The sequence below is a fragment of the Aeromonas sp. LsrichE-8G genome (assembly GCF_022869435.1).
In the GTDB taxonomy this organism is placed as follows: Bacteria; Pseudomonadota; Gammaproteobacteria; order Enterobacterales; family Aeromonadaceae; genus Aeromonas; species Aeromonas caviae.
On sequence record NZ_JALIHH010000007.1, the window covers coordinates 1 to 54842 of the forward strand.

Consider the following 54842-nt stretch of genomic DNA (forward strand, 5'->3'; position numbering starts at 1 on the left):
GGACTCAAACTTTCCGGGAGGACAGGCGTGAATGAAGTCGAGAGCTTGGTCGATACGCATAAAAAAATCCGAAACCCAACAAGGAGTTTCGGATTCTTACACAGCCTGAGGATCGGTCAATGGATCCTTAACTGATCGGCATTACTGCCGATGGCAGCCTTTTTGTTTCACTCGCTCTCGTCATCCGGCTCCAGCACCAGAGTGGGGATGAGCTCACCGAACACCTGCTGCAACTCGTCACGGTTTGCCAGCAAATCCTGCAGCGTATAGCCATCCATCACCGCGAGGAAGGCGTTCATCGCCTCCTTCAAGGCACTCTTGAGCAGACAGACGGAGACGATATGGCAGACCGGGGAGCTGCAGTCGATCCCGTCCAGATTGCCTTCCAACGCCCGGATCACTTGCCCGATATTGATCTCGTCGGGGGAGCGCGCCATGCGGATACCACCATTCTTGCCGCGTTGTGACTGCAGATAGCCCAGTTTTACCAACTGGTTCACCACCTTCACCATGTGGTTGCGGGATACGTCGTACAAGGCGGATACCTTGGCCACGCTCGACAGTTCCCCCTCCGGCAGGGTGGCCAGATAGAGCAGGGCTCTCAATCCAAAATCGGTATAGCTCGTTAGTCTCATAGTGCCTGTAGCGCCTAGCGCGAAGAATTGATGATTGATCCAGATCAATTAAACATTTAGGATGCAACTTAATAAGTGACATTCCAGATGTTCAATTAGAAAGGACCTCCTATGTTAGACCAAGCCACCATCGCCGTCATCAAGAGCACCATTCCTTTGCTCGAATCGGCGGGCCCTGACCTCACACGGCACTTTTATCAGCGCATGTTCAGCCACAATCCCGAGTTGAAGGATGTCTTCAACCTGGCTCACCAGCGTAGCGGGGGACAACCCTTGGCACTGTTCAGTGCGGTGGCGGCCTATGCCAGGAACATCGACAATCTGGGGGCCCTGGCCGGAGCCGTTGAACGCATCGCCCACAAACATACGGGTTTCCTGATCCAGCCGGAACAATATCACATTGTGGGTAGTCATCTCTTGGCCACGCTCAAAGAAATGGGTGGCAACGCTGTTACGGAGGAGGTCCTTACCGCCTGGGGCAAGGCTTACGGTGTGCTGGCCGACATCTTTATCGGCCGGGAGAGCGAGCTCTATCGGGAGAAGGCAAGCCAGGACGGTGGTTGGCAGGGAACCCGCCCTTTCATCATCAAGGAGAAGCGTCAAGAGAGTGAACTCATCACCTCTTTCGTCCTGGCACCCCTCGATGGCAACCCCGTGTTGCGTTTCAAACCGGGGCAATATCTCAGTATCAAGCTGGTTCATCCCGCCCTCGAGCATCAGGAGATCCGCCAGTACTCCCTCTCGGACACCCCCAATGGCCGCGACTACCGCATCAGCGTCAAGCGCGAACCCAGGGGTCAGGCCTCCAACCTGTTGCATGATCATCTTCACATCGGTGACACGGTCGACATCATGCCGCCGGCCGGCGACTTCTTCCTGCAAGAGGAGACAGACACGCCTGTGGTGCTGATCTCCGCCGGGGTCGGCCTCACCCCCATGCTGAGCATGCTCAACCACTTGCTGGCCGATGGCCCGGATGTGGATATTCGCTGGCTTCACGCCTGCGAACATGGCGCCCACCACGCGTTCAGGGACGAGATCCGGGCAAAGAGCAGGCAATACGGGAAACTGGAGAGCCGGATCTGGTATCGGGAGCCGGGGGAGCAGGATGTCAAAGGAGAGGATTACGACTTCAGCGGCACTCTGGCACTGGAGCAGGTCACCGACCTCATTCCGGCCGACGCCCACTACTATTTCTGCGGCCCTGTCCCGTTCATGAAGGCAGTCAAAGCTCAGCTGGAGCATGTGGGCGTGCCTGCCGGGCGGATGCACTACGAGGTCTTCGGCCCCCATCAGGCTCTCTGATCCCTCCCCTGACCGGGAAAATGCACAAGGCCCACAAGCACAGCTTCGTGGGCCTTGTCATATCAAAGCGGACTATCAGGACTCAGTGCATCGCCTTGGCACGGGCGATGGCATTGGCGGGCATCCGGTTGCCGAGCCGGCTGAGCAGGCTCGCCGCCTTCTGGTGCATGGCCTTGTCGCCGATGACGGCGCCGTGCAGCCAGTGATACGCCTCCTCGTAATCCAGGGGACTCCCCATGCCCTGCAGCAACATCTCCACCCACTCCATCTGTGCCCGCAAGAAGCCCAGGCTCGCGGCTTCCCGCATCAGGGTCTCGGCCCTCACCAGATCCTTCTGAACCAGGATCCCCTTCCAGTAATAGCGGCCAAGCTGTTCCAGCGCCGGCGCCAGCCCCTGGTTGGCGGCCTCCCACATGTACTGCACTCCGATCTGGGCGTCCGGCTTGGTGCAAACCCCCCAGGCCAGCATGTCTCCCCAGAGGAACTGATAGGCAGGGATCTTCATCACCGAGGCCCGCGCCTCGATATCCTGGGTGAGCTGGCACCTGTCCTGCTTCACCCGGGCCAGATGGCGCCCCTGCTCTATCCAGTTGAGCAGTTCGTCCTGGCGATAGAGCGGCACGGCCTGCAACTCTCCCGCAGCAGCGGATGCCTGTGTCGTCGCCCTGGGCAGCGGCGCAGCTGCCGGTGCGGACGGTACAGGTGCGGATGCGGATGGCGCCTGGGCTGGCGCAGCTGACACAGGGAGGGATGACGTGGCGACAGAAGAGGCTGGCGTCAGGGCTGGCTGGGCCGATGACGAGGCCGGTGACAAGGGTGCAAACGCCGCGGATGGCGGCGCGGCAGCAACCGCCACCGCCTGGGTGGGCGCGGCGGCCAAGGTGGGCTCCGCCCCCTGCAAGGGGAAGCTGCACACACCGATAATGGCGATGAGGGTTCTTGGTTTTATCATAGGGATCTCCTGCTGCCTTCTGTTATCGGCAGCCAGGGCCATCTCCTTAGCCCGCCACACCCAGCCCCGAAAATGACAAAGGGGAGCCTGGGCTCCCCTTGCGGTCGACGTAGCGACTTACTTGACGAAGTCGACGCCCAGCTGGATGTCGGCCTTCAGGGTGGCCAGCATGCTGTCCATCGCTTCCTGCTCGAAGGCGCTCAGCTTGCCGTAGTCCAGCACGGTTTCGACACCGTTCTTGCCGAGCAGCACCGGCTGCGCGAAGAAGGTGGCGTGCTCACCGTTGCCTTCCACATAGGCACACTCGATGACGTTGGCTTCCCCTTGCAGACCCTTGATGAGCGACAGACCGAAACGGCAGGCTGCCTGACCCATGGAGAGAGTGGCGGAACCGCCACCGGCCTTGGCTTCCACCACTTCGGTACCGGCATTCTGAATGCGCTTGGTCATGGCAGCCACTTCCTCAGCGGTGAAGCTGGCGCCTTCAACCTGGGAGAGCAGCGGCAGAATGGTCACGCCACTGTGGCCGCCGATGACGTTGACACGTACCTTGTCAACGTTCAGGCCCTTGGCTTCGGCCACGAAGGTCTCGCCACGGATCACATCCAGGGTGGTCACGCCGAACAGGCGACGCTTGTCATAGACACCGGCTTTCTTCAGCACTTCGGCGGCGATGGCGACCGTGGTGTTGACCGGGTTGGTGATGATGCCGATCAGTGCTTTCGGGCAGGAAGCAGCACACTTTTCCACCAGATTCTTGACGATACCTGCGTTGATGTTGAACAGGTCGGAACGGTCCATGCCGGGCTTGCGCGCCACGCCGGCAGAGATCAGCACGACATCGGCGCCGACCAGAGCCGGGCTCGGATCTTCACCGCAGAAACCTTTTACTTTCACGTCAGTCGGGATATGGCTCAGGTCCGCCGCCACGCCCGGAGTGACCGGGGCAATGTCATACAGGCTCAGTTCGGAACCGGCAGGCAGGCGGTTTTTCAACAGCAGAGCGAGGGCTTGGCCGATGCCACCGGCGGCACCCAGAACGGCAACTTTCATGATCAACTCCATGTCTAAGCGTAGGTTTAAGGTTGTTTCTAGTTGGGTTAATGCTGATTCTTATTGTGCGCCTCACCTTAAAGGATCCCCTCCTAAAAAACAATCTGATAACAGTTGTAATCACGGGTTCTGTGAGCCAGGGAACAAGCGGCGATGAAAGCGGAGAGGAATATGCGATAAATGGGAGGAAAGACACAGATTTCCTGTGCTCCCCTCACCATTAAGAGGTAAATGTGACTGCTTCAGGACTGGAAAGCCAGTGCCCGACGCTCACACCAGCGGAAACCAATTGTTAACAATCCATTCATGGTCAGATAGAGCGCTCCGGCCACGGTGAACACCGCCAGGGTGTCATAGGTCTGGGCGTTGAGACGCTGGGCCAGCCCCATGATGTCCATGATGGTGATGGTGCTCGCGAGCGAACTCCCCTTGAGCACCAGGATCACCTCGTTGGAATAGGCGGGGACCAGCCGACGGGCGGCATGGCGGGTCTTCATCCACAGGGTCTGTCCGGCCGAGAAGCCGAGCGCACGGCAGGCCTCCACTTCACCGGCGGGGATGGCGTCGAGCGCCCCCTTGAACAGCCGGGTGGAGTAGGCTGCGGTATTGAAACCGAGCGCCAGCACGGCGCAGAACCAGGGTTGCTTGAGCAGCGGCCAGAGCGGCCCCGCCTTGAGCCATTCAAACTGGCCAGGCCCGTAGTAGATGAGGAAGATCTGGATGAGCAGCGGCGTACCGGTAAAGACCAGTACCCAGAGCTGCACCAACTGGGTCGCCACCGGAATGCGACGCTCCAGCACCCAGGTCATGCCGGCCGCCATCAGCACGCCCAGCAACAAGCTGAACACGGTGAGCTGCAAGGTGATCGCCAGCCCTCCCAGCAGGGTCATCAGGTAATCCTGCATGGTCAGCCTCCGTAACGGCGGGTATAGCGGGACGCCTGCTTCAAGCCGAATTCACTCACCAGACTGATGGCCAGATAGATGAGGGCGGCAGCGGCGTACCAGGTGAAGGGTTGATAGGTGCTGGCCGAAGCCATCTGTGCCTGACGCATCATCTCGTTCACCCCGATGAGAGAGACCAGGGCGGTGTCTTTCAGCAGCACCAGCCACTGGTTGCCGAGCCCGGGCAGGGCGTGACGCCAGGCCTGGGGCAGCACGATGCGAAAGAAGGTGTGCCCCTTGCCCAGGCCGAGCGCCTGCGCCGCCAGCCGCTGCCCAGGGGGCACCGCATTGAGGGCGGCACGCAGGGTCTGGGTGGCGTAGCTCGCAAACAGCAGGGAGAGCGCCAGCACACCGCAGGCGAACGGGCTGAACTCCACATACTCCCCGGTGATGAGGAACAGCACCTGGGTCGAGCCGAAGTAGATGAAGAGCACCACCAACAACTCGGGCAGACCACGGATCAAGGTGGTCAGGGTGGCCACGGGCCACACCAACGCACGCTGCTTGCTCAACTCAGCCGCACTGAATGCCAGTGCCAGCACCATGCCACCGACCAGGGATGCCAGGGCCAGCCCGAGGGTCATCCAGGCTGCATCCAACAACAGGCTCAACATGGCTTACTGCGCGAAGTACTTGTCATAGATCTTCTGATAGGTGCCGTTGGCCCTGATCTCGGCCAGCCCCTTGTTCAGCTGGGTCAGCAGTTCCTGGTTGCCCTTGGCCACGGCGATGCCAAAACCGGTACCGAAGTACTTGGCGTCGGTCACCGGGGTACCCACCACGGCGTATTCCTTGTGCTGCTTGAGCCAGTCGGCGGCCACCGCCGTATCGGCAAACACGCCGTCAGTGCGGCCATTCATCATGTCGAGGAAGGCGCTCTGGTAGCTGGCGTAGGGCACGGTCAGCAGACCCTTGCTCACCCAGTTGTCCACCAGATAGGACTGGTGGGAGGTGCCGTTCTGCACGCCGACTGTCTTGTCCACCAGATCGTCCGGCCCCTTGAAGGTCTCTTTCTTGGCGACGAACACCGCGGAGTTCTCGTAATAGATGTCGGAGAAGTCGACCTGGGCGGCCCGCTCCGGCGTCACGTCCATGGCGGCGATGACGGCATCATAGCGACGGAACTTGAGGCTGGGGATCAGGCTGTCGAAGGCCTGGTTGTGGAAGCTGCACTCCAGCTTGGCCTGCTCGCAGACCGCGCGGGCCAGATCGATGTCAAACCCCTGGAACTCGTTCTTGTCATCCAGGTATTCGAACGGCGCATAGGTTGCCTCGGTGGCGAACTTGATCTCTTTGGCCAGCACAGAAGTGCTCAGCAGACCCATGGCGGCGATCAGCAACAGACTCTTTTTCATGACAGCTTCCTTATCGACTCAATATCAATGCATCAAGAATTCGGCAAACCGGCTGGTTTGCGGGGACTGGAAGATGGCGGCGGTGCCGGATTCGATGATCCGCCCCTTCTCCAGATAGATCACCTGACTGGCCACCTTGCGGGCGAACTCCACCTCGTGGGTCACCACCACCTGGGTGATGCCGGTCTGGCTCAGGGTGCGGATGATCTCCGCCACCTCTTTGGTAATTTCGGGATCCAGGGCAGCCGTCGGTTCGTCAAACAGCAGCACCTGGGGATCCATCATCAGGGTCCGGGCAATGGCGACCCGCTGCTGCTGGCCACCGGAAAGCCGTGCGGGCCAGGCGTCCCGTTTGTCGGCCAGTTGCAGCTGGGCCAGCAGATAGGCCCCTTTCTCGATGGCCGCGTCGCGGCTCATGCCGAGCACCTTGACGGGCGCTTCAATCAGATTCTCCATCACGGTGAGGTGCGGCCACAGATTGTACTGCTGGAACACCATGCCCACCTTGCGGCGCAGCGCCTGTGCCTGACGGTTGAATTCGGCAGTAGAGAGGCTGGACGGGAAAGAAAATTCACAGTCTGCGATGCGCAACACACCGGCATCCGGCGTGTCCAGCAAGTTCATCATGCGCAGCAGAGAGCTCTTGCCTGCCCCGCTCGGGCCCAGCAATACCAAGGTCTCGCCGGGAGCAGTCCGAAAGCTCACCTGCTGCAGTACCGGCACCTTGTGCCAGGATTTTTCGATGCCGATTAATTCGATACCCATACAGCCCAATTGAATAAGTTTTCAAAATTTCGTCCTGATTCTAGCGCCAGCATAAGTTGATGCAAGCTATATTTGAATCAATATGCAGAACAAGCGCCGCTTCCTTGCCAAAACAGGCATATGAATGCAAAATAGCAGCGCTGTTCGTATCTGCCGCCTGAGCGTGACAGGCGGTCACTCCCCTCATTCGTGAGTCCAAGATGAAACATAACGACAAGCAAGAAAAACTGGCCAAGGCCTTTAAAGCCTTGCTGAAAGAGGAGCGTTTCGGCTCCCAGGCAGAGATAGTGACTGCCCTGCAAGAGATGGGCTTCGAGAACATCAACCAATCCAAGGTCTCGCGCATGCTGAGCCGCTTCGGCGCCGTTCGCACCCGCAATGCCAAGATGGAGATGGTCTACTGTCTGCCGGTGGAGCTGGGCGTGCCCACCACCTCCAGCCCCCTCAAGAACCTAGTGCTGGATGTCGACCACAACGGCGCTCTGGTGGTGATCCACACCAGCCCCGGCGCAGCTCAGCTGATCGCCCGCCTGCTTGACTCCCTCGGCAAGGCCGAAGGGATCCTCGGCACCATCGCCGGTGATGACACCATCTTCATCACCCCGACCAGCGATACCGACATCGAGGAGCTCTACCTCTCCGCCCTCGAGCTGTTCGAGCAGACGCCCTGATCCGGTCGCCTTGGGCGATCCGCACAAAAATCCCGGCCTTGGCCGGGATTTTTTGTTTTGAGCGATCGGCAGGCCGGGCTTATTTGCCCTCGGCCACCAGAAAATCGACGGAAGGGGCGAAGAAGGCCGCGCCGGTCACCGCCCGGGTGAAGCGCAGCAGGTGATCGAAGTGGCTGCCTTCCCCTTTGTACATGCTGGCCAGCATGGCGTTGAAGTGCAGCGGTGTGCGGCAGCAGGAGATGAAGTAGAGCCCCTGCTCGCTCATGGTGCCCCAGGGCATGCTCTGGCGCAGGATCTCCATGGACTCCCCCTTCGGGGTCTTGAGGTTGACCCGCTTGATGTGGGAAGTGAGCGGCTTGTCGGCGGACTCGTATTCGATGTTGTCGACTTTGGTGCGGCCTATGATGTCTTCCTGCTCCTTCAGGGCCAGCTTCTCCCAGTCGCTCATGGCGTGGACCCAGCGCTGCACGTGGATGTAGGAGCCACCGGCGAACTCGCCGCCGTCCAGCAACGCCACCACGGCGCGGTGCTCATCCTGCGGGTTCTCGGTGCCGTCGACGAAACCGGTCAGATCCCGGCAATCCTGGTTGCGAAAACCGCGGACTTCCTCGGCCAATTCAACAAGCCCGGCCAGCAGGGCCATGACGCGATGACCGGCATGATGCAGCACGTCCACCCGATCAGCACGCAACTGCACGAACAGATCGAACGGGGTATTGGGGGCCTCCTGACCGTTGGCGGATTGCGCCATGAAACCGCGGAACTGGGGCGGCCGGGCGGCAGGATAGAGATCATCCCAGGCGTCGGCCCCGACGGCGACCAGACCGCTGAAGGCAGCATCGGGGAAGTCGGCGCTCACCGCCTCCCAGAGTGCTGGCAGGCTGGCAAGGCGGGAGGTCAGGGCAGCGGCGTCACCGGTGCGATTGAACATCAGATAGAGGGCGTGCAGATTCGGCTCTGCGCAGATCCCGGCTTGGGCTTTCATGTCTCTCTCCAAGTGCGTTGGCTATGGGCGTGGCGCGATTATAAACCAGCGCGCTTCCAGTTCATTGATTTCATGACAATACCACGCACTCAGGGCAAGGGGTCAAACAACACCAGGGCATGAGGCGCCACGGTCAGCCGCGCGCGCTCCCCTTCCAGGGGCTCACCGATGCTGGCTTCCAGTTGCTGGCCGCCACACTCCACCAGTACCCGGCAGTGATGGCCCAGGAACTGTTGCTCACGCACCCGGAGCTCACCGTCATCCGCCGCCGTCAGCGCCAACTGCTGGGGTCTGAGCATGAGCTGCAGCCGCTCCCCCACCGCGCGGCCATGGGGCTCCTGACCGCAGATGGTTCCAAGGAGGGTCTGCACGCAGTGGCTGTCCACCACCTCGGCCGCCAGATAGTTGACCCCGCCGAGAAACTCCGCCACGAAGCGGTTCCCGGGGCGGCGATAGAGCTGCTCCGGCTCCCCCACCTGCTCGATGCGACCGGCGCGAAACAGGGCCAGCCGATCGGCGAAGGCGAAGGCCTCTTCCTTGCTGTGGCTGACGAAGATGGCGCCAATGCCCTGCTGTTTGAGCAGGGTGCGGATCTCGAGGATCAGCTTCATCCGCACCTGGGTGTCGATGTTGGAGAAGGGCTCGTCCAGCAGCATCAGGCGCGGCTTGCACACCAGGGCGCGGGCGATGGCCACCCGCTGCTGCTGGCCGCCGGAGAGCTGGTGGGGATAGCGCTCCCCCAACCCCTGCAGGTTGACCAGCGCCAGCGCCTCTTCCACCTGCTGCTGGCGGCTGCCGCGATCTTGCCCGGTCAGGCCGAAGCCGACGTTCTCGGCCACCGTCAGGTGAGGAAAGAGAGCGTAATCCTGGAAGATCATGCCGATATGGCGGGCCTCCGGCGGCACACTCACGCCGGGGGCATCGAGCAGGGTCTCTCCCAGCCGGATCTCCCCCTGGGCCAGGGGCAGCAGACCGGCCACCGCTTTGAGCAGCGTGGTCTTGCCACAGCCGCTGGCCCCCAGCAGACAGACGATCTCGTTGTCGGCCACCTGCAGGGAGAGCTGCTCCAGCACGGGGCGGCCATTGTAGTGACAGCTGACCTTCTCGATATTCAGGCAGGACAAGGTTCTTTTCCTCTCGCGTAGTGATGCCGGACGGGGCCGCTCAATGGCCTGGACCATCCAGGGTACGGTTTATCCACAGCAGGGGAATCAGCCCCACCAGCACGATGACGATGGCACCGAGCGCCCCCCGCTCCAGCATCTCGTCCGAGACGAACTGATAGACGTGGGTCGCCAGGGTTTCGAAGTTGAACGGCCGCAGCAGCAGGGCGGCGGGCAGCTCCTTCATGGATTCGATGAACACCAGCATGGCGCCGGCAAAGAGGCCGCGGCGTACCAGCGGCAGGTGAATGCGACGCAGCATGCCGCCCGCCCCCTGCCCCAGAGAGCGGGCCGCCATGTCGAGGCTGGGGGAGATCTTGCTCATGCTGCTCTCCACCGACCCGATGGCGATGGCGACGAAGCGCACCAGATAGCCGAACACGATGGCGGTGAGGGTGCCGGTCAGGAGCAGACCGGGGCCCGGCATCCCGAGCCACTCGGCCAGATCGTTGATGCCAAAATCAAGGGCCGTGAGCGGCACCAGCACGCCGATGGCCAGCACGGTCCCCGGCATGGCATAGCCCATGGCGGCAAGGCGCAGGGGCAGCAGGCTGCGAGTCCCCCCATCGAGGCGACGGAAGAAGCCGAGCAGCAGGGCAATGGCCATGGCCAGCAGGGCGGTCAGGGCCGAGATGGCGAGGCTGTTGCCCGCAAAGCGCACGAATTCGGGCGTCCACGACAGCGCGAAGTAACGCACCCCGTAATCGAGCAGGATGACGAACGGCAGGGCAAACCCCGCCAGCACCAGGCCCCAGCACCAGAGCCCGGCCAGCACGCCCCTCAGGCCCCCGAGGGGGTAACGCAGGGGCTGCTCGAAGCCCATCGACTTCTGGAACACCTGCTGGCGCTGGCGGGAGCGGCGCTCCAGCGCGATGAGCAGCACCACCGCCAGCAGCATCAGACAGGAGAGCTTGGCGGCGGTCGCCAGGCTGCCGTAGCCGAGCCAGGTGTCGTAGATGGCGGTGGTCAGGGTGTTGATGGCAAAGAAGTGGACGGTGGCAAAGTCCGCCAGAGTTTCCATCGCGACCAGAGATGCCCCCACCATGATGGCCGGGCGGGCCAGGGGGAGGCTCAGGCGGCGAAAGCTCTGCCAGGGGGTGCAGCCGAGCAGACGGCTGGAGTGAATGAGGCTGACCGACTGCTCCAGGAAGGAGGCCCGTGCCAGCAGATAGACATAGGGGAAGAGCACCAGCGCCAGCACCCAGGCGGCGCCCCCGAGGGAGCGAATGGCCGGGAACCAGTAGTCGGTCGGTCCCTGCCAGCCAAACAGGGCACGCAGCCCCGCCTGCAGCGGGCCCGAGTAGTCGAGCAGGTCGGTATAGACGTAGGCAACGATATAGGAGGGCATCGCCATGGGCAGCATCAGCGCCCATTGCAGGGCGCGGCGCCCCGGCACCTCGCACATGGCCACCAGCCAGGCGGTGGGCACTCCGAACAGCAGGCTGAAGCAGACCACCCCCAGCACCAGGCCGGACGTGTTTCGCAGATAGTCGGGCAGTACGGTATCGGCGAGGTGGGCAAACAGTTCCCCATCAGCCGAGAAGGCGGAGAAGACCAGGGCGAGTACCGGCAAACCCAGCAGCAGGGCGGTGGCCCAGCTGCCGGCAATCCATCCAAAATGTTTCATGAGTCCACAGAAGTTGATGGGGCCGTTGGCCCCATCTGATTACAAGTCGAATTTCACTTCATCCAGCAGTTGCAAGGCGTCCTTGCGGTGCTTGGCATAATCGCTGACCGGCATGGGGTCAGACTTGAACGTGCCCCAGGACTTGACCATGGCAGAAGGCTCGACCCCCGCCTTGACCGGGTACTCGGCATTCACATCCGCATACATGTGCTGGGCGGTATCCCCGGAGAGGAACTCCATCAGCTTCTGTGCTGCGTCCTTGTTCTTGGCATACTTGGTCATGGCCACGCCGCTCACGTTGACGTGGGCACCGCGATCACCCTGGTTCGGGAAGTTGATTTCCACCGCGTCGGCCCAGGACTTCTGCGCCGGGTCCTTCAACATGGCACCCAGGTAGTAGCTGTTGCCCAGGGAGACATCACAGATGCCGTCCTTGATCGCCTTGACCTGATCACGGTCGTTGCCCTGGGGCTTGCGCGCCAGGTTGGCCTTGACCCCTTCCAGCCAGGTCTTGGTGTCCGCCATGCCGTGATGGGCAATCATGGACGAAACCAGCGCCACATTGTACTCGTGCTTGCCGCTACGGGTACAAATTTTTCCTTTGAATTCAGGCTTGACCAGATCTTCGTAGCGGATGGTGTCGAGCTTGCCAAGACGCTCCTTGCTGGAGTAGATGGCACGCACCCGGGTGGTCAGGGCGAACCAGCGGTTGTCCGGATCGCGATAGATGGAGGGGATGTTCTCCTGCAGCGTCTTGCTGTCCACCGGCTGCACCAGGTCCTTGTCCACCAGCTCGGTCAGACGGCTGATGTCCACGGTCAGCATCAGATCGGCCGGAGAGAGCTTGCCTTCCCGTTCCAGACGCTCGTTCAGCCCCTCTTTGGCAAACACCACATTGACCTTGATCCCGGTCTCCTTCTCGAACTGCTGGATGATGGGCTTGATCAGCTCATCCTGACGGTTCGAATAGACGTTTACCTCCTGGGCGGCGAACGCCGACTGGGCGACAAGCGTGGAGAAAGCCAGTGCCAACATCTTCATTTTCATCATCCGTTCCTTGTCTGCGTAAAGAGTGATAACCATTTTCGTTTGCATTCTGCATGAATCGGGAGGAGAGGATCAAGGCGGTTTGCAGGGTTGGAACGATCTATTTAATCAGCGGCCAAACAAAAAGACCGGATGGAATCCCATCCGGTCTTTCGACGACCACCCCTTCACACTGTCGGCAGAACCTGCCCGGACCTTTGCCCGACCCGGCCGGGCAAAGGAGCGTACTCAGAGCGCCTCGTCGTCGCTCTCACCAGTACGAATACGCACCGCTTGCAGCAGGTCATAGACGAAAATCTTGCCGTCACCGATCTTGCCGGTATAGGCCGCCTTGCAGATGGCCTCGATCACCCCTTCGACGTTCTCGTCTGCGGTAGCGATCTCCAGCTTCACCTTCGGCAGAAAGTCGACCTGGTACTCGGCTCCCCGGTATAATTCGGTGTGCCCCTTCTGGCGACCAAAACCCTTCACTTCGGAGACGGTCAGGCCTTCCACCCCCAGGTTGGCGATGGCCTCGCGCACGTCGTCCAACTTGAAAGGTTTGATAATCGCAGTAATCAGCTTCATCTGGTTGCTCCCAATCCATGGTATGTCACGAATGGGTCATCAATTCTTGTGCCAAGTATTTTTATCGTTTATTTTCATATAGATAGACATGACACTCTGAGCCAGAAAGGCTCAGGATCACCAAGGAAGCGCATCTCGCCCCATAATGAGGCACCAAGCTGCACCAGACTCCCTTGATGCACCAAATGAGAGCATCACCCCATGTTAGTCATCTCCAACAGCGTGATCATCCCCTGGCATGAACTGCAATTCCAGACCATGCGGGCCCAGGGCAATGGCGGCCAGCACGTCAACAAGACCGACTCCGCCGTCTGGCTGCGCTTCGATTATCGCGACTCCCCCAGCCTGCCGCCGCTCTACAAGGAGGGACTGGAGCGGCTCAGCGACAGCCGGGTTCACGACGGCTTCATCCAGATCAGGGTCGAGACCCATCGCAGCCAGGACATGAATCGCAAGGAGGCCATGAGCCGCCTGACCGAGCTGCTGAAAAAAGCCGCGTGGCGCCCCAAGGCCCGCCACGCCACCAAGCCGACCCGCAGCTCCCAACGCAAGCGGGTCGATGCCAAGAAACGCAAGGGAGAGATCAAATCCACCCGCGGCAAGCCCGTGCTGGAGTGACCTGCCACAACCCCGAGGACAAGAGAATGCAGTACAGCTTTTGTGAATGTGCCAAGGGGCCCCTGCTCATCGCCATCGATGGGGCCGGGCTGCGCCACGTGGAATTCATGCAAGGGGAGCGCCCCGTCCTGCCGCAACCGGAGTGGCAGCGGGATGATGCCGCCCTGGCCCCCTTCGTCGAGCAGTTTTCCGCCTACTTTGCCGGCCGCCTGCGGCGCTTCGATCTCCCCCTGGCCGCCACGGGCACACCATTCCAGCAGGCCGTGTGGCAGGCGTTGTGCGACATTCCCTACGGCGAGACCGTCAGCTACCTCCAGATTGCAGAGGCCATCGGCAACCCCAGGGCCGTGCGGGCAGTAGGCGCCGCCAACGGCCGCAATCCCCTCAGCATCATAGTGCCCTGCCACAGGGTCATAGGGCGCAGCGGTGAACTGACCGGCTACGGGGGAGGTATCCCCATCAAGCGCTGGTTGCTGGCACTGGAGCAGGAGACCGCAGACCACTTCGCGCTGACCCCATGAAAGGGCGCGCCTCCTGTCAAATGCGGGTTGCGGGTGCAGGCACCACAGACCGCAGGCCACTCGCGCGGATCCTCTGACGAGCGGCATCTCCATCACATACGAGTTGCTGGTCCCAACAGCAGACCGCGTCGCACTGCTCATGACGGACAGCATCCCCATCACATGCTGGTTGTTTGCCATCTGGCAGTATGGTTGCGTGATGCGTTGAGCCGGCACCGGGATAATCTGCCGCCGGATCCGCCCCATGGCAGGAGCATGCCCACCGCCCCGATTCATCTTTCCTTTGAGCTGCACAACAAAATAAATCACTGATTATTTATTTTATTTCAGCATCAATCATTTGAAAAATCACATTACGGCAGCATTTTGAAAATGAACACAGTATGAAGAATCGCCTCAGAAGCGCTTCAGAGAGCATCAGGCATCATGGCTTCACACTTGGATGGGACGGCTCATCCCTCATTCAGGTGGCACCCATGTGACGCTTCCAATCTGTCTTTTCCCCGCGCCTCCCCAGAGGCGCTTTTTTTTGCCTGCAAGCGGGTGCAAAAAAGCCCGCCGAAGCGGGCAATGACCGGAAGGTGCTGACTTCCAGGGTCTATCAGAGGGCGAGGAACAAGCCTGCCAGGGAGGCGCTCATCAGGTTTGCCAGCACCCCCGCCAGGATGGCGCGCATGCCGTAGCGGGCGATGAAGGACTTGCGCTCCGGCACCATGGCCCCCAGGCCGCCGATGAGGATCGCCATGGAAGAGATATTGGCGAAACCGCACAGGGCGAAGGTGACGATGGCCTTGCTCGACTCGTTCAGGGTCTGATCCTGCACCAGGGCGATGAAGGCGACGAACTCGTTGATGACGATCTTGGTGCCGATCAGGGCACCAGCCGCCTGGGCCTGATCCCAGGGAACGCCAATGAGCCAGGAAACGGGGGCAAACAGCCAGCCCAGGATGATCTGGAAGCTCAGCTCCAGCCCCACCAGGTCGCCGGCCCAGCCCAGCAGGCCGTTGAGCAGGGCGATCACGCCGACGAAGGCCAGCAGGGTCGCCCCCACGGCGACGGCGATGTTGAGACCCGCCATGGCACCATCGGCGGCCGCTTCAATGACGTTGGTGGCGCGGGGGATCTCCACGTCTTCGTGGTGATCTTCCTCTTGCGCGGCGGGCGGCACCAGGATCTTGGCCATGGCAAGCCCGGCAGGGGCGGACATGAAGGCCGCCGCAATCAGGTATTTCAGCTCGACCCCGATGCTGGCGTAGCCCACCAGGGTGCCGCCAGCTACCGAGGCCAGTCCGCAGCTCATCACCGCAAAGAACTGGGAATCGGACATCCTGGAGAGATAGGGTTTGACCACCAGCGGCGCTTCCACCATGCCGACAAAGATGTTGGCGGTGGCAGAGAGGCTCTCGGCGCGGCCGGTGCCCAGCAATTTCTGCAGGCCGCCGCCGAGCAGGGCGATCACTTTGGGCATCAGGCCGATGTGATAGAGGATGGCGATCAGCGCGGAGAAGAAGATGATCACCGGCAGCACGTTGAAGGCGAAGATGAAGCCCAGCTTGAACTTGGCCAGATCCCCGAACAGGAAGGCAATCCCCTCCTGGCCGTAGCCGATGACGCTGCTGACGCTCTCGCTGACACCGTTCAATACCTGCTGACCGGCGGGCAGCCAGAGCACCAGGGCGGCGAAGAGCACTTGCAGGCAGAGGGCAAAGCCCACTGTTCGCAACGGGATACGACGACGATTATCAGAGCAGAGTGCGGCCAGGGCCAGGATGCTCAGGATACCAAGCAGGGCAATCATGGGGATTCCATCCAGTGAGGCTGAAGATGGGCGCGGATTCTGCTCCCATCCCCTCACCGCCGCAACCCTGCCGGGTTACAACCCTGTTAGCAAAAACGTTTGCACGATATCGGTTGCGCCAACTGACTGATTTGACACAACTTTGAAACCGCACTCACGCCAGTGTTCTTGTATGGAAACGATTATTCCTCGGTGCCGGACAATTTCCCCCCGAGCCAGGGGGCGAGTCGCTGCGCCCAGTAGGGCCCGGGTCCGAAGCTCTCCTTGAGGAAGTCGATGAACAGCCGGATCTTGGGATCCAGATGCTCTCGCCTGGCATAGACGGCGTGCACCGCCATCTTCTGGTTCGGTTGCCACTGGGGCAGCAGAGGGATGAGCTGACCAGATTGCAGCTCCTTGTCCAGCAGGTAGTTGGCCACGTAGGCGATGCCGAGCCCGGCCAGGGCGGCGTCCCGCACCGCTTCAGCCAGATCCACCCGATAGTTGCCCGCCACCTGCACCGTCTGGCGCTCCTTGCCCTGGCGAAATGACCACTCGTGGTAGCGCCGCTCCCGGCTCTGGTAGGTGATGCAATTGTGATGGGCCAGATCCCTGGGGTGCAGTGGCGTGCCGTGACTCAGCAGATAATCCGGCGAGGCCACCAGCACGAAGCCGATGTCTGCCAGTCGCTGCCCTACCAGGGACTCGGGTTTGTCCTCGTAGGTGGTGATCCAGAGATCCAGCCCCTCATCCACCAGATTGGTGCGGTGATCGAACAGGGACACCTCCAGCTCCAGATCCGGATAACGTGCCTGAAACGCCTTGAGGCGCGGGATCACGTGCAACCGCCCGAAGGATTGACCAACCCCCAGATGGAGCACACCGCTCACCTTGCCACGGCGCTCCGCCACCATGGATTCCGCCTCCAGCGCCACCGCCACCAGAGCGCGGCAGTGGCGGGCATACTCCAGACCCAGTTCGGTGAGCCCGAAACGGCGGGTAGTGCGCTGTACCAGCTGGGCGCCGAGCGCGGTTTCCAGCAGGGCGAGCTGCTTGCTGATGTGGGATTTGGAGACCCCGAGGCGGCGCGCAGCCGCCGAGATGCCCTGTTCACGAACCAGGGCATCGAAGATCACCATTTGGGGAAGACGTTGCAGCACGGTGTCACCGGAGTGGATGGCGGGGCCGCATTATTCCAGAGTGGCCCGCCATGGGGTAGGGTCAGTGCCCCAGGGCATCGATGATCTGCTGTTTGAGAGGATCATCCGACGGATTCTGGTTGGCGCCATAGCTCGCAATCAGCTTGCCGTCCCGCCCGACCAGGTACTTGTGGAAGTTCCAGTTGGGCGCATCACCGTCGGCAGCAGCGGCCAGCCCCTTGAACAGCGGCACCGCATCCGAACCCCGCACCGCCACCCAGTTGAACATGGGGAAGGTCACCCCGTAGTCCCGGCGGCACACCTCGGCGGTCTTGTTCTCGTTGCCCGCCTCCTGCCAGAAATCGTTGGAGGGGAAGCCCAGCACCATCAGTCCCTTCTCCTTGTAGCCCTGATAGAGGGCTTCCAGATCCCGGAACTGACCGCTGTAACCGCAGTAGGAGGCGGTGTTGACCACCAGCACCACCTTGCCCTCGGTCAACTGACAGAGGTTGTGGCGCTGGGTGCTGTTGAGCTCCCGCATCTCCACGTTGAAGTAATCGGGGCAGGCGGCAGAGACCGCGCCCGAGCCGAGCATCAGCAGCAGGGTGAACCATTTCATCGACGTGACTCCCATTGTTTTGTCCATCATACGCAAGACCCCGGAATCTGGTTCAGGGATCAGTGCAGGGGGATCCCGGTCAGCCAGCCGTGTCCCCAGAAGATAAGCAGAGCCGTGAGGGCCAGCCCCGCCCCCAGACTGATCCCCGTCCCCTGCCAGGTGGCGGCGGCACGGGGGTGACGACCCCACTCCCGCATCGAAATCCAGACGATGCTGATGAGAGCCCAGAGACCGAGCCCGCCAAACAGCACCAGAGAACGCGCCTCGCTGTTCACCACCAGATGGGCCCCCGACCAGAGCAGCACCCCGAGCAGCTGGGGGTGCACCAGCCAACGACGGAAATGGTTCGCCCCCTGCCCCGCACACAGCAGGACAAGGGCGATCGGCATGATCCCCATCACCAGGGTGGGCCCCCAGACAGGCAGAAAATAGAGGGGCATGGGACTGGCACTGCGCCAGCCTGCGAGGATGCAACCGATGGCGACGAACACCAGCAGCGAGAAGAGCCCCTTGTAGCGGTTCTCCCCCAGCCGCTCCCGCAGACGGGCGCGGTGCTGTGCCGCGAAACAGGGGTAAAGATGAGTCAGGGTGAACAACACCACCCCCAGGGTCAGCAGGATCATGGCTCGCACCTCGCATATTGCCCCCCGGAATGGGAAGCCCTCCCTCAGGCGGGCCTTGTTTCTCGTGGCTCCCTCACTGTCGGGAGATCACTATGCCGCAAAGCCCCTTCTCAGAATACAAAAACCATATGAAAGACAGCAGGATAATAAAAAAGCCGACCCAAGGATCGGCAAGTGCGTCAGAGGTGCCACGCCGGGCCGCTCACTCTGCTGCACGGGGCAGGGTCAGGCCGATGCACCGCATCGGCCAGGAGAGAGGGTCATTTGCGCAGCAGGTAGAGAGCCGCCACGTTGCGGGCCGTGAGCTGCAGGTTGGTGGTGGCGGTGGCCAGCGCCTCCGGCAGGGACATGGCCCGATTGACCACGGCGAACACCGCATCGAGCCCATGCTCATGCACCACGCCGCAGTCATCGGTGAGGCATCCGGCGATGCCGATCACCGGCTTGCCGAACTGCTTGGCGCAGCGAGCCACCCCGATGGGCGTCTTGCCATGGATGGTCTGGCTGTCGATGCGGCCCTCGCCGGTGATGACCAGATCCGCATCGGCCACCGCCTCGGCCAGGTTCAGCGCCTCGATGACGATCCGGATGCCGGGTTTGAGCTCGGCGCCGAGCAGCCCCACCAGGGCTGCCCCCATGCCGCCTGCGGCCCCCGTTCCCGGGATCTCCTTCACCTGCTTGCCAAGCGCCTGCTCGATGCAGTCCGCGTAACGGGCCAGATTGGCATCCAGCTCGGCCACTATCTCGGGAGTTGCCCCCTTCTGCGGACCGAACACGGCGGACGCCCCTTTCGGGCCGCACAGCGGATTGTCCACGTCGCAGGCCACCTCGATGTGGAGCCCGCTCAGACGTGGATCCAGCCCGCTCAGGTCGATGGTGGCCAGCTCGGCAAGACCGGCACCGCCCGGCGCGATGGGGGTACCATCTGCTTTCAGGAGCTTGCCGCCGAGTGCCTGGATCATGCCGGCACCGCCGTCATTGGTGGCGCTGCCGCCGATGCCGAGGATGAGGTGGTTCACCCCCATCTCCAGCGCGGCCAGGATCAGCTCCCCGGTGCCGGCACTGGAGGTGAGCCGCGGATTGCGCAGCTCTGGCGCCACCAGATGGAGGCCGGAGGCCGCCGCCATCTCGATGACGGCCCGCTTGCCATCCCCCAGCAGGCCCACGAAGCCCTGCACCCTGTTGCCGAGGGGGGCGGTCACCTCGACCGGCAGGATGCGACCACCGGTGGCATCCACCAGAGACTGCACCGTCCCCTCGCCGCCATCGGCCATGGGCAGCTTGACGTAGGTGGCATCCGGCAGCACCTGCTTGAAACCGGCCTCGATGGCATCGGCCACCGCCATGGCGCTCAGGCTCTCCTTGAATGAATCGGGGGCGATCACAATTTTCATATCAGTTCCTTAGGCGAGGCCAAACACGCCAAACATCAGGGTGGAGACAACGGCGATGGTCAGACCGACCGCGGTTTCGTAGGGGATGAGCTTGAGCCGCTCGCCGACGCCCATGTGGACGCTGCCGCCGGTGGCATGGAAGAAGGAGCCGTGGGGCATGTGGTCAAACACGGTGGCGCCGGCGTGGATCATGGCGGCCCCTGCCAGGCTGCTGATCCCCAGTTCAATCAGAGTGGCGCTGAACACGTTGGAGGCCACCACGGTCCCGGCCGTGGTCGAGGCGGTCGCCAGCGACATCAGGGCACCCGAGATGGGGGCCAGCAGGTAGGAGGGCAGACCGGAAGCGGTCAGGCCGCTGATGAGCACATCTTTCAGGCCGGAGTTGGCGATGATGCCCGCCAGGGTACCCGTCCCCAGCAGCATGATGGCCACCGGCGCCATGCGGGCCAGGCCCGAGACGGCAAACTGGTTCACCTTGGTGAACTTGCCCATCATCAGGGCACCGACCAGGCCGCCGAGGGGCAGCGCAATGAGCGGGTCCACCACGATACCGGCGATGGGACGCAGAGCCAGCAGCAGGATGGCGACCAGGGGCGCACTGATGGCGGCGGCAAAGCCGGGCAACTTGGCACCGTCAAAGCTCACCACCTCGTCGGCGGCCACCTTGCTGCCCCGGTTGTTGAGGCGCTTGGCGAGCCAGTAGGCCATCACCAGACCGAACAGGCCGGGAATGATGCCCGCCGCCATCACCGAGGTGAGAGGCAGGTGGAATGCATCGGCTGCCGCGATGGCGTTGGGGTTGGGAGACATGACGTTGCCCGCCTTGCCACCGCCTATCATCGCCAGCAGGATGGCCGCCTTGGAGAGATCGGCACGGCGGGCGATGGCCAGCGCAATGGGGGCGACCGTGATGACGGCCACGTCCACGAAGACGCCGACCGCGGTCAGGATCAGGGTGGCCAGCGCCAGAGCCAGCAGGGCGCGGGTCTCGCCGAGTTTCTTGACGATGGTCTCGGCGATGGTGGTGGCGGCGCCCGATTCGATGAGCACCCCGGCCAGCACACCCGCCGCCAGGATCCGCATCACCGCCGTGGTGATCCCCTGGGCGCCGCCGATCATCAGGGCGACGGTCTGGGTCAGGTCGGCGCCACCGATCAGGCCACCGGCCAGGGCACCGACAATCATGCCGTAAGCGGGCGGCACCTTCTTCAGGATGAGGAAGATGGCGATGGAGAGCGCGGCGAGCGCGCCGAGCGCGGAGACTGGGATCATGACGGGCACCTTGTTGTTGTAATGAGTGGCGTCATTATGGGGATCCCCGCCTGGAATGCTTTGGCCATAAAACCAAAAAAAGCATTTACCGGCCTTGTATTTTTGTTGGAGAAGACAAATCAGCTATCGAGACTGAGCCCGAGATAGAGCAGAAACTTGTCATCTAACTTGTTGAAATTCAAGCCGGTTATCTGCTCTATCCGGGTCAGTCGATAACGCAGGGTGTTGGGGTGAATGAACAGGGCTTCGGCACAGGGATGCAGATCACAATCCTGCAAGAAATATTGGCGCAGCGTCTTTTGCAGCGTTCCCTTTGTGTCCTCCTGCGCCAGCTTTTGCAGCGGAGCCCGCAGCTGATCCGCCTGCCAGGAGTCCGCCAGGGTGCCGAGCAGCACTGAGAGCCGGTAATCCTCGAAGAAATAGACCTGCTTGCGGGGCGACTGGCGCATGCCACGGCGCAAGGTGTCTCGCGCCGTCTGGTAGGAGAGCGCCAGCCCGGGGATGCCGGCGAAGTAATCACCCACCCCGATGCGAACCTTGAAATGGGGAATACGGGAGAGCAGCTGCCGGATCCGGCTGCGCTCCTGCGCCGACTGCCAGACGCCGTCGCTGAGCTGGGCGGGTTTGAGCACCACTATCTCGTCCAGGCCGTTGATGGCCACCAGGTTGTCCCGCTCCGGGTTTTCCAGCAGGTGAACCAGCTCCCTCACCTGGGCGGGCTCGGCCTCCTCCAGCGCCAGCACGGCCACCACCCGGGGCTGGGCGAGATCCAGCTCGAGGAAGCGGGCCACCTGTTGCAGTTGATCGGCCCGCCCTTCGCCGCGAATGAGCTGCAACACCAGCTCCTCCTTGTGGCGCTTGTCCCACTGCAACTGCTCGGTGAGTGCCGCCTGTTCCAGGATGAGCTCGGCGGTCATGCGCACCAGCTCGGCGTAAGCACGCACGATGTCCGGATCCCCAGAGATGCCGATGACGCCGAGCAGCTCCCCCTGATAGGCGATGGGCAGGTTGATGCCAGGCCTCACCCCCTTGAGCTCCCGGGCGGTGGCCTCGCTTATCTCTACCACCCGGTTCTCGGTCAGGGCCAGCACGGCCCCCTCGTGGCGCTGGTGCAGCCGCTCCGGATTGCCGGACGCAATGATGAGTCCCCGCTCATCCATGACGTTGACCGAGAACGAGAGGATCTTCATCGCCCGGCTGACTATCTGATGCGCGAGCGCGTCGTTGAGCTGCATTGCCTCTCCATACCATTCGTTGACAGGGTCCCCGGCGTGCGCCATCACCGGGATCACCCGTTAAAGATCCCACATCATCAAGACAAGCGCGGGGGGGATCGCTAGAATAGGCCACTTTACGCTATCAGTGCCCCACCATGGATCAAGGATCCGGCATCATGCCGCTTTGCGCCGTGGTGGTTTCACCCTCCGATATGGACTCCGCTATGGATTATGAATTTCGCCGCGACCCGTTCGGTGGCTATCGCGCCCGGTTCTCCATGGGCCATGAAGCCATCGGCCAGTGGTTGATCGACGAGGTGGGCAAGGACGAGGAGAAGCTCGACGAGCTGTTCGCCATCATCGACCAGCTCTCCAGCCGGGCCCGCACCGAATACCGGCTGCTGGGGGGCGACTACTCCCTGCTGCTGACCCACGAGGAAGCCGAGGTGAAGGCCAATGTACTCAATATCGAGCAGGACGAGGATCTCGACGATCTCGCCTACTACGATGATGAACAGCTGGCCATGTGCGGGCTGGAAGATTTTGCCCAGGTACTCGGCTCCTGGCGCGCCTTTATCCGCAACGAGGATATGGGCTGATTACCCCCATTCGGGCGAGCATGCCCCTTGCAACCCAACAGGATTGACTATGTCCATTTACGATTTTGATGACGAACTGCCGGAAGACGAGCTGGATCAACCGAAGAAACCCGCCCAGCCCAAGAAGAAGGGCAAGCAGGTGCTGAACACCCAGGTCAACCTGAGCCCGCGCGATGCCAGCCGCCTGAACGGCATGCACGTCGAGGCCATCACCACCCTGGATGACGTCAGTCTGCCGAAGAACGTCATCTTCAAGGCCGGTCTCATCGCCCTGGGCGAGCTGGAAGCCAGCAAACGCGCCGACATCATCGCCCGGGTCATCGCCGAGTCCGGTCGCTGATACGGGAAGGCCATCGCCTCTCTCGGTGACATCTTGCCGCCGCCCAAGCCGGAGCCCAGCTCCGGCTTTTCATTGCGCGTCTTCTGCCGGCCAGTCCCTTTTCCTTGAACCAGACCATGGGGATCGTTAAGGTGCGCCCTTCATTCATACAAGGAGACTCGATGTTACCACTCCCCGATATCCTCATCTGGCTCGTCCTGGGGCTCGCCGTACTCTGCTGCCTCGCCCGCCGAACCAGGCCCGGCATGCTTCTGTTGGGACTAGCCCTGCTCACCGCCCTCTGGCTTGAGCGACTCGCGCCCCTCGCCGCTCTTGTCAGCCTCGCCGGTCTGCTGCTGGCCTGGCGTACCCCCACCCTGCCCCCACCCTGGCGTGGCGTCGCACTGACGCTGATCCTGCTGTGGTCCCTCGCCCTGACGCTGCATCTGGTGCCCGGCTTTGACAATCTCAGGGTGCTCGACAAGGTACAGGCGGGCCCGGCCAGCGTGCCCTTCACCCTCTACCTCAATCTGGACAAGCCGCTCATTTTCTTCGTCCTGCTGCTGGCCATCCCCGGCCTGCTCGGCCCGGGTGGAACGATGCGCTGGCGGCCGCTGGCCCTGCTCATCCTGCCGCTCGCGGCCCTGCTCATCACCGCCTGGCAACTGGGCGCCCTCAAACCCGAAGCGGGACTGCCCCACTGGTGGTGGCTGTTCGCATTCAACAACCTGCTGTTCACCTGTGTGGCGGAAGAAGCGCTGTTCCGGGGATGCATCCAGCAAGGGGTGGCAAGCCGAAGCACGCCCTGGGCAGGTCTCCTGGTCGCCAGCCTGCTGTTCGGCGCAGCCCATCTTGCCGGTGGCCCGTTGCTGGTGTTGTTCGCCGCGCTGGCGGGGGCCTGCTATGGCCTGGCGTTCCAGCTGAGCGGGCGCCTCAGTGTCGCCATCCTGCTCCACTTCCTGTTCAACTTCGCCCACCTGGCCCTGTTTACCTATCCCCTGGCCAGCCACTGACGTCGAGCACAGGTTCACCGGGCAAAAAAATGCCCCGCCCCCGTAGGGGCAGGGCATCTGCATTCACCCTGCAATCTAGTCGACGTAGAAGGTCTGCTGGAAGGTCAGCGTCTGCTGCAGCCCCTCCCCCATGATCTTCAGGGTGAACTGGTAGGTGTCCTCATTGCGATAGGGCAGCACTGCCAGGTAATAGATGGCATTCCCCTCTTTCACCTCCTGAAAATTCAGGGGGCGAAGGGTGCCGGTCAGATTGCGGGCTTCGCCGCTGATCCCCACCGCCTGTGCCACCCCCTGCTTGTTCTGCACCGCGATATTGACGATGCCGTTATAGCGGCTGCGCTCCAGGCCATAGGTCCTGGCTACCTCGGGGGTGAGGAAGCTGGAGTTGAACGCGCTGTAGTGCACTTTCCAGGGGCCCAGCTCCTGCATCTGCTCAGCCCGCAGCGGCAGCGTCATCAGGAGTGCCAGCAGGCAACTCATCCAGGCTGTTTTCATGATGTCATCCCTCTCGTATCAACCCTGATTATCGAGCAGAGCGGCAATCTCGGCGGGGATCTGCTTTGGCGCGTCGATGGCGACCGTCTTGTGCCGACCCAGCTCCCCCCGCAGGATGCGAACCTGCCCCTTGGCCACCTTGCACTGCTTGGCCAGGTACTTGATCAGGTGACTGTTGGCCTGACCATCCACCGGCGGTGCCGTGATGGCCACTTTCAACTCGTCACCGTGCAATCCGATGATCTGATCCCGGCTCGCCTTGGGCTGGATGATCAGATGCAACACCAGCTCGTCCCCTTCCAGCAGGACGGCGGGCATCAGATCATCCACCACAACTGGCCGAACAGATCCCCCATCAGGTAGTTGATGGCCTGCAGCGCGATGAAGGCGACCAGCACGGAGAGATCCAGCCCGCCCAGTGCAGGCAGGATGCGGCGAATGGGGGCCAGGAAGGGTTCAGTGAGCTGGTGCATCACGTATTCAATGGGGTTGCGACCCTGGCTGACCCAGCTCAGGATGGCGCGGATCAGCAGGATCCAGAAGATCATGGAACCCGCCTTCTTCAACACGGTGAGCGTCGCAAACAGACAGAGAGTGAGCCAGTCCGCCTGCAGCACATTCATGCTCTTGAGCAGGACCAACTTGCCAAAGGCGATCAGCAGCGCCAGCAGCACAGAGGCCATGTCCAGCCCGCCAAAACCCGGGATGACGCGGCGCAGGGGCACCACCAGCGGGTTGGTCAGCTTGACCACCATCTGGCTCATGGGGTTGTAGAAGTCGGCCCGCGCCCACTGCAGCCAGACCCGCAGCAGCACCACCATGAGGTAGAGATCAAAGACAGTGTTAATCAAAAAGTAAGCCGTGTTCATCCGGGCTCCTTGCTAAAAGGGATTCAGAAAAGGGTTTCCATTTCGCCGGCCCGGGTAACGGCCGCCTGCATGGCTCTTGCGGTCAGCGGCATCAGCCCCTGCTCCTGGAATGTCTTGACGGCCTCGGCCGTGGTCCCGCCCTTGCTGGTCACCTGCTCGCGCAGGGTCTGCAGCGACAGCTCGGGATTCTGCTCCACCATGGCGGCCGCCCCCAGGGCGGTTTGCTGCACCAGCAGGCGGGCCTGCTCTGGCGTAAAGCCCATGGCCTCGGCCTCCTCGGCAATCGCTTGCATGAACAGGAAGAAGTAGGCCGGGGCACTGCCCGCCGCCGCGATGACGCCGTTGATACTGGCCTCCTCATCCACCCAGAGGGTCTTGCCCACGGATTGCATCATCTGTTCGGCCACCGCCCTATCGGCCTGCCCGATGTCGGGCGGTGCATAGAGCCCGGTCATCCCCAGCCCCAGCAAGGAGGGGGTGTTGGGCATGGTGCGAATGATGCGATCGTGACCGCCTGCCATCTCCTGCAAGCGCGCGACGCGAATGCCGGCAGCGATGGAGATGAGCAACTTGCCATCCAGCGAGCCAAGCTCGGCCACCAGCGCCGTCAGCATGCCCGCCATCAGCTGGGGCTTGACCGCCAGTACGATCACCTCGGCCTCCCGGGCCGCCTCGGCGTTGTCCTGGGTGATACGGATGCCGAACTGGCTGGCCAGTTCGTCCAGCTTGGGGCGACTGGGATTGGCGGCGATGATACGCTCTGCCGGGTAACCCGCCTGGATGAGGCCGGCAATGATACTGCGGCTCATGTTGCCTGCCCCGATGAAGGCGAGGGTTCTCTGCTGCATCAAACACTCCTGTTACTGACATCGCAGCGGATGCCGACCCAACCTGTGCGGGCTGACAGCATCACACGCGCCTGTTTACCTGAAAAAAAAGCACGACCGGGGGTGTTTCTCGCCCCGGCTCTTGCTCATGAATAGTCGCGGGCCCCGAAGATGGCGGTCCCGACCCGCACCATGGTACTGCCATGGGCAATGGCCGGCTCGAGATCCTCGGTCATCCCCATCGAAAGGGTGTCGACGCTCGGGTATTGTTGCGCAAGCTCGGTGAACAGAGCCTGCATGCGCGCCATCTGGGCCGCGAGCACCCCCTCGTCGCGGGTATGCTCGGGGATGGCCATCAGGCCGCGCAACCGCAGCCGCTCGCTCTGGGCCACCAGGGAGGCCAGGCGGAAAATCTCTTGCTCCGACGTACCGGATTTGCTGCTCTCTCCGCTAATATTGATTTGCAGACAGATATTTAGCGGCGCGAGCCCACTCGGTCTCTGGTTGTTGAGGCGTTCGATGAGCTTGTCGCGATCGACACTTTGAACCCAGTCGAACCGCTCCGCCACCAGCTTGGACTTGTTCGATTGCAGCGGGCCGATAAAGTGCCACTCTATGTCTGTACAGGCGTTCTGCTCGCGCAAGGCATCAATCTTGAGCGCGGCCTCCTGGGCGTAGGATTCGCCAAAGCGCCGCTGACCGGCGGCATAGGCAGCCTGAATGTCCCACAGCGGCTTGGTTTTGCTGACAGCAAGCAACTGGATGTGATCTGGGCTGCGGCCAACACGCCGGGCAGCCTCTACAATACGTTCCTTTACCTGAAGCAGGTGCTGGGCAATCTGGCTCATATTTCGTTCGTAATCTTGTGATGGGAGAATAACAAATCTATGGATATCACAGAGTTATTGGCATTCAGTGTAAAGCATAAGGCCTCGGATCTACACCTCTCGGCCGGGGTCCCCCCGATGATCAGGGTTGATGGGGAGGTTCGCAAGATCAATTTGCCCGCCCTGGATCACCGGGAAGTCCATGCTCTCATTTACGACATCATGAATGACCACCAGCGCAAGGAGCTGGAGGAGAACTTCGAGGTGGACTTCTCCTTCGAAGTACCCGGCATGGCACGCTTTCGGGTCAATGCCTTCCAGCAGGCGCGCGGCTCGGGCGCCGTGTTTCGTACCATCCCGAGCACCGTTCTGACCCTGGACGATCTGGGGGCGCCGGAGATATTTCGCAAGATAGCGGAGTACCCTCGCGGCCTGGTGCTGGTGACTGGACCCACCGGTTCGGGCAAATCCACCACCCTGGCCGCCATGGTCGATTACATCAATGACAACTTCCACCACCACATCCTCACCATCGAGGATCCCATCGAATTCGTGCACGAGAACAAGCGCTGCCTGGTGAACCAGCGGGAAGTACACCGCGACACCAAGAGCTTCAGCAACGCCCTGCGCTCGGCCCTGCGGGAAGACCCGGATATCATCCTGGTAGGTGAAATGCGGGACCTCGAAACCATCCGCCTCGCCATGACCGCCGCCGAAACCGGTCACCTGGTGTTTGGCACCCTGCACACCTCCTCGGCTGCCAAGACCATCGACCGTATCATCGACGTCTTCCCCGGCTCGGAGAAGGACATGGTGCGATCCATGCTCTCCGAATCCCTGCGGGCGGTCATCTCCCAGACCCTGCTCAAGCGTATCGGTGGCGGCCGGGTGGCGGCCCACGAGATCATGCTGGGGATCCCGGCGGTGCGAAACCTCATCCGGGAAGACAAGGTGGCCCAGCTCTATTCCGTCATCCAGACCGGGATGACCCACGGCATGCAGACCATGGACCAGAGCCTCAAGCAGCTGGTCAACCGGGGGGTCGTCGCCTCCCTCGATGCCAAGGCCAAGGCGGTCGATCCCAATACCATTTAAGCTCGCACACCCAAGGAGTCGCCATGAACATGGATGTTCTGCTCGCCGCACTGGTTGAACAAAAGGGCTCGGATCTCTTCATCACGGTCGATGCCCCCCCGACCCTCAAGGTCAACGGGCGTCTGGTGTCGCTCGGACCGGCTCCCCTCGACAAGACGACGGCGCTGGCGTTGATCAGGGAGAGCCTGGACGAGACCCACTTCGAGCGCTTCCTGCACACCCGCGAGGCCAACTACGCCATCCAGCGAGGCTCGCTGGGGCGCTTTCGGGTCAGCGCCTTCTGGCAACAGGATATGCCGGGCATGGTGCTGCGCCGCATCGAGACCCGCATCCCCACCTTTAACGAGCTGGTGCTGCCTCCCATCCTGCAGGAGGTCGCCATGGCCAAACGCGGGCTGGTGCTCTTCGTCGGCGCCACTGGCGCCGGCAAGTCCACCACCCAGGCGGCCATGATCGGCTTTCGCAACCAGCACGGTGACGGCCACATCCTGACGGTGGAGGATCCGGTGGAGTTCGTCCATCAGCACGATCGCTGTCTGGTGACCCAGCGGGAGGTGGGGATCGACACCGCATCCTTCGATGTCGCCCTCAAAAACTCCCTGCGCCAGGCCCCGGATGTCATCCTCATCGGTGAAATCCGCTCCCAGGAGACCATGGAGTTCGCCATCCAGTTCGCCGAGACGGGGCACCTCTGCCTCGCCACCTTGCACGCCAACAATGCCAACCAGGCGCTGGATCGCATCCTGCATCTGGTCCCCCAGGAGAAGCACCGCCAGTTCCTGTTCGATCTCTCCTTCAACCTGCGCGCCATCGTCGCCCAGCAGCTGCTCCCCTCCGCTCACGGGCAGCGCCGGGTCGCCGCCTTCGAGATCCTGCTCAACACCCCGCTCGTCACCGACATCATCCGCAAGGGAGAGATGCACAGACTCAAGGAGGTGATGACCAAATCCGGCGAGCTCGGCATGCAGACCTTCGATCAGGCGCTGTTCGGCCTGTTCTGCGCCGGCCAAATTGGCTACAGTGAGGCCCTTGCCCATGCCGACTCCGCCAACGACCTGCGACTGCTCATCAAGCTGTCGGGTCGCGAGCAGCTGGGCGCAGGCACTCTCGACAACGTGACCCTGGATGAATGAGGGGCGTGCGTCACCGCTAGTAAAGGACAGTTATGCTGATTGTGGTTTCCCCGGCCAAGACGCTGGATTACGAGTCACCCCTGGTGACCTCCCGTTTCACCCAACCCGAACTGCTGGACCACTCCGCAGCACTGATCACCCGGGCTCGTCAACTGAGCCCGGACCAGATCGCCAGCCTGATGAAGATCAGCGACAAGCTCGCCGGCCTCAACGCCGCCCGCTTTGCCGAGTGGCAGCCTGACTTCACGCCGGCCAACGCCCGCCAGGCGCTGCTGGCCTTCAAGGGGGACGTCTACACCGGTCTGGCCGTAGAAGATTTCAGCGAGGCCGACCTCGACTTCGCCCAGGCCCACCTGCGCATGCTCTCCGGCCTTTATGGCGTGCTGCGGCCGCTTGACCTCATGATGCCCTACCGCCTGGAGATGGGGATCCGCCTCGACAACCCGCGCGGCAAGGACCTCTACCAGTTCTGGGGCGACATCATCACTGAGCACCTGAACAAGGCGCTGGCGGCCCAGGGGGACGACGTGCTGATCAACCTCGCCTCCGACGAGTATTTCAAGTCGGTGCGCCCGAGAGCCCTGCAGAGGCGCATCATCACCCCGGTCTTCAAGGACGAGAAGAACGGCCAGTTCAAGATCATCAGCTTCTACGCCAAGAAGGCCCGCGGCATGATGGCACGCCATATCATCAAGCATCGGCTCACCCGGGTGGAACAGCTGACCGGTTTCAATGCCGACGGCTACTACTTCGTACCGGAAGAGTCCGACGTCAATACCCTGATGTTCAAGCGCGCTGAAAATTAATTACACATTCAAGGGAACCAAGTCGGAGATCCTCGGGTCTGACTCTGTGAATCCTCTGTTGTAAGCACTTTTTGTTGGCCGACGTCCTTGCGTCGGCTTTTTTCTGCGCCTCTCTCAGGGCACTCCCCAGGCAGCAGACAGCAGACAGCAAAACGGCCATCCTGGGATGGCCGTTTCAACTGTGCTCGGGGGCATTACTTCTTTTTCTTCTTTGCCGACTTCTTGGCATCCTTCGGCTTTTTCTTCTTCACCGGCACCCGTGCTTCCTTGTGTCTGGGGCGCAGCTCATCGATCACCCGGCGCTTGAGGCGCTCCTCGGTGTAGCGTTCGATCTTGGCGACCATGGCCATGTCGTGAGCTTCCACCAGGCTGATGGCGCAGCCACGGTTGCCGGCACGACCGGTACGACCGATGCGGTGCACATAGACATCCGCGCCGTAGGGCATGTCGTAGTTGATGACATGGCTGACGTTCGGCAGGTCGATGCCGCGGGCGGCCACGTCGGTGGCGATGAGGAAGGGCACCTCCCCTTCGTGGAACTTGCGGATAGACTCGATGCGCTTGGCCTGCTCCATCTCGCCACGGATCCAGGCGCAGGGCACGCCTGCCGCCTGCAACTGGCCGGAAAGCTCCGCCAGTCGCTCACGGGTCTTGACGAAGATGATGGCCTTCTGGGTTTCCGGGTTTTTCAGGATGTGCACCAGCAGAGCCAGCTTGTGGGCGGCATCATCGGCCAGGTGGATCCACTGGGTGATGGGGCGGCGCTCGCTGCGGGGCGGCTCGGCGTGCAGCTCAACCGGGTCTTTGAGGATCTCGCTCGCAAACTTCTCGAGGCCGGCCCCTTCCAGGGTGGCGGAGAAGAGCATGGTGTGCTTGCGGTAGCGCGCCTCTTCCACGATGCGGTTCACGTCCTTGATGAAGCCCATGTCCAGCATCCGGTCCGCTTCATCCAGCACCAGCACCTCGATGTCATGGCTCTCGAACTCCTCTTTCTCGATGTACTCGAGCAGACGGCCCGGGGTGGCCACCACGATGTCGGTGGTCTTGGTCAGGGCAGGCAGCTGCTCTTCATGGCTGACGCCACCGATGATGGTCTCGATGCTGAGATGGGTGTGCACCGCCAGGGCCTTGGCGTGAGCACTCACCTGCAGCGCGAGCTCGCGGGTCGGAGTCAGGATCAGCATGCGGCACGGACCCGGCTTGCGACGCGGGAAGTCCAGCAGGTGCTGCATCGCGGGCAGCAGGAAGGCGGCGGTCTTGCCGGTTCCGGTCGGCGCAGAAGCCAGAATATCGCGGCCGTCCAGGGCTGGCTCCAGCACCATCTGCTGGATGGTGGTGGGGCGGGTGAATCCCATCTCGGCCAAGGCCCGACTGAGGGCTGGATTCAGGTCGAAATCATCAAAGGACTGGCTCATGGCAATACTCGGTCATTAAGGAAGCGGCAGATTATAGGCGATTATGCCGCCGGCTCCTATGGTGACTGTGGCTTAGCCGCTATAATCGCCGGCCATTTTCCGCGGGCAGGCACAGGAGGAGGGCCGAATGGGGCGCAACAACGGTTTCACGTTCAAGCAATTTCACATCGATCACGACCGCTGCGCCATGAAGGTCGGTACGGACGGCATTCTGCTGGGAGCCTGGGCGCCGGTCGACAACGCCCGTCGGGTGCTGGACATCGGCACCGGCAGCGGCCTCATCGCCCTGATGCTGGCCCAGCGCAGCACGAACGACTGCCACATAGACGGGGTGGAGCTGGATAAGGATGCAGCCATGCAGGCCCAGGAGAATGTGGCGGCCTCCCCCTGGCGTGAGCGGGTCACCATCATAGAGAGCGCCATTCAGGATCACCTCGCCCCCCCTTACGATCTCATCGTCTCCAACCCGCCCTATTTCCCGGCAGGCCAGACACTCCGCGATCCGGCCAGGGCTCTGGCCCGTCATACCGGGGGGCTCGACCCCAGAGGATTGCTGGCCGCCAGCGATCGCCTGTTGAGCCGTACCGGGCAACTGGCCCTGGTGCTGCCCACGGCGATGGCGGATGAAATTTTATGCATTTCGTCGAGTTATGATCTGTATGAGCGTTGTTATCTGGCTGTTACTACCAGAGAGGGGAAAGAGGCAAATCGTGTTTTATTGCTGCTTGGCAGAGGATTAAACAAGTGTGAGAGGGGTGAAATTGTGATCCATTCTGCCACGGGAGGCTATTCCGACAGATATATCCAACTAACCAGCCCCTTCTATTTGAAGATGTAAATTTTGCCTTGAACTATTTTTTCACATCATTATGCTGACTGCTAAATGAGCGCCCGCTCAAGACCAGTTCAAACCACTGGTCGCGATGAAAAAACCAGCGGGGCTCTTTTTTTTACCCCCGGAAAGTGCCGGTCACTGACAAATAAAAAACTATAACAAGCAATAGTTTACAAGACAGACGAGGTTGAACTTGACGAAATCACTCACATTGTCCGATGTACTCGGATTGGGCTTCATGACCTTTGCGTTCTATCTGGGCGCAGGCAACATCATCTTCCCGCCCCTGGCCGGCTTCATGGCGGGTGAGCACCTCTCCCTGGCCATGCTGGGCTTCCTGGTCACCGCCGTGGGCCTGCCCCTCATCACCATCATCGCCGTCGCCAAGGCTGGCAACGGCTGGGCCGGCATGACCAAGCTGCTGCCGGCCGGCGTGGCCACCGCACTGGCCGTCGCCATCTACATCATCATCGGCCCGGCCTTCGCCGCCCCCCGTACCGGCCTGGTGGCCTACGAGATGGGCCTCAAGCCCTTCCTTGGCGACATGGGACCATCCGGTCTGGCTGCCTACACAGTACTGTTCTTCGGCGTGGCCATCCTGGTCTCCCTCAACCAGGGCAAGCTGATGGATGCCATCGGCAAGTACCTGACCCCGCTGCTGATGCTGCTGCTGCTGACCCTGGCCATCGGAGTCTTCGTCGCACCGCAAGGAAGCATGCCTGCCGCATCCGGTGACTACCAGAGCACCCCCTTCGTGAAGGGCATTCTGGAAGGCTACAACACCATGGACACCCTGGCGTCCCTGATGTTCGGCGCCCTGATCGTCGACCTGCTGCGCCAGAAAGGCATCCATGACTACCAGAGCCAGTTCAAGTACCTGGCCATCGCGGGCATCATCTCCGCCATCGGTCTCTCCGTGGTCTATGTCTCCCTGTTCCAGCTGGGCAACACCGCTGCCGGCGTCGCCACCGACGTGAGCAACGGCGGTGCCATCGTCAACGCCTACGTGCTGAGCCTGTTCGGCCAACCGGGTCAGTTCATCCTGGCTGCCATCATCACCCTGGCCTGCTTCACCACGGCCGTCGGCCTCATCTCCGCCTGCTCCGACTTCTTCCACAACCTGACCGGCATGAGCTACAAGAAGCTGGTCGTGCTGCTGGGTGTCATCTGCGGCGTCGTGGCCAACGTGGGCCTGAGCCAGCTCATCAGCCTCTCCATTCCGGTGCTGGTCGCCATCTACCCGGTTGCCGTGGCGCTGGTGCTGGTCACCTTCCTGAAGGGTTACTTCGGTCGCCCCCGCCTGGTGTTCCGCTCCGTGCTGCTGGTCGCCTTCCTGTTCGGCTGCCTGGACGGCCTGGGCGCCGCCGGCATGAAGATGGATGCGTTCGCCTTCCTGCCGCTGTTTGACAAGGGCCTGGCCTGGTTGCTGCCGACCCTGCTGGCCTGTGGCCTCGGTGTCATGGTGCGTGGCAATGGCAAGCTGGCTGCAGAAGCGGCCTGATAACAGATCTTGACCAAATAAAGAGGCCAGCATTCGCTGGCCTCTTTTTTGTTGGTGCAATCTGGTCCATCCGTTGTGGAGAGCGCTCCTCAGAGTACGGTTGCGGGCTTGGGTTTGCCTGCAAGACCGTACCAGTGATGCTCAAACCGGCCCGCATGCCAGCGCAGGGTGCCCCAGGGCTGGTCAGCCTGCCAGCGCGGGAAGTTGATCTCCACGCGGTTGTCTTCGTACTTGTAAAGAGAGGTGCTGATCTCGATATCCGACAGGATAAGCAGCACCACCCCACCGATGACACTCCATTTCAGCATCTTCCACATGGCGATTACTCGAAGCAGATCTCGATGGTGGCACGGCCATACTCCGATTCGAACGGCATCATGATCTTGGCGCCGTCGGCCCGGTGAGTAATGGTGTGATTGGGACCGGAGACGATGACCGGGGTCGCCATGTCGAACTCATAGCCCTTCTCCCCCAGCATGCGTTTGGCGCCGCCCGTCACCATGTTGGTGATCTCGCCCACCATGTCGGTCACTTCCTCGTTGATGGTGGCCGGCGCCTCCCCCAGCATGCGACGCATGATCTCCAGTGCCAGCCCCTTCTCGAAGCTGATGGAGAGGGAACCCCGGGTCTGCGGACCCACCATGCCAATCAGGCCGGAGACATCTCCCCGAGCCAGCTCGTCCGTCTTGCGCTTGGGCGCGCCCGGTTTGAGTTCCAGCTGTGCCATGGTGGAGAGCACGTTGAGCAGGGAGAGCAGGAACGGGTTTACAAAATCAGCCTTCATCTTGACTTCCTACGGTAACGGAACAGCGGGCACATTGACCATGGGCTTCTATGGTCTTGTTGGTAATAGTAAAACCATGCTGATGAGCCTGCTCGGAAAAGGCGCCGTCGATGGCGGGATCGTGCAGCTCCACTACCTCACCGCAACGATCGCAGATCAGCAGTTGCATCGGGTGGGCATGGTCGAAGTGGCAGCAGAAGATGAAGGCGTTGAGCGACTCCACCTTGTGGGCAAAGCCCTGTTCGAGCAGGAAGTCGAGCGCCCGATAGACGGTAGGCGGTTTGGCATGAGCCTCGGTCTGCTGCAACTGGGCCAGCAAATCATAGGCACTGATGGCATTGCCGTGGGCGGCAAGCAGCTGGAACACCTGGCGCCGTGTCGGGGTGAAACGGATCCCTCGCTGCTCGCAGAGGCGTTCCGCTCGTTGTAGAAGTTGGTCTTGATTCATGTTCACGCAGATACCCTGTCAATTAGCCGGATACTATCACAGGGCCCCCAGTGCGCGGCGACAAAATTCATTTTCTGGGGCTGTCTCACGTTGTGATAGAATCCCGCCCCTTGTTTGGCCAACCCGGATGATTTTTATGCAGGCGCAGCGCTTTTCCATCGCCCCCATGCTGGACTGGACCGATCGGCATTGCCGTTGTTTCCACCGTCTGATGACCCGCCAGACCCTGCTCTATACCGAGATGGTGACCACGGGCGCCATCATCCACGGCAAGGGCGACTATCTGGGCTACAGCGAGCAGGAACACCCTCTCGCCCTGCAACTGGGTGGCAGCAACCCGGCAGACCTGGCCCGCTGCGCCAGGCTCGCCGAGGAGCGCGGCTATGACGAGGTCAACCTCAACGTCGGCTGCCCTTCCGATCGGGTGCAAAACGGCCGCTTCGGCGCCTGCCTCATGGGCGAACCCGCGCTGGTGGCTGATTGCGTCAAGGCAATGCGCGACGTAGTCGACATTCCGGTCACCGTGAAGACCCGTATCGGCATCGACGAGCAAGACTCCTACGAGTTCTTGCAGGCCTTCATCGAGCAGGTACGGAACGCCGGTTGCGATACCTTCATCGTCCACGCCCGCAAGGCCTGGCTGAGCGGCCTGAGCCCGAAAGAGAACCGCGAGATCCCGCCCCTCGATTATCCTCGCGTCTACCAGGTCAAGCAGGATTACCCGGATCTGACCATTGTCATCAACGGCGGGGTGACCAGTCTGGAACAGACTCTTGAACATCTGCAGCACCTCGACGGGGTCATGATGGGCCGCGAAGCCTACCAGAACCCCTACATTCTGGCCCAGGTGGACAATCTGGTGTTCGGCGAGAACCGTGTAGTTCCGAGCCGCCACGAGGTGGTGCGGATGATGCTGCCTTACATCGATCAAGAGCTGGCCAAGGGCAACTACCTCTCCCACATGACCCGCCACATGCTGGGGTTGTTCCAGAACATGCAGGGGGCGCGCGCCTGGCGTCGCCATCTGAGCGAGAATGCCTGCAAACCGGGGGCCGACATTCAAGTGGTGCTGGACGCCATGGCCAAGGTGCCGGAGTTCGCGCCGGCCGACGCGGTGGAGTGATCATGTACCGCTTCACCGGATCCTGGCTGCACAAGGCCCTGGTGCGTCTGTGCGCCGGCCTGCTCACCATTCTCGGCATCAAGCTCAGCGCCTTCTATTTCATCGGGCTGCTGATCGTGCTGGGGCTGCACCGGGACCAGATCCTGGGCTAAGCGCCCCACGCTCCCGAACAAGAAAAAGCCGGCGCCCCTGCGCCGGCTTTTTTGTCACCACGGAGGTGACCCGACAGTCTGGCTTACTCTTCCTGAACCATGAACTGGAGTTCAGGGGGAGAAGAGGTCAGCACATCGGCGCAGTAATCCCAGGTCGAGATGCGGTAGTGCTGCAAATCTTCATCCAGGTGCAGTCCATCGGATTCCTGATGGAACCAGCTGGCGAAACGGGACGGGGTGATGAGCTGGATCTGCTCCTCGATGACGTGGCTGTCACGCCCCTCCGCCAGATCGCAATCCTCCATCACCCGCACTGCGAAGATGTGGCGAAAACTCACCCGGCACAGGGGCAACGGAGGCAGATCGATGCTGCGAGCACGCCCCAGCATGACGGTCAGGGTGTCGCTCCAGATATCCTGATGCAGTTCGGCCACGACCAGGCCGGGAGGGAGTTGACGAGAGGGTGCCCAGGGGACGGCTACCTGCCGAATGGCATTTTTCTGTTCCATATCCACCTCGCTACAGCGCATGCCATATTCTGAGTGTATCTGAAACAAATTTTGACGAAGATGGCAAGAAAAAACCCGGCACAAGCCGGGTTTCATTTGATTACAAGACGATCTTATTTGACGGCGTCTTTCAGCGCCTTGCCAGCCACGAAGGACGGCACATTGGCGGCTGCAATCTGGATCTCTTTACCGGTTTGCGGGTTGCGACCGGTACGGCCCGCGCGATGGTTGACCTTGAAGGTACCAAAACCCACCAACTGAACGGCATCGCCCTCTTTCAGGCTCTGGGTAATACCATTGATGATCTCTTCCAGAGCGACTTTGGCCTGAGCTTTGCTCAGGTCTGCTTTGGCGGCAATTGCATCGACAAGTTGAGCTTTGTTCATAACATTTCCTTTATGATCGGGCATTTAGCACCGGGCCACTCTATTCAAAAAAAAACACTCAGGCAAAGGCTTTATCAGCCGGATTGGCTTGAATGCTGGGGTTTTCATCAAGATCTGCGGAAATAGTCACATATATCGCCCCCTTGTCCCCTGGATGGGCGACAGGATGCGAAGTACCGGTGGGGAGAGGCATGCAAATCCCCGCCTGATGTAACAATATCCCTACACTCCTATTGACGGTCAACTGGATTTTCCCTAGTTATAGGAGTGTCGTCAGTCGATGAGAATGACCGAAGGCATGCGACCCGAGAGCCGCATGCCATGCCCATGGAGGGACTATGTTAACTGAACTGGAAAAAACCAAGCGCGCACTGGCAGGCAAGCACAGAGCAATAGATGACTGGCTGGATGCCAGACAGGCGTTGCTGGTCGAGTACATGCGACTGGCAGGCCTCATGCCCGCCAAGTGCAAGCAACGCACCCTCCCAGGTCACGTCGAACTGCAACGTTTTTGCGAACAACTGGTCGATTACGTCAGCGCAGGCCATTTCGAGATCTACAACCACGTCGTCACCGCCTTTGAGCAAGCCAGCGGGGACAAACTGGAGCTGGCCAAGCGCATCTACCCCCATATCCGTGCCTGTACCGAATTCGCGCTGGAGTTCAACGACAAGTACAGCAACGCCGACGAAGCCCAGTTGCTGCAACTGGACGAGGATCTGAACCAGCTCGGCCCCGTGCTGGAGGACAGGTTCAAACAGGAGGATCGGCTGGTCAAGGCGCTGCAGGTGGTGGAATCCCTCAGCCATCAGCAGGTCTGATATTCAATATCGGAGCCAGTTCAATATCCTGGCGTGCCAGCTGGATTACACTCTGCAACATGAAGGATGAGCATCTTGCTCGCACGTAGACCGGAGACGACCATGGCCGAGCGCCGCCACTTTACTCGGATTTTCTATTTGACCGCCGCCAAGCTCACCCAGGGTGAACACCAGTGGCGCACCCAGCTGGTCGATGTCTCCCTGCAGGGAGCCCTGCTGCTCAGACCCGAGGATTGGGTCGCCAGCGAGGACAAGGAGTACGAAATCTGCTTCGTGCTCGGGGGCAGCGACATCGAGATCAAGATGCAGGTCGAGCTGACCCACGAAGCCAGCAAGAAGCTGGGGTTTTACTGCCACCACATCGACATCGACAGCGCCACTCACCTCAAGCGGATGATCGAGCTGAACATCGGAGAGGAGCAACTGCTCCATCGTGAGCTGGAGCAGTTGCTGCAAGAGCACCGAGACCACGTCCCCCCCGAATCCTGAGCGGGCGGGCAGAAAAACAAAGGAGCGTCCATACGCTCCTTTTTCATGGTCGATTACAGGGCCTCAAGGGCATCGGAGAGTTTCTTCACCGGCACCACCTCCATCCCCTCGATGGGATGTTTGGGCGCATTGGCATGCGGGACGATGGCTCGGCGGAAACCGTGCTTGGCCGCCTCCTGCAGTCGCTCCTGACCCGAGGGCACGGGCCGTATCTCGCCGGAGAGCCCCACCTCGCCAAAGACCACCAGATCCTTGGGCAGGGCCTGATCCCGGAAGCTCGACACCATGGCCAGCAGCAGCGCCAGATCCGCGCTGGTCTCCTCGACTTTGACGCCACCCACCACGTTGATGAACACATCCTGATCCGCCATCTGCAACCCGCCGTGACGATGCAGCACCGCCAGCAGCATGGCGAGACGGTTGTGGTCCATCCCCACCGCCACCCGGCGCGGATTGGAGAGCTGGGAATAATCCACCAGCGCCTGCAACTCCACCAGCAGGGGGCGCGTGCCTTCCCAGATCACCATGACTATGGAGCCCGGAGCCTGCTCCTCCCCGCGGCTGAGGAAAATCGCGGAAGGGTTGCTCACCTCCTTCATTCCCTGCCCGGTCATGGCGAAGACCCCCAGTTCGTTGACCGCACCGAAGCGGTTCTTGTGGGAGCGCAGGGTGCGAAAACGCGAGTCGTGCCCGCCATCCAGCAGCACGGAGCAGTCGATGCAGTGCTCCAGCACCTTGGGACCCGCCAAGGTGCCGTCCTTGGTGACGTGGCCCACCATGAAGATGGCCACATGATTCTGCTTGGCATAGCGTGTCAGCAGCGCCGCCGACTCCCGCACCTGGGAGACGGACCCCGGCGCGGACTGCACATCCGCCACGTGCATCACCTGGATGGAGTCGATGACCATGATCTGAGGCTGCTCCTGCTGGGCGATGAGGCAGATCTGCTCGACACTGGTCTCGGACAACATGCGCAGCTTGTCCGTGGGCAGACCCAGCCGACCGGCCCGCATCGCCACCTGTTGCAGTGACTCCTCACCGGTCACATAGAGGGTCTTCATGCGCTGCGCCAAGCCGCACATGGTCTGCAGCAACAGGGTCGATTTGCCGGCCCCGGGGTTGCCGCCGATGAGAATGGCCGAACCGGGGACCACGCCGCCACCGAGTACGCGGTCCAGCTCCTTGAAGCCCGAGCTGAAACGGGGGATCTCCGTGGTGGCGATCTCCGCCAGGGTCTGCACCTGGCTGCCGACGGCGCCCGCATAACCGGTATAGCGAGCACTCTTGCCGGGTGTCGTCACCCCCAGTCGCACCTCGGTGATGGTGTTCCACTCCTTGCACTCGCTGCACTGACCTTGCCAGCGGGTGAAGTCGGCTCCACATTCGGAACAAACATAGGCGGTTTTGTTTTTGGCCATGGATAACTCGGGGACAGGATGAATTCCTGCTTGATATACTTGTTTGCGACCGGCAGATCAAACCCAGAATCGGAAAAGTGACTTTCCGCGGCAGGAATACATGGATTCAGAACAACCACTACATCTGATAGAACAACTTGTCCCCCTGCTCCGGGAAAAGGACTTCGACGAAATCTTCAACCGTCTGACCCAGAACGAAAATACCAACAGCCGGTTCCTGCTGAAGATGGAACTCAAACGCAAGTGCACCCCCTGCCGGCGCGTCATCGACATGCGCAACGAGCTGGGCGCCCTCTGTCAGGTGCATGAGTTCGACGGGGTGACCCACTTCATGCCCGCCGAGGCCATCGAGCTGTTTCAATCCCAGTGCTACCTCTACCGGGACAGCTACACCCTGGGGGTCTACAAGGCGCTGCAAGCCTGGTACAAACTCAACCAGGGGCGCAGCGACAATCTGGCACTGCCCATCAGCCCGTTTCGTCCGTTCGATGTCAGCGCCATCCCCTTCGCCAGCCATTACGGGCGACAGGAAGAGCGCATGCACTTCAGCTCTCCCATGGTGCTCCAGCTCGCCAACGGCGAGAAGATCCTCGCCAAGAGCTCCGACATCTCCCTCGGCGGCATCCGGGTATCCGTGCCCTATCTGCCCGACTACCAGACAGGCGACCTGATAGCCGTCTTCTTCACCGGACTGGAACGCGATCATCCCCATCCCCTGCTGCGTGACCCGGTCAGCTACCAGATCCTGGGGGAGGAGAGAAAAGAGGACAAATTCTGGCTCAGGCTGCTCAAGAACGGCGAGCATCCGGTGTTCGACGAGTTCCTGCGCGACTTCATCGAGCGCAACCGCAGCCGCTATCGCGTCAGCGTCGACTACCTGCTCTCCGCCGCCGTCATCAAGGGGTATGAGCAGTTCTATCTGCCGCGCATGACCGGCATGCCCCTCTATTTCGGCAAGGGCAGCATCCCCGCCCTCGAGATCGCCCTGCGCACCGAGAACAACCAGCACATTCTCGAATACTGGCGCGACGCCAAGAACCGCGACATGCTCGCCAGCCTCTTCACTGCGGCCCGCATGCCCTCGTTGCTCCCAGGCAAAGAGGGGCTGCGCGAGACGCTGATCTACAGCTTTACCCATGCGGTACGAAGCCACCTCTACTTCTTCTCCGCGACCCGGGAGGAGCTGGAACAGAGCGGACTGACCGCGCTCTTCTTCCAGATCGGCGCCCGCCGCCCCAGCTGGCGGGTGTACAAGTTCAGCATGGAAGCCTGCACCCTGCGGGAGGCCGACCTCGACAACCCCCAGGGCGGGGCGAGCCAGTTGCAGGACAGGCTGCTGCGCGAGCGCCTGGCCCAGCTCGGATACGTGGGCATGCTGCAGGAGATAAACCTGGACAACCAGCGTGACGAGTTCCAGCGAGAGACGGGTCAGGAGCCGCTCAACGCCAACGCCTTGCAGCGCTTTGGCCATGACATCCATGCCGCCCCCTTCGAGATAGAGACGCTGCACTATGTGCAACTGCGCAAGGAGGCGCGCTACATGCACAAGACGGCCATCGTCTTGCATCACAAGGAGCGATCCTGGGTCGGCTGGACCCGAGACATCTCGGCCCACGGCATGCAAATCGAGCTGGAGGAACCGTTCGACGGGGAGAAGGGAGACATCATCACGGTGGCTCTGCCCCGCTTGCAGGAGCTCGCCAGGAACATGGACCTGCAACGCCTGCCCTATCGGCTGGTCAGCCTCAACCTGAGCAGAACCGTGCTGCATCTGTGCATCGAGGGGACGGCCGAGCGCCATACCGGCCACCAGTTCTTCAGCCTGCTTATCGAAAGCAACCAGAACAAACTCAAGACCACCCGGGAGTTCAATCGCTATCGCGGCATGGCCAGGGCGCTGCGCAACCTCTACACCCACCACCTGTTCAACACCCCAGTCTATGTGAACAAGCTCAAGGCCGCCCCGAAACTGGCCGCGGCCGGCCTCTCGCCACAGCCACGCAGCCTTTCCCGTCTGCTGCGCATCTGTGCCGAGCAGGATCAGCAGTTGAACCTGTATCCCCTGTTCCAGGGGGCACTGCTCAAGGCCCTGCTGCTCAATCCCCTGCGCGCCATCGAGCGGGAAGACAAGCCGGAAGAGGAGGAGGTCTACATCGCCGCCCTCCACTCCCAGGGGGGAACACCCCTGTTTCGCAGCCACCTGGCCAGCAGCTTCAGCTCACCGGATCAAAAGCGCCGCTTCATCGAGCTGGCCCGGCAACAGGGAGAGTTCTATTCGGTACTGGTGGGTATTTCGCGCACCGGCCGCCCGGACACCAGCTTCATCGCGGGTGAACTGGACTACATCGCCAAGTTCGCCATTCACAAGGCCAAGAAGCTGGAAGAGGAGCTCTGGAGTGTCGTGGGCGTGGGTGAACTGACCGATACCACCGAGGCGACCCTGTTCCGCCTTGGCATACCATCCGGGCCCCGCTAGCCAGCAGGGCAGGAAGACAACAAAAAACGGGCACGCAAGTGCCCGTTTTTTGTCTATCAGGCAGCCTGGGGGTTGCGCAGCCAGGCGAGGATGTCGGGGAAGTGATCCTCCTGTGCCTGGGGGGCCGTCAACATATTGATGTGGTCGTAATCGAGTCGGTTGCCGTTGTCCCGCCCAAGGCGGGTGTGGCGGGCGGCCGAGCCCATCTCGTCGCTGAAGCGGCGCACGTCGACGGGGTGGCCAAGTACCTTGTCCGCCTTGGCGGAGATCATCCAGAGAGGGGGCCAGTTGACCCGGCTCGCCGCCTCGTCATAGGCGAAGCCGTCAAAGGGATCCTGCCAGGGCCCGCACTTGACCCAGGGGATGGTCTCCTGCAGGTAGCGCAGGGGCTCATCATCGGCCCCTATCTTCAACCGGCGGGCGGCCAGAAATCCCCGGCGGCGCGCAAGCCAGGGGGCGAGCCGGTTCCAGATCAGATCCACCTTCAACCAGCGCTCCGGGTTCTGCACCGAGACCCCCCGCTTGGTGCCGAAGAACACCAGGCTGGCAACCTGCTCCGCCAGCTCGGGGAAGCGCACCAGGGTCGAGGCCATGATGACGCCGCCCCAGGAGTGGGCCATCCAGTGCACCCGGGCGCCGGCATGGCGGGCTGATACCCAGCGCTGCAGGGCGGGCAGATCCTCGGTGATCAGCTCATGCTGACCGTGACCGGCCCGCTCGGCGATGGTCGGTGTGCTCAGACCCCGACCACGCAGATCCGCCACATAGACCTGATACCCGTGGCGAGCCAGAAAGCAGGCAAGCCCCTTGCCCGATTCGGTGTAGAAGATGCGGCCGTTCTCGATGGCCCCGTGCACCATCAGGATGGGGTCGGCATGCACCGCGACACCGGGCTGGATATGGCGCACATGGAGTCGATGCTCACCGCAGGGGACAAACAGGGATTGCTGTAACAGTTCCATCTCGTGATCGGCTCCTCCTTGAGCGGGATCAGCACCAGCGTCGGTCGCGACAAGCCAGGGCGCCGAGCAGGCAGAGCACCCCTTCCAGATCGTGGTGATTGAGGGTCGCCGCCGCCTGGGCACGTACCAGGGGTTTGGCATGAATGGCAATGCCAAGCCCCGCCACCGCCATCATCTTGAGATCGTTGGCACCATCGCCGACCGCAACCGTCTGGGATGCAACCACCCCGTACTCCGAGGCCAGCTGTTGCAGTGCTTCGGCCTTGGCGGCGGCATCGACGATGGGGCCGCTCACCTTGCCGGTCAGCAAGCCCCCTTCCACCGCCAGCTCGTTGGCGAAAATGGCATCCAGACCCAGAGCACGCTGCAACTCGCCAGCAAAGCGGGTGAAGCCACCGGAGGCGATCGCCACCTTCCAGCCAGCCTGCTTGAGGGCATCGACCATGAGTGGCAGGCCCGGCATCCAGGGCATGTCGGCCGCCACCTCGTCGAGGATGGTGACCGGCGCCCCTTCCAGCAGCGCCACCCGGGCACGCAGACTGTCGGCAAACTCCAGCTTGCCCTGCATGGCCGCCGCGGTAACGGCCGCCACTTGCTCACCGACCCCGGCCAGCCGCGCGATTTCGTCGATGCACTCTATCCTGATCGCGGTGGAATCCATGTCCATCACCAGCAGACCGGGCTCACTCAGGGTGGGCAGGGCGGCCAGATGACACAGGTCGATGTCCCACTCCTGGGCTTTGAGCGCCTGCACCAGCTCGGGGGAGAAACGGTTGGTGCCAAGCAGCAGCAGCGGAATACCGGCCTGCTCCCCTGCGGGATAGAGGCTGGCCTCGAGCCCCAGGGCATCCAGCTGCTGGGCCAGGCGGGCCAGATGACCGGCCTCCAGCCCCTTGCCAAACAGGACAATCCAGGCGCTGTCATGGGCGTTGGCCGCGGGCAGCAGGGCTTCGTTGGTGAGCTGCCAGCAGGGGGCACAGCTCAGGGCCCCGGACCAGTCGTGCAGGGAGCGGGGAAGTTGGGACAACAACATAAGAGAGACGCCTTCCTTGGAAATCATGGGGTTCATCATGCGGGCCCAGAGTAGCGTATTGCTTTTTGTACAGGCAAGCGCCAAGATCCCGCCTGCGGTGCGGGCAGACATGGAAACAGACCACCCTGTTTCCCGCTTCGCGGCACCGGGGCACCAGCCAGCCCCGCTCATCCATTACCAGAGGCCCGGTTCTGTGCGTCATCTTCCCATCAAACGTGTTGTCAGCCTGGCGGCGGGAGTCCTGCTCGGTCTCTGGGTGCTGGTGCTGCTCATCCACATGCAGGGAGAGAGCCAGGCCGCCCTGCACGCGGCGGCACGGGACAGGGCACAGGCGCTGGTCGCCTATGCCGCCCGGGACATGCGCCGCTGGATCAAGGAGGACAAGGAGAGCGAACTGGAGAGACTGGCGCAGGATCTGGCCGCCGAGCCTGACATTCTGGATGTCACCCTCTATGACGCCCGCGGCATTCCCCTCGCCCAGTCGGACAACGCCCTGCCGCTGGACAGTCTGCTGCCCATCGGCAGCGACAACAAATCCCTGCCGGAGCAGGGCAAGGGGCGCATCCAGTTCGTCCAGGAGATCCAGGACGGAAACCTGACCCTGGGCTATCTGAGGATCACCCTGGAAGAGCAGAAACTGCTGGCCGCACAAGATACCCATCTCAAGGTCAACCAGGAGAAACAGCGCCTGATGCTGCTGGTGATGCTGCTGGCCGGCCTGCTCATCTCCTACGGGGTCCGTCGCAACTACATGCGGGTGCGCAAGCACAAGAAACAGAGCAAACCCGCCGCTCCGCAATAAGCGGGAGTGGATCACATCCTCCGGCTTGTATATAACACTGGCAAGATCACTGGCAGGAGAGCCACATGATTGCCCCCCCCTTACCGCTGGATGAACACAGTCGACTGGAACGACTGCGCATCCTCGGCCTGCTCGACCACGAGCCCATCGATCAGCTTGATCGCCTCACCCGGCTCATCACCAGGCATTTCGCACTCCCCATCGCCATGGTCTCCCTGACCGACGTGAACAGGCAGTGGTTTCTCGCCCGCACCGGGGTCGATATGTGCGAGATCAACCGGGAGCACTCCTTCTGCGGTCATGCCATTTTGCGCCCCGACATCATGCAGGTACCGGATGCCAGACGGGATCTCCGCTTTGCCGACAATCCGCTGGTGACCGATGATCCCGGTGTGGTCTTCTACGCCGGCCGACCCCTGCGCGCCCTCGATGGCGTGGTGCTCGGCACCCTCTGCCTGGTGGACCATGTGCCGCGCCATCTCGACGAAGATGCCTGCCGGGATCTCGACGACTTCGGCCGCCTGGTGGAGAACACCCTGCACGATCTGGAGCGGCGCCACCAGGTGCGCACCCTCAATCAGGTGCTGGAAGACAAGGAGCATCTCTTCACCCTCACCTTCAACCAGTCGTCGGTGGGCATGGCCCTCTCCTCCCTCGAAGGCAAGTGGCTGCGGGCCAACCCGGGGCTGGAGCGGCTGCTCGGTTACAGCGAGCATGAGATGCTGAGCCGGACCTGGCTCGCCATGACCCATCCCGAAGATCTGCAACGGGAGCAGCCCCTGTTCGATGCCCTGATCGCGGGGCAACGGCAGGATTACCGGCTGGAGAAGCGGATGATCCGGGCCGATGGCACCCAGTGCTGGGTCCAGCTCAGCGTGACCCTCTGCCAGAGCCGCACCATGGCCCCCCACATGATCGCCGTGTTTGCCGACCTCACCGAGCGCAAACAGGCCGAGGCCGAACTCGTGCGGCTGCAGCAAGGGCTCGAGCAGCAGGTGCAGTCACGGACCCGGGAGCTTTCCCGCACGGTGGAACAGCTGCATCAGGAGATGCGCGAGCGCGGCGCCATGCAGCAGCAGCTGTGGCAGGAGCAGCGCCGCTTGCAGCACATGCTGGAGCACACCAGCAATGCCTTCCTCGAGCTCGATGCCGATTTCATCATCACAGGCTGGAACCCGGCCTCCACCACCCTGCTCGGCTGGCACGCCGACGAGATGCTGGGCCGTCCCCTCTTCGGGCTGCTCGGCGCCGAGCATCCCCTGCTGAGCCTGTCAGGCAACCCGCAGAGTCCGCCACGGCGGCTGGAGTGCGACATCATCACCCGCACAGGCCGGCACATCCCGGTCGAGGTGATTGCCGAGCGTTACCAGTTCGACGGCAAGGTGCGCATCGCCCTGTTTTTGCACGACATCACGGCCCGCCGCCAGGTGCTCGCGGAGATCGAGCGTGGCCGTGCCCGACTGCGGGCCATCACCGATGGCCTGCCGGTCACCATCAGCATGGTGTCGCCCGAGGGGCGTTACCTGTTCGCCAACCAGGCCTATTGCCGCTACTTCGGGCTCGATACCGAACAGATGCGGGAAATGAGCGTGCGGGACGTCATCGGCGAGGAGGCCCACGGCAGGGCCATGGCCTATGTGGCAAAGGCCCTCGCCGGTGAGCAGGTGAGTTTCGAGCACCGTTTCGATCTCCCCATAGGCCGACGCGACCTCAGGATCACCATGATCCCGAGCCGGGGCGACGAGCCCGGGGTCTACATCCTCGGCAGCGACATCACCGAGTTCAAGGCGCTGCAAAGCCAGCTGGAACACGAGGCGGCTCACGACCCCCTCACCGGCCTGCCCAACCGGCGCGCCTTCACCCTGCGCCTCTCCCGGGAGCTGGAGCGGGTGCGCCAGAATGCCGAACCCCTGGGCCTGCTGTTCCTCGATCTCGACGGCTTCAAGGGGATCAACGACAGGCTGGGACACCACGTCGGCGATGCCCTGTTGCAACGCTTCGCCCAGGTGCTGAGTGCCGAGGTGCGCCCGGGGGACATGGTGGCGCGCCTGGCCGGCGACGAGTTCACCATCATACTGCCCGCCCTGCGCCAGCCGGAACTGGAGCTGCCCGCCCTGTGCGAGCGGCTGCTGGCGGCCATGGCGGTTCCTGGGGACGTGGCCGGTCACCGGCTGCCCCTTGCCGGCAGCATAGGAGGCGCCCTCTGCCAATCGGGCCAGTATTGTCACATCGATGATCTGCTGCACCGGGCCGATGCCGCCATGTACCAGGCCAAGCAGTCGGGCAAGGGGCGCTTCGCCCTCGATCTCTGACCGTGCTTCGCATAAAAAAACGGCGGCCCGAGGGCCGCCGTTTTTTTATGCGCGAGGGGGATCAGTTGTCACCCAGCAGGACGGAGTCCAGCGCGATTTCGATCATGTCGTTGAAGGTCAGCTGACGCTCTTCGGAGGTGGTCTGCTCACCAGTACGGATATGGTCGGAGACGGTGCAGATGGTCAGCGCCTTGGCACCGTACTCGGCGGCCACGCCATAGATACCAGCAGCTTCCATCTCGACACCCAGGATGCCGTATTTTTCCATGACGTCGAACATGGAGGGGTCCGGAGTGTAGAACAGATCGGCGGAGAAGATGTTGCCCACGCGCACGGCCACACCCTTGTTCTTGGCGGCCTGAACGGCATTGGCCACCAGGTCGAAGTCGGCGATGGCGGCGAAGTCGTGGTCCTTGAAGCGCAGACGGTTCACTTTGGAGTCGGTGCAGGCACCCATGCCGATCACCACGTCACGCAGTTTCACGTCTTCACGCACGGCACCGCAGGAGCCCACGCGGATCAGGGTCTTCACGCCGTAGTCGGTGATCAGCTCTTTTGCGTAGATGGAGCAGGACGGGATGCCCATGCCGTGACCCATGACGGAGATGCGACGACCCTTGTAGGTGCCGGTGAAACCGAACATGTTGCGCACGTCGCACACCTGCTCGACGTTCTCCAGGAAGGTTTCGGCGATGTACTTGGCACGCAGGGGGTCGCCCGGCATCAGCACGGTATCAGCAAAGGCGCCATCTTTCGCATTGATATGAGGAGTTGCCATTCTCTTTATTCCTTCACACTAGGTTGAGTTTTATTGTCTTTATGGATTGTCCGCTGCCTGCGCGGCGGCGGTACATTACAGGAAACCGGGGCCCTGTGGCACCCCGGGCAGGCGAACCGGCCCGGGGTCACCATCACAGGAAGCTGGTACCGTATTGCAGCTTGGGCAGGCCGTGGTAGGCCGCGATGCTCTGGCCGATGTCGGCGAAGGTCTCGCGACGACCGACGGAGCCCGCCTTGACCGGCTTGCCGTAGAACAGTACCGGAATGTATTCGCGGGTGTGGTCGGTACCGCTCCAGGTCGGGTCACAGCCGTGGTCGGCGGTCAGCACCACCACGTCGCCATCCTGCAGCAGGTCGAACAGCTCCGGCAGGCGGGAGTCGAAGTACTCCAGCGCATCGGCGTAGCCCTTGACGTCACGGCGGTGACCGTAGGAGGAGTCGAAGTCCACGAAGTTGGTGAAGACGATGGTCTGGTCACCGGCCGCTTTCACCTCTTCCAGAGTCCTGTCCCACAGCTCGGTCAGACCGGTCCCCTTCACCTGCTTGGTGATGCCCTGCTGGGCATAGATGTCGGCGATCTTGCCGATGGAGACCACCTGGCCACCCGCTTCCTTCATGTAGTCCAGCACGGTCGGCGCCGGCGGCAGCACGGAGTAGTCGTGGCGGTTGCCGGTGCGCTTGAAGTTGCCCTTGCCGCTGCCCACGAACGGACGCGCGATGACGCGGCCGATGTTGTAGGGCTCCAGCAGCTCGCGCACGATGTGGCACAGCTCATAGAGCTTCTCGAGGCCATAGGTCTCTTCGTGGCAGGCGATCTGGAACACGGAGTCGGCGGAGGTGTAGAGGATCGGCTTGCCGGTGCGCATGTGCTCTTCGCCCAGATCGTCCAGCACCTGGGTGCCGGAGGCGTGGCAGTTGCCCAGATACCCGGGCAGACCGGCCTTCTCGACGATGGCATCCAGCAGCTCCTGCGGGAAGCTGTTGTGATGGTCGTGGAAATAACCCCACTCGAACAAGACGGGCACGCCGGCAATCTCCCAGTGACCGGACGGGGTGTCCTTGCCGGAGGAGAGCTCCTGGGCAAAGCCGTAGGCACCGATCACCTCGACATCCTTGTTCAGTCCGGCCGGGAAGGTGCCGCTGGCGAGTTCGCCCGCGTGGCCCAGACCCAGCTTGCTGAGGTTTGGCAGGTTGAGAGCGCCACGGCCCTCGATCTCACCGGCGGCGCACGCCTTGGCGATATGGCCAAGGGTATTGGCACCCACGTCGCCGAACTTGTCGGCATCGGCGGCAGCACCAATACCGAAAGAGTCCATCATCAGAATAAAGGTACGTTTCATGGGACTTCCCCTTGTTACAAATCAGCCAGACCGATGCGACGGTAAACCTCGGGCAGCGCCTCTGGTCGGGTGTCGCCGATCTTCACGGCAGCCTGCACCATGCGGGCAGCCTCGGCAAATTGAGCTTCTGTCTGAGCGTGGATCAGGGCGAGCGGCTTGTCAGCATCGACGCTCTGACCCAGGCGGATAAAGTCGGTCAGACCGACCGCATAATCGAGTTTGTCGGCGGCGGCGCGGCGACCACCGCCCATGGCGACCACCGCCAGGCCCAGTTCACGGGTGTCCATGGCGGTGACGAATCCGCTGTGGGCCGCGTAGACGGGGCGCACGATGGCGGCTTTGGGCAGGTAGGCGTCGTAGCGCTCCATGAAGTCGGCGGGACCACCGAGGCCGGTCACCATGCGCCCGAAGATCTCGGCTGCCTTGCCATTGTCCAGCACCGCCTGCAGCTTGGTGCGGGCATCGCCGTCATCGCTGGCAAGACCGGCGGAGATCAGCATCTCGGCGCACAGGGCCATGGTCACTTCGTGGATGCGCGGGTTGCGATACTCACCGGTCAGGTAGCGCACCGCTTCGCGCACTTCCACGGCGTTGCCGGCGCTGGAGGCCAGCACCTGGTTCATGTCGGTCAGGAGTGCAGAGGTGCGGCAGCCGGCCCCGTTGGCCACGGCGACGATGCTCTTGGCCAGTTCCTCGGAGGCTTCAAAGGTCGGCATGAAGGCGCCGGAGCCCACCTTCACGTCCATCACCAGCGCTTCGAGCCCGGAGGCAAGCTTCTTGGAGAGGATGGAGCCGGTGATCATGGCAATGGACTCGACGGTGGCGGTGATATCCCGTACCGCATAGATACGCTTGTCCGCCGGGGCGAGATCGCCGGTCTGGCCGATGATGGCGACACCCGCCTCTTTCACCACTTTCAGGAAGCGGTCGTTGTCGACCGAGGTCTGGTAGCCGGGGATGGCATCCAGCTTGTCCAGGGTACCGCCGGTGTGGCCGAGACCACGGCCGGAGATCATGGGCACGAAACCGCCGCACGCAGCGACCATGGGGCCCAGCATCAGGGACACGACGTCACCCACACCGCCGGTGGAGTGCTTGTCGACGATGGGGCCGCCCAGGTTGAGGTGATCCCAGGTCAATACCATGCCGGAGTCGCGCATGGCGCAGGTCAGGGCAACCCGCTCATCCATGGTCATGTCCTTGAAGTAGACCGCCATCGCCAGGGCCGCGATCTGCCCCTCACCGATGGTGTTGTTGGTTATGCCTTGGACGAAGAATTGAATCTCTTGGGTACTGAGCGCTTCACCGTTGCGCTTCTTGCGAATAATTTCTTGAGGCAAAAACATCTTTCATTCCCTCCGTGCATCACGCACGAACACAGACCGAACCAGATCCGGAAGGGGGCGGCGCACCGCCCCCTGCCACCGCTTAGTAACCGCTGGTATTAGCAGGCTTGTCGCCATGCCCCAGGGTCGCCAGCAGGCTGGCCAGCAGGCTGGAGGCGCCGAAGCGGAAGGTGCGGGCGGATACCCAGTCCTTGCCCAGGATCTCTTCGGCCATGGCCAGGTACTGACCCGCCACGGCGGCGTCTTTCACGCCACCGGCCGGCTTGAAGCCCACTTTCGGGTTCTTGGCCTTGATCACTTCCATCATGATGCGGGCAGCTTCCGGGGTCGCATTGACCGGCACCTTGCCGGTGGAGGTCTTGATGAAATCGGCACCGGCGTCGATGGAGATCTCGGAGGCGCGACGGATCAGCGCCTCTTCCTTCAACTCGCCGGTCTCGATGATCACTTTCAGCAGTACCTTGGCGCCGCAGGCTTCCTTACATGCTTTGACCAGATCGAAGCCGACCTGTTCATTGCCGGCCATGAAGGCGCGGTACGGGAAGACCACGTCCACCTCGTCGGCACCGTAGGCCACGGCGGCGCGGGTCTCGGCCACGGCGATCTCGATGTCGTCGTTGCCGTGGGGGAAGTTGGTCACGGTCGCGATGCGCACGTCGGCGGCGCCGATGTCACGCAGGGTCTTGCGTGCGATGGGGATGAAACGGGGGTAGATGCAGACGGCGGCGGTCAGGCCGGCCGGAGACTTGGCCTTGTGGCACAGGTCGATCACCTTCTGATCGGTGTCGTCATCGTTCAGGGTGGTCAGGTCCATCAGGTTCAGGGCACGTTGGGCGGCCACTTTCAGATCAGTCATGCTATGTCTCCAAAGTCTTGTTAAGCCCCATCACCCGCGATCGGCTTCACCGAACACCAAGGGTCGGCAGAGACGTTCCCGGAGCAACGGGATATGGAATTGCAGCGCAAATGCACAGGCAATACGGCTGCAAATAAGGCAAGAGCCCTGTCACTTTCTTACAAAAGTGCGGACTTGGTTCCATGAAGACTTGAGAAAGGCCGACTACGCAGACCCGACTTCCCAATCAATTCCATTTGACCGCCAACACCCGGATTCACCGGGCATTAGTCAATGCCAGCACCCTGCTGGCATCGCCTATTTCAGCCGAGATACCCCGTGTTTGCAAGCCGGATTTGCCAATTTCAGAGGTACCTCACACCCGGCAAATCCAGCGCTGGAAGGCGCTTAAGAGAAGAAGCGGGTCAGGATCCAGGAGTAGGCAATGCCCCCCAGATAGACCCCCACGATCCCCATGACGCCGGAGAGGACGGGCGGCGCCGGTATCGGCAACTTGAGGAAAGAAAACAACACCCCAACGATAAAGCCGGCCGCCATAGCCAGTAGCACTTCATTCATAGAACCTCCGATTTGACTCACTTTATTATTAGTCTTGACAGGAAAACGGTTGTCACCACCCCAAACGAGAACGCCACAGCAAATCGCTGTGGCGTTCGTCTTTATCCTGTCAGTCAGGCGATGTTACATGCCGGACAGCGCCAGGAAGAAGCCTGCGATGGTCGCAGACATCAGGTTGGACAGGGAACCTGCCAGCACGGCCTTCAGACCGAACTTGGCGATGGTGCCGCGACGGTTCGGTGCCATGGAGCCCAGACCACCCAGCAGGATGGCGACGGAGGACAGGTTGGCGAAGCCGCACAGGGCGAAGGAGATGATCGCCTTGGTGTGCTCGGACATGGCCACACCGTTGATCAGCACTTCATCCTTCAGGTAGGGGGCAAAGTTCAGGTAAGCCACGAACTCGTTGACCACCAGCTTCTGACCGATGAAGGAACCGGCCACGACCGCTTCGCTCCAGGGCACGCCGATCAGGAAGGCCAGCGGGGAGAACAGCCAGCCCAGCAGCAGCTCCAGGGAGAGTTGCGGGTAACCGAACCAGCCGCCCACACCGGAGAAGATGCCGTTGATCATGGCGATGAGGCCGATGAAGGCCAGCAGCATGGCACCCACGTTCAGGGCCAGTTGCAGACCGGCGGAGGCACCGGCGGCGGCAGCGTCGATCACGTTGGCCGGCTTGTCGTCCAGCTCACCTTCTGCGGTGTTCTCGTCGTAGCTCGGGGTCTCGGTTTCCGGTACCAGCAACTTGGCGAACAGCAGACCACCCGGGGCAGCCATGAAGGAGGCGGCGATCAGGTATTCCATCTTGACGCCCATGGAGGCGTAACCGGCCAGCACGGAGCCGGCAACGGAAGCCAGACCACCACACATGACGGCGAACAGCTCGGAGTCAGTCATCTTGGAGATGAAGGGACGTACCACCAGCGGGGCTTCGGTCTGACCGACGAAGATGTTGGCAGTGGCGGAGAGGGATTCGGTACGGGAGGTGCCCAGCACCTTCTGCAGACCGCCGCCCAGCAGCTTGATCACCCACTGCATGATGCCGAGGTAGTAGAGTACCGCGATCAGGGAAGAGAAGAAGATGATGACGGGCAGGACGCGGAAGGCGAAGACGAAGCCACCGCCACCGAACACTTCGAACATCTTGTTGCCAACCAGACCACCGAACAGGAATTCGATGCCGTTCTGGCCATAACCGATGACGCTGGAGACGGCGTCGGACACGCCCACCAGGATGTCACGACCGACCGGCACGTAGAGCACGAAGGCCCCCAGACCGGCCTGGATGGCAAAGGCGCCACCTACGGTACGAATTTTGATTGCCTTGCGGTTGCTGGAGAACAGCACCGCAATAAGGATGAGCGTCGCCATCCCTACCAGACCCATTATCAGATTCATTATTAACACTTCCTCTTTAGTAGCACCTGCCAGCTTGTTAACGATTTGTGTATTGAAGCCGCTAATCAAGGGTGCGCATTATACTAATTACGGTGCGACAAAATAGAATACTGGTCACATTTTATAAGCCACAAACGGCCTGAACATCGTTTAATTAGACCGCAAACGATTTTTATGGGCCCTGTTTTTTATCACTCGGTCATCATTTGATAATCAAATGTTAATTTCATGATTTCCCGGGGGGAACAGCCGCCGGGTGGAGTCATGTAACACCGAAATAACATCCTCCAGCGGTTGCTGCCGCAATTGTGCCAACAAGCGGGCTATGGTCGGCAGGCTGGCCGGCGTGTTCACCTCCCCCTGCTGGCCTTGCAGCGGCATGTCGGGAGCGTCGGTTTCCAGCAGCAAGGCCTCCAGCGGCATCTGGCGTATCGCCTCCCGGGTCTTGTTGGCCCGCTCATAGCTGATGACCCCCCCGATCCCCAGCCTGAAACCCAGTTGCCAGAACACCTCCGCCTGATGCAGGGAGCCGCTGAAGGCGTGAATGACGCCCCCTTGTGGCGGAGTGAAGCGCCGCAGGATCTTGGCGACCGTGTCGTTGGCACGCACCGAGTGGACGATGAGGGGCAGCGCATGCGCCATGGCCAGCCGCACCTGCGCCTCGAACATCTCGACCTGCCCCTCCTGCGGCACATGGGAGCGCAGATCCAGCCCGCACTCCCCCACGGCCACCAGCCCACGGGGCCGACTCGCCAGCAGGGTCTCCAGCCGGGTCAGTACATCCCGGGGCTGCTTGCCCACATACCAGGGATGGATCCCCAGGCCATAACGGATGTCGTCGTGGCGCTCGGCCAGCGCCATCACCC

At 61.9% G+C, this 54842-nt stretch carries 59 protein-coding genes (1 of these 59 running past the window's edge); 19 read left to right on the forward strand and 40 right to left on the reverse strand.

All coding sequences use genetic code 11. The annotated features are described in order from the left end of the window. Positions 1–167 precede the first annotated feature (167 nt). A complete protein-coding gene (locus MUW49_RS01945; RefSeq protein WP_039039978.1) occupies positions 168–635 on the reverse strand; it encodes an Rrf2 family transcriptional regulator in 468 nt (155 codons plus the stop codon). Positions 636–746: 111 nt separating this feature from the next. On the opposite strand from MUW49_RS01945, the gene hmpA reads away from it, so the two are divergent. After that, complete coding sequence (gene hmpA / locus MUW49_RS01950) at positions 747–1940, forward strand: NO-inducible flavohemoprotein (RefSeq protein ID WP_210538225.1); 1194 nt, start codon at positions 747–749, stop codon at positions 1938–1940. Between the two features lie 82 nt (positions 1941–2022). Here hmpA and MUW49_RS01955 read toward each other — a convergent pair whose 3' ends face one another. The 6 genes from MUW49_RS01955 to MUW49_RS01980 form a co-directional block, all read right to left on the reverse strand. After that, the gene (locus MUW49_RS01955) at positions 2023–2613 is read right to left on the reverse strand and encodes a sel1 repeat family protein (RefSeq protein WP_029313773.1); all 591 of its coding nucleotides are present in this window, start codon (positions 2611–2613) and stop codon (positions 2023–2025) included. Positions 2614–3009: 396 nt separating this feature from the next. Further along, on the reverse strand, positions 3010–3945 hold the full coding sequence (gene mdh, locus MUW49_RS01960) for a malate dehydrogenase (RefSeq protein WP_010673076.1): 936 nt from the start codon (positions 3943–3945) through the stop codon (positions 3010–3012). A 242-nt stretch (positions 3946–4187) separates the two neighbouring features. Further along, positions 4188–4850, reverse strand: coding sequence for an arginine ABC transporter permease ArtM (gene artM / locus MUW49_RS01965; protein ID WP_039039976.1), 663 nt, complete (start codon positions 4848–4850; stop codon positions 4188–4190). A 2-nt stretch (positions 4851–4852) separates the two neighbouring features. After that, on the reverse strand, positions 4853–5503 hold the full coding sequence (artQ, locus tag MUW49_RS01970; RefSeq protein ID WP_042014905.1) for an arginine ABC transporter permease ArtQ: 651 nt from the start codon (positions 5501–5503) through the stop codon (positions 4853–4855). 3 nt (positions 5504–5506) lie between these two features. Next, complete coding sequence (locus MUW49_RS01975) at positions 5507–6244, reverse strand: arginine ABC transporter substrate-binding protein (RefSeq protein ID WP_042882134.1); 738 nt, start codon at positions 6242–6244, stop codon at positions 5507–5509. A 24-nt stretch (positions 6245–6268) separates the two neighbouring features. Then, entirely contained in the window at positions 6269–7009 is a 741-nt protein-coding gene (locus MUW49_RS01980; RefSeq protein ID WP_041210949.1) for an ATP-binding cassette domain-containing protein, read from the reverse strand. 200 nt (positions 7010–7209) lie between these two features. On the opposite strand from MUW49_RS01980, the gene argR reads away from it, so the two are divergent. Continuing rightward, the gene (argR, locus tag MUW49_RS01985) at positions 7210–7680 is read left to right on the forward strand and encodes a transcriptional regulator ArgR (RefSeq protein ID WP_005308670.1); all 471 of its coding nucleotides are present in this window, start codon (positions 7210–7212) and stop codon (positions 7678–7680) included. Between the two features lie 79 nt (positions 7681–7759). Here the strand turns inward: argR and MUW49_RS01990 are convergent, their stop codons facing one another. The 5 genes from MUW49_RS01990 to glnK form a co-directional block, all read right to left on the reverse strand. Beyond that, positions 7760–8665: a Dyp-type peroxidase gene (locus MUW49_RS01990; RefSeq protein WP_039039974.1), complete on the reverse strand. Its 906-nt coding sequence runs from the start codon at positions 8663–8665 to the stop codon at positions 7760–7762. 89 nt (positions 8666–8754) lie between these two features. After that, complete coding sequence (locus tag MUW49_RS01995; protein ID WP_244812358.1) at positions 8755–9789, reverse strand: ABC transporter ATP-binding protein; 1035 nt, start codon at positions 9787–9789, stop codon at positions 8755–8757. Positions 9790–9829: 40 nt separating this feature from the next. Further along, positions 9830–11455, reverse strand: a complete 1626-nt coding sequence (locus tag MUW49_RS02000) for an iron ABC transporter permease (RefSeq protein ID WP_103857974.1) — start codon at positions 11453–11455, stop codon at positions 9830–9832. Positions 11456–11494: 39 nt separating this feature from the next. Next, positions 11495–12502 (reverse strand): Fe(3+) ABC transporter substrate-binding protein, encoded by a 1008-nt coding sequence (locus tag MUW49_RS02005; protein WP_039039971.1) that lies wholly within the window; start codon positions 12500–12502, stop codon positions 11495–11497. Positions 12503–12730: 228 nt separating this feature from the next. Beyond that, on the reverse strand, positions 12731–13069 hold the full coding sequence (glnK, locus tag MUW49_RS02010; protein ID WP_005332325.1) for a P-II family nitrogen regulator: 339 nt from the start codon (positions 13067–13069) through the stop codon (positions 12731–12733). A gap of 201 nt (positions 13070–13270) precedes the next feature. Here glnK and arfB point away from each other — a divergent pair, with 201 nt between their 5' ends. Beyond that, complete coding sequence (gene arfB / locus MUW49_RS02015) at positions 13271–13687, forward strand: alternative ribosome rescue aminoacyl-tRNA hydrolase ArfB (protein WP_010673067.1); 417 nt, start codon at positions 13271–13273, stop codon at positions 13685–13687. 26 nt (positions 13688–13713) lie between these two features. Then, positions 13714–14208: a methylated-DNA--[protein]-cysteine S-methyltransferase gene (locus tag MUW49_RS02020; RefSeq protein ID WP_103857996.1), complete on the forward strand. Its 495-nt coding sequence runs from the start codon at positions 13714–13716 to the stop codon at positions 14206–14208. A gap of 601 nt (positions 14209–14809) precedes the next feature. Here the strand turns inward: MUW49_RS02020 and MUW49_RS02025 are convergent. The 7 genes from MUW49_RS02025 to MUW49_RS02055 form a co-directional block, all read right to left on the reverse strand. Then, the gene (locus tag MUW49_RS02025; protein ID WP_041214468.1) at positions 14810–16006 is read right to left on the reverse strand and encodes a NupC/NupG family nucleoside CNT transporter; all 1197 of its coding nucleotides are present in this window, start codon (positions 16004–16006) and stop codon (positions 14810–14812) included. 182 nt (positions 16007–16188) lie between these two features. Further along, positions 16189–17124, reverse strand: a complete 936-nt coding sequence (locus MUW49_RS02030; RefSeq protein ID WP_039039969.1) for a LysR family transcriptional regulator — start codon at positions 17122–17124, stop codon at positions 16189–16191. A gap of 82 nt (positions 17125–17206) precedes the next feature. Further along, positions 17207–17743, reverse strand: a complete 537-nt coding sequence (locus MUW49_RS02035; protein WP_182721759.1) for a glutathione peroxidase — start codon at positions 17741–17743, stop codon at positions 17207–17209. A gap of 59 nt (positions 17744–17802) precedes the next feature. Further along, positions 17803–18366 carry an NnrU family protein gene (locus MUW49_RS02040; RefSeq protein WP_244812359.1) on the reverse strand — a complete coding sequence of 188 codons (564 nt, stop codon included), beginning with the start codon at positions 18364–18366 and terminating at the stop codon, positions 17803–17805. Between the two features lie 260 nt (positions 18367–18626). Then, positions 18627–19760 carry a glycerate kinase gene (locus MUW49_RS02045; protein ID WP_244812360.1) on the reverse strand — a complete coding sequence of 378 codons (1134 nt, stop codon included), beginning with the start codon at positions 19758–19760 and terminating at the stop codon, positions 18627–18629. Positions 19761–19769: 9 nt separating this feature from the next. Next, positions 19770–21032 carry a GntP family permease gene (locus tag MUW49_RS02050; protein ID WP_039039966.1) on the reverse strand — a complete coding sequence of 421 codons (1263 nt, stop codon included), beginning with the start codon at positions 21030–21032 and terminating at the stop codon, positions 19770–19772. A gap of 119 nt (positions 21033–21151) precedes the next feature. Beyond that, entirely contained in the window at positions 21152–22267 is a 1116-nt protein-coding gene (locus tag MUW49_RS02055) for a sugar diacid recognition domain-containing protein (RefSeq protein ID WP_039039965.1), read from the reverse strand. 206 nt (positions 22268–22473) lie between these two features. On the opposite strand from MUW49_RS02055, the gene MUW49_RS02060 reads away from it, so the two are divergent. The 3 genes from MUW49_RS02060 to MUW49_RS02070 all read left to right on the forward strand — a co-directional run bounded on the left by MUW49_RS02060 (position 22474) and on the right by MUW49_RS02070 (position 24180). Then, positions 22474–22848: a YacL family protein gene (locus MUW49_RS02060; RefSeq protein WP_039039964.1), complete on the forward strand. Its 375-nt coding sequence runs from the start codon at positions 22474–22476 to the stop codon at positions 22846–22848. Positions 22849–22897: 49 nt separating this feature from the next. Further along, the gene (locus tag MUW49_RS02065) at positions 22898–23188 is read left to right on the forward strand and encodes a hypothetical protein (RefSeq protein WP_039039963.1); all 291 of its coding nucleotides are present in this window, start codon (positions 22898–22900) and stop codon (positions 23186–23188) included. Between the two features lie 161 nt (positions 23189–23349). Beyond that, positions 23350–24180 (forward strand): CPBP family intramembrane glutamic endopeptidase, encoded by an 831-nt coding sequence (locus tag MUW49_RS02070; RefSeq protein WP_113978402.1) that lies wholly within the window; start codon positions 23350–23352, stop codon positions 24178–24180. Positions 24181–24255: 75 nt separating this feature from the next. Here MUW49_RS02070 and MUW49_RS02075 read toward each other — a convergent pair whose 3' ends face one another. The 5 genes from MUW49_RS02075 to MUW49_RS02095 form a co-directional block, all read right to left on the reverse strand. Then, positions 24256–24675 (reverse strand): DUF4426 domain-containing protein, encoded by a 420-nt coding sequence (locus MUW49_RS02075; protein WP_043153031.1) that lies wholly within the window; start codon positions 24673–24675, stop codon positions 24256–24258. An 18-nt stretch (positions 24676–24693) separates the two neighbouring features. After that, complete coding sequence (gene yggU, locus MUW49_RS02080) at positions 24694–24993, reverse strand: DUF167 family protein YggU (RefSeq protein ID WP_043153029.1); 300 nt, start codon at positions 24991–24993, stop codon at positions 24694–24696. Continuing rightward, positions 24993–25544, reverse strand: coding sequence for a YggT family protein (locus tag MUW49_RS02085; protein WP_010673053.1), 552 nt, complete (start codon positions 25542–25544; stop codon positions 24993–24995). Before MUW49_RS02085 ends, yggU begins: the two co-directional genes overlap by 1 nt. A gap of 23 nt (positions 25545–25567) precedes the next feature. Next, entirely contained in the window at positions 25568–26392 is an 825-nt protein-coding gene (proC, locus tag MUW49_RS02090; RefSeq protein WP_244812361.1) for a pyrroline-5-carboxylate reductase, read from the reverse strand. 125 nt (positions 26393–26517) lie between these two features. Next, positions 26518–27219, reverse strand: a complete 702-nt coding sequence (locus MUW49_RS02095) for a YggS family pyridoxal phosphate-dependent enzyme (RefSeq protein ID WP_244812362.1) — start codon at positions 27217–27219, stop codon at positions 26518–26520. A gap of 39 nt (positions 27220–27258) precedes the next feature. Between MUW49_RS02095 and tapT the strand changes: the two genes are divergently transcribed. Genes tapT through yaaA form a run of 3 tightly spaced genes read left to right on the forward strand, consistent with a single transcriptional unit; the run spans position 27259 to position 30232 of the window. Next, complete coding sequence (gene tapT / locus MUW49_RS02100; protein WP_010673050.1) at positions 27259–28293, forward strand: type IVa pilus ATPase TapT; 1035 nt, start codon at positions 27259–27261, stop codon at positions 28291–28293. A 23-nt stretch (positions 28294–28316) separates the two neighbouring features. Continuing rightward, positions 28317–29426 carry a PilT/PilU family type 4a pilus ATPase gene (locus MUW49_RS02105; protein WP_161470417.1) on the forward strand — a complete coding sequence of 370 codons (1110 nt, stop codon included), beginning with the start codon at positions 28317–28319 and terminating at the stop codon, positions 29424–29426. A gap of 32 nt (positions 29427–29458) precedes the next feature. Then, the gene (gene yaaA, locus MUW49_RS02110) at positions 29459–30232 is read left to right on the forward strand and encodes a peroxide stress protein YaaA (protein ID WP_161470418.1); all 774 of its coding nucleotides are present in this window, start codon (positions 29459–29461) and stop codon (positions 30230–30232) included. A 194-nt stretch (positions 30233–30426) separates the two neighbouring features. Here yaaA and srmB read toward each other — a convergent pair whose 3' ends face one another. Then, positions 30427–31647 carry an ATP-dependent RNA helicase SrmB gene (srmB, locus tag MUW49_RS02115; protein ID WP_041210934.1) on the reverse strand — a complete coding sequence of 407 codons (1221 nt, stop codon included), beginning with the start codon at positions 31645–31647 and terminating at the stop codon, positions 30427–30429. A gap of 127 nt (positions 31648–31774) precedes the next feature. On the opposite strand from srmB, the gene MUW49_RS02120 reads away from it, so the two are divergent. Further along, a complete protein-coding gene (locus MUW49_RS02120; RefSeq protein WP_043153021.1) occupies positions 31775–32485 on the forward strand; it encodes a tRNA1(Val) (adenine(37)-N6)-methyltransferase in 711 nt (236 codons plus the stop codon). Between the two features lie 190 nt (positions 32486–32675). Beyond that, the gene (gene brnQ / locus MUW49_RS02125) at positions 32676–33983 is read left to right on the forward strand and encodes a branched-chain amino acid transport system II carrier protein (protein ID WP_043153135.1); all 1308 of its coding nucleotides are present in this window, start codon (positions 32676–32678) and stop codon (positions 33981–33983) included. Positions 33984–34072: 89 nt separating this feature from the next. Here brnQ and MUW49_RS02130 read toward each other — a convergent pair whose 3' ends face one another. Genes MUW49_RS02130 through zur form a run of 3 tightly spaced genes read right to left on the reverse strand, consistent with a single transcriptional unit; the run spans position 34073 to position 35215 of the window. Further along, complete coding sequence (locus tag MUW49_RS02130) at positions 34073–34300, reverse strand: hypothetical protein (RefSeq protein WP_039039956.1); 228 nt, start codon at positions 34298–34300, stop codon at positions 34073–34075. Between the two features lie 5 nt (positions 34301–34305). Beyond that, positions 34306–34767: a chemotaxis protein CheX gene (locus MUW49_RS02135; RefSeq protein ID WP_010673043.1), complete on the reverse strand. Its 462-nt coding sequence runs from the start codon at positions 34765–34767 to the stop codon at positions 34306–34308. Then, complete coding sequence (gene zur, locus MUW49_RS02140) at positions 34757–35215, reverse strand: zinc uptake transcriptional repressor Zur (RefSeq protein WP_043153132.1); 459 nt, start codon at positions 35213–35215, stop codon at positions 34757–34759. The genes MUW49_RS02135 and zur overlap by 11 nt, the downstream gene beginning before the upstream one ends. Before the next feature lie 136 nt (positions 35216–35351). Here zur and dusA point away from each other — a divergent pair, with 136 nt between their 5' ends. Further along, positions 35352–36338 carry a tRNA dihydrouridine(20/20a) synthase DusA gene (gene dusA, locus MUW49_RS02145; protein ID WP_043153017.1) on the forward strand — a complete coding sequence of 329 codons (987 nt, stop codon included), beginning with the start codon at positions 35352–35354 and terminating at the stop codon, positions 36336–36338. Between the two features lie 2 nt (positions 36339–36340). Next, positions 36341–36490: a hypothetical protein gene (locus MUW49_RS02150; protein ID WP_080944170.1), complete on the forward strand. Its 150-nt coding sequence runs from the start codon at positions 36341–36343 to the stop codon at positions 36488–36490. An 83-nt stretch (positions 36491–36573) separates the two neighbouring features. On the opposite strand, the gene MUW49_RS02155 is transcribed toward MUW49_RS02150, so the two are convergent. Both MUW49_RS02155 and hupA read right to left on the reverse strand, forming a co-directional pair. Next, positions 36574–36999, reverse strand: a complete 426-nt coding sequence (locus MUW49_RS02155) for a hypothetical protein (RefSeq protein WP_029313758.1) — start codon at positions 36997–36999, stop codon at positions 36574–36576. Between the two features lie 113 nt (positions 37000–37112). Beyond that, complete coding sequence (hupA, locus tag MUW49_RS02160) at positions 37113–37385, reverse strand: nucleoid-associated protein HU-alpha (protein WP_005305063.1); 273 nt, start codon at positions 37383–37385, stop codon at positions 37113–37115. A 338-nt stretch (positions 37386–37723) separates the two neighbouring features. On the opposite strand from hupA, the gene MUW49_RS02165 reads away from it, so the two are divergent. Both MUW49_RS02165 and MUW49_RS02170 read left to right on the forward strand, forming a co-directional pair. Continuing rightward, complete coding sequence (locus MUW49_RS02165; protein ID WP_029313757.1) at positions 37724–38206, forward strand: Rsd/AlgQ family anti-sigma factor; 483 nt, start codon at positions 37724–37726, stop codon at positions 38204–38206. Positions 38207–38308: 102 nt separating this feature from the next. After that, positions 38309–38695: a PilZ domain-containing protein gene (locus MUW49_RS02170; protein WP_029313755.1), complete on the forward strand. Its 387-nt coding sequence runs from the start codon at positions 38309–38311 to the stop codon at positions 38693–38695. Between the two features lie 53 nt (positions 38696–38748). Here MUW49_RS02170 and radA read toward each other — a convergent pair whose 3' ends face one another. Further along, positions 38749–40113, reverse strand: coding sequence for a DNA repair protein RadA (gene radA, locus MUW49_RS02175; RefSeq protein WP_010673036.1), 1365 nt, complete (start codon positions 40111–40113; stop codon positions 38749–38751). A 100-nt stretch (positions 40114–40213) separates the two neighbouring features. Here radA and MUW49_RS02180 point away from each other — a divergent pair, with 100 nt between their 5' ends. Next, entirely contained in the window at positions 40214–42589 is a 2376-nt protein-coding gene (locus tag MUW49_RS02180; protein WP_113978592.1) for a PilZ domain-containing protein, read from the forward strand. 56 nt (positions 42590–42645) lie between these two features. On the opposite strand, the gene MUW49_RS02185 is transcribed toward MUW49_RS02180, so the two are convergent. Then, on the reverse strand, positions 42646–43551 hold the full coding sequence (locus MUW49_RS02185; RefSeq protein ID WP_041214455.1) for an alpha/beta fold hydrolase: 906 nt from the start codon (positions 43549–43551) through the stop codon (positions 42646–42648). 28 nt (positions 43552–43579) lie between these two features. Then, positions 43580–44584: a phosphoserine phosphatase SerB gene (gene serB / locus MUW49_RS02190; protein ID WP_043153011.1), complete on the reverse strand. Its 1005-nt coding sequence runs from the start codon at positions 44582–44584 to the stop codon at positions 43580–43582. Positions 44585–44777: 193 nt separating this feature from the next. Between serB and MUW49_RS02195 the strand changes: the two genes are divergently transcribed. Together MUW49_RS02195 and MUW49_RS02200 are read left to right on the forward strand one after the other, a co-directional pair. Then, a complete protein-coding gene (locus MUW49_RS02195) occupies positions 44778–45386 on the forward strand; it encodes an AhpA/YtjB family protein (RefSeq protein WP_010673032.1) in 609 nt (202 codons plus the stop codon). Positions 45387–45451: 65 nt separating this feature from the next. Then, positions 45452–47698 carry a PAS domain S-box protein gene (locus MUW49_RS02200; protein ID WP_043153008.1) on the forward strand — a complete coding sequence of 749 codons (2247 nt, stop codon included), beginning with the start codon at positions 45452–45454 and terminating at the stop codon, positions 47696–47698. A 61-nt stretch (positions 47699–47759) separates the two neighbouring features. Here the strand turns inward: MUW49_RS02200 and deoD are convergent, their stop codons facing one another. The 7 genes from deoD to MUW49_RS02235 form a co-directional block, all read right to left on the reverse strand. Further along, positions 47760–48476 carry a purine-nucleoside phosphorylase gene (deoD, locus tag MUW49_RS02205; protein ID WP_005341325.1) on the reverse strand — a complete coding sequence of 239 codons (717 nt, stop codon included), beginning with the start codon at positions 48474–48476 and terminating at the stop codon, positions 47760–47762. A gap of 133 nt (positions 48477–48609) precedes the next feature. Beyond that, positions 48610–49818 carry a phosphopentomutase gene (locus MUW49_RS02210; protein WP_039039948.1) on the reverse strand — a complete coding sequence of 403 codons (1209 nt, stop codon included), beginning with the start codon at positions 49816–49818 and terminating at the stop codon, positions 48610–48612. A 14-nt stretch (positions 49819–49832) separates the two neighbouring features. Next, positions 49833–51164 (reverse strand): thymidine phosphorylase, encoded by a 1332-nt coding sequence (gene deoA / locus MUW49_RS02215; protein WP_043153005.1) that lies wholly within the window; start codon positions 51162–51164, stop codon positions 49833–49835. 82 nt (positions 51165–51246) lie between these two features. Then, positions 51247–52020 (reverse strand): deoxyribose-phosphate aldolase, encoded by a 774-nt coding sequence (gene deoC, locus MUW49_RS02220; RefSeq protein WP_039039946.1) that lies wholly within the window; start codon positions 52018–52020, stop codon positions 51247–51249. A 387-nt stretch (positions 52021–52407) separates the two neighbouring features. Then, positions 52408–52578: a DUF1427 family protein gene (locus tag MUW49_RS02225; RefSeq protein ID WP_010673027.1), complete on the reverse strand. Its 171-nt coding sequence runs from the start codon at positions 52576–52578 to the stop codon at positions 52408–52410. A 123-nt stretch (positions 52579–52701) separates the two neighbouring features. Continuing rightward, complete coding sequence (locus MUW49_RS02230; RefSeq protein WP_010673026.1) at positions 52702–53976, reverse strand: NupC/NupG family nucleoside CNT transporter; 1275 nt, start codon at positions 53974–53976, stop codon at positions 52702–52704. A gap of 213 nt (positions 53977–54189) precedes the next feature. After that, positions 54190–54842 carry the 3' portion of a TatD family hydrolase gene (locus tag MUW49_RS02235; RefSeq protein ID WP_052816277.1) on the reverse strand. It continues 136 nt past the right edge of the window, so the window shows 653 of its 789 coding nt (coding positions 137–789); the start codon falls outside the window, past its right edge — the gene reads right to left on this strand; its stop codon occupies positions 54190–54192.

Excerpts from the sequence above, each read along its gene's own strand:
- MUW49_RS01945 (WP_039039978.1), bottom strand. The coding sequence starts at position 635 with ATGAGACTAACGAGCTATACCGATTTTGGATTGAGAGCCCTGCTCTAT.
- hmpA (WP_210538225.1), top strand. The coding sequence starts at position 747 with ATGTTAGACCAAGCCACCATCGCCGTCATCAAGAGCACCATTCCTTTG.
- mdh (WP_010673076.1), bottom strand. The coding sequence starts at position 3,945 with ATGAAAGTTGCCGTTCTGGGTGCCGCCGGTGGCATCGGCCAAGCCCTC.
- artM (WP_039039976.1), bottom strand. The coding sequence starts at position 4,850 with ATGCAGGATTACCTGATGACCCTGCTGGGAGGGCTGGCGATCACCTTG.
- artQ (WP_042014905.1), bottom strand. The coding sequence starts at position 5,503 with ATGTTGAGCCTGTTGTTGGATGCAGCCTGGATGACCCTCGGGCTGGCC.
- MUW49_RS01975 (WP_042882134.1), bottom strand. The coding sequence starts at position 6,244 with ATGAAAAAGAGTCTGTTGCTGATCGCCGCCATGGGTCTGCTGAGCACT.
- MUW49_RS01980 (WP_041210949.1), bottom strand. The coding sequence starts at position 7,009 with ATGGGTATCGAATTAATCGGCATCGAAAAATCCTGGCACAAGGTGCCG.
- argR (WP_005308670.1), top strand. The coding sequence starts at position 7,210 with ATGAAACATAACGACAAGCAAGAAAAACTGGCCAAGGCCTTTAAAGCC.
- MUW49_RS01990 (WP_039039974.1), bottom strand. The coding sequence starts at position 8,665 with ATGAAAGCCCAAGCCGGGATCTGCGCAGAGCCGAATCTGCACGCCCTC.
- MUW49_RS02000 (WP_103857974.1), bottom strand. The coding sequence starts at position 11,455 with ATGAAACATTTTGGATGGATTGCCGGCAGCTGGGCCACCGCCCTGCTG.
- MUW49_RS02005 (WP_039039971.1), bottom strand. The coding sequence starts at position 12,502 with ATGAAAATGAAGATGTTGGCACTGGCTTTCTCCACGCTTGTCGCCCAG.
- glnK (WP_005332325.1), bottom strand. The coding sequence starts at position 13,069 with ATGAAGCTGATTACTGCGATTATCAAACCTTTCAAGTTGGACGACGTG.
- arfB (WP_010673067.1), top strand. The coding sequence starts at position 13,271 with ATGTTAGTCATCTCCAACAGCGTGATCATCCCCTGGCATGAACTGCAA.
- MUW49_RS02020 (WP_103857996.1), top strand. The coding sequence starts at position 13,714 with ATGCAGTACAGCTTTTGTGAATGTGCCAAGGGGCCCCTGCTCATCGCC.
- MUW49_RS02025 (WP_041214468.1), bottom strand. The coding sequence starts at position 16,006 with ATGATTGCCCTGCTTGGTATCCTGAGCATCCTGGCCCTGGCCGCACTC.
- MUW49_RS02030 (WP_039039969.1), bottom strand. The coding sequence starts at position 17,124 with ATGGTGATCTTCGATGCCCTGGTTCGTGAACAGGGCATCTCGGCGGCT.
- MUW49_RS02035 (WP_182721759.1), bottom strand. The coding sequence starts at position 17,743 with ATGAAATGGTTCACCCTGCTGCTGATGCTCGGCTCGGGCGCGGTCTCT.
- MUW49_RS02040 (WP_244812359.1), bottom strand. The coding sequence starts at position 18,366 with ATGATCCTGCTGACCCTGGGGGTGGTGTTGTTCACCCTGACTCATCTT.
- MUW49_RS02045 (WP_244812360.1), bottom strand. The coding sequence starts at position 19,760 with ATGAAAATTGTGATCGCCCCCGATTCATTCAAGGAGAGCCTGAGCGCC.
- MUW49_RS02050 (WP_039039966.1), bottom strand. The coding sequence starts at position 21,032 with ATGATCCCAGTCTCCGCGCTCGGCGCGCTCGCCGCGCTCTCCATCGCC.
- MUW49_RS02055 (WP_039039965.1), bottom strand. The coding sequence starts at position 22,267 with ATGCAGCTCAACGACGCGCTCGCGCATCAGATAGTCAGCCGGGCGATG.
- MUW49_RS02060 (WP_039039964.1), top strand. The coding sequence starts at position 22,474 with ATGGATTATGAATTTCGCCGCGACCCGTTCGGTGGCTATCGCGCCCGG.
- MUW49_RS02065 (WP_039039963.1), top strand. The coding sequence starts at position 22,898 with ATGTCCATTTACGATTTTGATGACGAACTGCCGGAAGACGAGCTGGAT.
- MUW49_RS02070 (WP_113978402.1), top strand. The coding sequence starts at position 23,350 with ATGTTACCACTCCCCGATATCCTCATCTGGCTCGTCCTGGGGCTCGCC.
- MUW49_RS02075 (WP_043153031.1), bottom strand. The coding sequence starts at position 24,675 with ATGAAAACAGCCTGGATGAGTTGCCTGCTGGCACTCCTGATGACGCTG.
- yggU (WP_043153029.1), bottom strand. The coding sequence starts at position 24,993 with ATGCCCGCCGTCCTGCTGGAAGGGGACGAGCTGGTGTTGCATCTGATC.
- MUW49_RS02085 (WP_010673053.1), bottom strand. The coding sequence starts at position 25,544 with ATGAACACGGCTTACTTTTTGATTAACACTGTCTTTGATCTCTACCTC.
- proC (WP_244812361.1), bottom strand. The coding sequence starts at position 26,392 with ATGCAGCAGAGAACCCTCGCCTTCATCGGGGCAGGCAACATGAGCCGC.
- MUW49_RS02095 (WP_244812362.1), bottom strand. The coding sequence starts at position 27,219 with ATGAGCCAGATTGCCCAGCACCTGCTTCAGGTAAAGGAACGTATTGTA.
- tapT (WP_010673050.1), top strand. The coding sequence starts at position 27,259 with ATGGATATCACAGAGTTATTGGCATTCAGTGTAAAGCATAAGGCCTCG.
- MUW49_RS02105 (WP_161470417.1), top strand. The coding sequence starts at position 28,317 with ATGAACATGGATGTTCTGCTCGCCGCACTGGTTGAACAAAAGGGCTCG.
- yaaA (WP_161470418.1), top strand. The coding sequence starts at position 29,459 with ATGCTGATTGTGGTTTCCCCGGCCAAGACGCTGGATTACGAGTCACCC.
- srmB (WP_041210934.1), bottom strand. The coding sequence starts at position 31,647 with ATGAGCCAGTCCTTTGATGATTTCGACCTGAATCCAGCCCTCAGTCGG.
- MUW49_RS02120 (WP_043153021.1), top strand. The coding sequence starts at position 31,775 with ATGGGGCGCAACAACGGTTTCACGTTCAAGCAATTTCACATCGATCAC.
- MUW49_RS02130 (WP_039039956.1), bottom strand. The coding sequence starts at position 34,300 with ATGTGGAAGATGCTGAAATGGAGTGTCATCGGTGGGGTGGTGCTGCTT.
- MUW49_RS02135 (WP_010673043.1), bottom strand. The coding sequence starts at position 34,767 with ATGAAGGCTGATTTTGTAAACCCGTTCCTGCTCTCCCTGCTCAACGTG.
- zur (WP_043153132.1), bottom strand. The coding sequence starts at position 35,215 with ATGAATCAAGACCAACTTCTACAACGAGCGGAACGCCTCTGCGAGCAG.
- dusA (WP_043153017.1), top strand. The coding sequence starts at position 35,352 with ATGCAGGCGCAGCGCTTTTCCATCGCCCCCATGCTGGACTGGACCGAT.
- MUW49_RS02150 (WP_080944170.1), top strand. The coding sequence starts at position 36,341 with ATGTACCGCTTCACCGGATCCTGGCTGCACAAGGCCCTGGTGCGTCTG.
- MUW49_RS02155 (WP_029313758.1), bottom strand. The coding sequence starts at position 36,999 with ATGGAACAGAAAAATGCCATTCGGCAGGTAGCCGTCCCCTGGGCACCC.
- hupA (WP_005305063.1), bottom strand. The coding sequence starts at position 37,385 with ATGAACAAAGCTCAACTTGTCGATGCAATTGCCGCCAAAGCAGACCTG.
- MUW49_RS02165 (WP_029313757.1), top strand. The coding sequence starts at position 37,724 with ATGTTAACTGAACTGGAAAAAACCAAGCGCGCACTGGCAGGCAAGCAC.
- MUW49_RS02170 (WP_029313755.1), top strand. The coding sequence starts at position 38,309 with ATGGCCGAGCGCCGCCACTTTACTCGGATTTTCTATTTGACCGCCGCC.
- radA (WP_010673036.1), bottom strand. The coding sequence starts at position 40,113 with ATGGCCAAAAACAAAACCGCCTATGTTTGTTCCGAATGTGGAGCCGAC.
- MUW49_RS02180 (WP_113978592.1), top strand. The coding sequence starts at position 40,214 with ATGGATTCAGAACAACCACTACATCTGATAGAACAACTTGTCCCCCTG.
- MUW49_RS02185 (WP_041214455.1), bottom strand. The coding sequence starts at position 43,551 with ATGGAACTGTTACAGCAATCCCTGTTTGTCCCCTGCGGTGAGCATCGA.
- serB (WP_043153011.1), bottom strand. The coding sequence starts at position 44,584 with ATGTTGTTGTCCCAACTTCCCCGCTCCCTGCACGACTGGTCCGGGGCC.
- MUW49_RS02200 (WP_043153008.1), top strand. The coding sequence starts at position 45,452 with ATGATTGCCCCCCCCTTACCGCTGGATGAACACAGTCGACTGGAACGA.
- deoD (WP_005341325.1), bottom strand. The coding sequence starts at position 48,476 with ATGGCAACTCCTCATATCAATGCGAAAGATGGCGCCTTTGCTGATACC.
- MUW49_RS02210 (WP_039039948.1), bottom strand. The coding sequence starts at position 49,818 with ATGAAACGTACCTTTATTCTGATGATGGACTCTTTCGGTATTGGTGCT.
- deoA (WP_043153005.1), bottom strand. The coding sequence starts at position 51,164 with ATGTTTTTGCCTCAAGAAATTATTCGCAAGAAGCGCAACGGTGAAGCG.
- deoC (WP_039039946.1), bottom strand. The coding sequence starts at position 52,020 with ATGACTGATCTGAAAGTGGCCGCCCAACGTGCCCTGAACCTGATGGAC.
- MUW49_RS02225 (WP_010673027.1), bottom strand. The coding sequence starts at position 52,578 with ATGAATGAAGTGCTACTGGCTATGGCGGCCGGCTTTATCGTTGGGGTG.
- MUW49_RS02230 (WP_010673026.1), bottom strand. The coding sequence starts at position 53,976 with ATGAATCTGATAATGGGTCTGGTAGGGATGGCGACGCTCATCCTTATT.